This is a genomic window from Allokutzneria multivorans (assembly GCF_039537405.1).
Lineage (GTDB): Bacteria > Actinomycetota > Actinomycetes > Mycobacteriales > Pseudonocardiaceae > Allokutzneria > Allokutzneria multivorans.
Genome location: NZ_BAABAL010000027.1, coordinates 113,532 through 163,333, shown reverse-complemented (window position 1 = coordinate 163,333; position 49,802 = coordinate 113,532). Strand labels below are relative to the sequence as shown.

Annotated in this window: 54 protein-coding genes and 1 riboswitch (1 of these 55 only partly in view); of the genes, 22 read left to right on the top strand and 32 right to left on the bottom strand. The window is 70.0% G+C overall.

Annotated elements, in window-relative coordinates; all coding sequences use genetic code 11:
• Nucleotides 1–51: 51 nt before the first annotated feature.
• The gene (locus ABD798_RS36435; RefSeq protein WP_344885998.1) at nucleotides 52–582 is read right to left on the bottom strand and encodes a DUF1707 SHOCT-like domain-containing protein; all 531 of its coding nucleotides are present in this window, start codon (nucleotides 580–582) and stop codon (nucleotides 52–54) included.
• 194 nt (nucleotides 583–776) lie between these two features.
• On the opposite strand from ABD798_RS36435, the gene ABD798_RS36430 reads away from it, so the two are divergent.
• Genes ABD798_RS36430 through ABD798_RS36420 form a run of 3 tightly spaced genes read left to right on the top strand, consistent with a single transcriptional unit; the run spans nucleotide 777 to nucleotide 3,264 of the window.
• Nucleotides 777–2,072, top strand: coding sequence for a cytochrome P450 (locus ABD798_RS36430; RefSeq protein ID WP_344885996.1), 1,296 nt, complete (start codon nucleotides 777–779; stop codon nucleotides 2,070–2,072).
• A gap of 55 nt (nucleotides 2,073–2,127) precedes the next feature.
• Nucleotides 2,128–2,655 carry a helix-turn-helix domain-containing protein gene (locus ABD798_RS36425; protein WP_344885993.1) on the top strand — a complete coding sequence of 176 codons (528 nt, stop codon included), beginning with the start codon at nucleotides 2,128–2,130 and terminating at the stop codon, nucleotides 2,653–2,655.
• Between the two features lie 30 nt (nucleotides 2,656–2,685).
• The gene (locus tag ABD798_RS36420; protein WP_344885990.1) at nucleotides 2,686–3,264 is read left to right on the top strand and encodes a PIN domain-containing protein; all 579 of its coding nucleotides are present in this window, start codon (nucleotides 2,686–2,688) and stop codon (nucleotides 3,262–3,264) included.
• Nucleotides 3,265–3,322: 58 nt separating this feature from the next.
• Here the strand turns inward: ABD798_RS36420 and ABD798_RS36415 are convergent, their stop codons facing one another.
• On the bottom strand, nucleotides 3,323–4,801 hold the full coding sequence (locus ABD798_RS36415; protein ID WP_344885987.1) for a peptide MFS transporter: 1,479 nt from the start codon (nucleotides 4,799–4,801) through the stop codon (nucleotides 3,323–3,325).
• A 243-nt stretch (nucleotides 4,802–5,044) separates the two neighbouring features.
• Between ABD798_RS36415 and ABD798_RS36410 the strand changes: the two genes are divergently transcribed.
• The 3 genes from ABD798_RS36410 to ABD798_RS36400 all read left to right on the top strand — a co-directional run bounded on the left by ABD798_RS36410 (nucleotide 5,045) and on the right by ABD798_RS36400 (nucleotide 8,691).
• The gene (locus tag ABD798_RS36410) at nucleotides 5,045–6,088 is read left to right on the top strand and encodes a LacI family DNA-binding transcriptional regulator (protein WP_344885984.1); all 1,044 of its coding nucleotides are present in this window, start codon (nucleotides 5,045–5,047) and stop codon (nucleotides 6,086–6,088) included.
• Nucleotides 6,089–6,295: 207 nt separating this feature from the next.
• A complete protein-coding gene (locus tag ABD798_RS36405) occupies nucleotides 6,296–7,654 on the top strand; it encodes a hemolysin family protein (protein ID WP_344885981.1) in 1,359 nt (452 codons plus the stop codon).
• Nucleotides 7,651–8,691 (top strand): hemolysin family protein, encoded by a 1,041-nt coding sequence (locus ABD798_RS36400; RefSeq protein WP_344885978.1) that lies wholly within the window; start codon nucleotides 7,651–7,653, stop codon nucleotides 8,689–8,691. The genes ABD798_RS36405 and ABD798_RS36400 overlap by 4 nt, the downstream gene beginning before the upstream one ends.
• A gap of 360 nt (nucleotides 8,692–9,051) precedes the next feature.
• On the opposite strand, the gene ABD798_RS36395 is transcribed toward ABD798_RS36400, so the two are convergent.
• Together ABD798_RS36395 and ABD798_RS36390 are read right to left on the bottom strand one after the other, a co-directional pair.
• Nucleotides 9,052–9,333, bottom strand: a complete 282-nt coding sequence (locus ABD798_RS36395; protein WP_344885975.1) for an HC3 family zinc finger protein — start codon at nucleotides 9,331–9,333, stop codon at nucleotides 9,052–9,054.
• Nucleotides 9,334–9,340: 7 nt separating this feature from the next.
• Nucleotides 9,341–10,891, bottom strand: a complete 1,551-nt coding sequence (locus ABD798_RS36390; protein ID WP_344885972.1) for an amidase — start codon at nucleotides 10,889–10,891, stop codon at nucleotides 9,341–9,343.
• Between the two features lie 219 nt (nucleotides 10,892–11,110).
• On the opposite strand from ABD798_RS36390, the gene ABD798_RS36385 reads away from it, so the two are divergent.
• The 8 genes from ABD798_RS36385 to ABD798_RS36350 all read left to right on the top strand — a co-directional run bounded on the left by ABD798_RS36385 (nucleotide 11,111) and on the right by ABD798_RS36350 (nucleotide 18,690).
• The gene (locus tag ABD798_RS36385) at nucleotides 11,111–11,476 is read left to right on the top strand and encodes an ArsR/SmtB family transcription factor (RefSeq protein ID WP_344885969.1); all 366 of its coding nucleotides are present in this window, start codon (nucleotides 11,111–11,113) and stop codon (nucleotides 11,474–11,476) included.
• Between the two features lie 14 nt (nucleotides 11,477–11,490).
• Nucleotides 11,491–12,855, top strand: a complete 1,365-nt coding sequence (locus ABD798_RS36380; RefSeq protein ID WP_344885966.1) for a substrate-binding protein — start codon at nucleotides 11,491–11,493, stop codon at nucleotides 12,853–12,855.
• Between the two features lie 13 nt (nucleotides 12,856–12,868).
• Nucleotides 12,869–13,750 (top strand): 3-methyladenine DNA glycosylase, encoded by an 882-nt coding sequence (locus ABD798_RS36375; protein WP_344885963.1) that lies wholly within the window; start codon nucleotides 12,869–12,871, stop codon nucleotides 13,748–13,750.
• Nucleotides 13,751–13,900: 150 nt separating this feature from the next.
• Entirely contained in the window at nucleotides 13,901–15,691 is a 1,791-nt protein-coding gene (locus ABD798_RS36370) for a substrate-binding domain-containing protein (protein ID WP_344885960.1), read from the top strand.
• Complete coding sequence (locus tag ABD798_RS36365) at nucleotides 15,688–16,785, top strand: hypothetical protein (RefSeq protein ID WP_344885957.1); 1,098 nt, start codon at nucleotides 15,688–15,690, stop codon at nucleotides 16,783–16,785. The genes ABD798_RS36370 and ABD798_RS36365 overlap by 4 nt, the downstream gene beginning before the upstream one ends.
• 99 nt (nucleotides 16,786–16,884) lie before the next feature.
• The gene (locus ABD798_RS36360; RefSeq protein WP_344885954.1) at nucleotides 16,885–17,862 is read left to right on the top strand and encodes a hypothetical protein; all 978 of its coding nucleotides are present in this window, start codon (nucleotides 16,885–16,887) and stop codon (nucleotides 17,860–17,862) included.
• Nucleotides 17,863–17,925: 63 nt separating this feature from the next.
• On the top strand, nucleotides 17,926–18,327 hold the full coding sequence (locus tag ABD798_RS36355; RefSeq protein WP_344885951.1) for a DnaJ family domain-containing protein: 402 nt from the start codon (nucleotides 17,926–17,928) through the stop codon (nucleotides 18,325–18,327).
• 27 nt (nucleotides 18,328–18,354) lie between these two features.
• Nucleotides 18,355–18,690 carry a hypothetical protein gene (locus tag ABD798_RS36350; RefSeq protein ID WP_344885948.1) on the top strand — a complete coding sequence of 112 codons (336 nt, stop codon included), beginning with the start codon at nucleotides 18,355–18,357 and terminating at the stop codon, nucleotides 18,688–18,690.
• A 15-nt stretch (nucleotides 18,691–18,705) separates the two neighbouring features.
• On the opposite strand, the gene tuf is transcribed toward ABD798_RS36350, so the two are convergent.
• The 4 genes from tuf to ABD798_RS36330 form a co-directional block, all read right to left on the bottom strand.
• The gene (tuf, locus tag ABD798_RS36345; protein ID WP_344885945.1) at nucleotides 18,706–19,890 is read right to left on the bottom strand and encodes an elongation factor Tu; all 1,185 of its coding nucleotides are present in this window, start codon (nucleotides 19,888–19,890) and stop codon (nucleotides 18,706–18,708) included.
• Nucleotides 19,891–20,013: 123 nt separating this feature from the next.
• Nucleotides 20,014–20,145 carry a hypothetical protein gene (locus tag ABD798_RS36340; RefSeq protein ID WP_344885942.1) on the bottom strand — a complete coding sequence of 44 codons (132 nt, stop codon included), beginning with the start codon at nucleotides 20,143–20,145 and terminating at the stop codon, nucleotides 20,014–20,016.
• A gap of 20 nt (nucleotides 20,146–20,165) precedes the next feature.
• Complete coding sequence (locus tag ABD798_RS36335; protein ID WP_344885939.1) at nucleotides 20,166–20,549, bottom strand: effector-associated constant component EACC1; 384 nt, start codon at nucleotides 20,547–20,549, stop codon at nucleotides 20,166–20,168.
• Nucleotides 20,550–20,582: 33 nt separating this feature from the next.
• The gene (locus ABD798_RS36330; RefSeq protein WP_344885936.1) at nucleotides 20,583–20,987 is read right to left on the bottom strand and encodes an NUDIX hydrolase; all 405 of its coding nucleotides are present in this window, start codon (nucleotides 20,985–20,987) and stop codon (nucleotides 20,583–20,585) included.
• A 133-nt stretch (nucleotides 20,988–21,120) separates the two neighbouring features.
• Between ABD798_RS36330 and ABD798_RS36325 the strand changes: the two genes are divergently transcribed.
• Both ABD798_RS36325 and ABD798_RS36320 read left to right on the top strand, forming a co-directional pair.
• Nucleotides 21,121–21,951, top strand: coding sequence for a serine protease (locus ABD798_RS36325; RefSeq protein WP_344885933.1), 831 nt, complete (start codon nucleotides 21,121–21,123; stop codon nucleotides 21,949–21,951).
• A 63-nt stretch (nucleotides 21,952–22,014) separates the two neighbouring features.
• The gene (locus ABD798_RS36320; RefSeq protein WP_344885930.1) at nucleotides 22,015–22,746 is read left to right on the top strand and encodes a nucleotidyltransferase domain-containing protein; all 732 of its coding nucleotides are present in this window, start codon (nucleotides 22,015–22,017) and stop codon (nucleotides 22,744–22,746) included.
• Between the two features lie 355 nt (nucleotides 22,747–23,101).
• Here the strand turns inward: ABD798_RS36320 and ABD798_RS36315 are convergent, their stop codons facing one another.
• The 14 genes from ABD798_RS36315 to ABD798_RS36250 all read right to left on the bottom strand — a co-directional run bounded on the left by ABD798_RS36315 (nucleotide 23,102) and on the right by ABD798_RS36250 (nucleotide 35,942).
• On the bottom strand, nucleotides 23,102–24,307 hold the full coding sequence (locus tag ABD798_RS36315; protein ID WP_344885927.1) for an MFS transporter: 1,206 nt from the start codon (nucleotides 24,305–24,307) through the stop codon (nucleotides 23,102–23,104).
• 127 nt (nucleotides 24,308–24,434) lie between these two features.
• A complete protein-coding gene (gene gcvP, locus ABD798_RS36310; protein WP_344885924.1) occupies nucleotides 24,435–27,332 on the bottom strand; it encodes an aminomethyl-transferring glycine dehydrogenase in 2,898 nt (965 codons plus the stop codon).
• Nucleotides 27,333–27,516: 184 nt separating this feature from the next.
• A riboswitch (glycine riboswitch) is annotated at nucleotides 27,517–27,630 on the bottom strand.
• A 201-nt stretch (nucleotides 27,631–27,831) separates the two neighbouring features.
• Nucleotides 27,832–28,335, bottom strand: a complete 504-nt coding sequence (locus ABD798_RS36305; protein WP_425549331.1) for a MerR family transcriptional regulator — start codon at nucleotides 28,333–28,335, stop codon at nucleotides 27,832–27,834.
• Nucleotides 28,336–28,893: 558 nt separating this feature from the next.
• A complete protein-coding gene (locus ABD798_RS36300; RefSeq protein ID WP_030429529.1) occupies nucleotides 28,894–29,367 on the bottom strand; it encodes a bifunctional nuclease family protein in 474 nt (157 codons plus the stop codon).
• Nucleotides 29,368–29,483: 116 nt separating this feature from the next.
• Nucleotides 29,484–30,218 (bottom strand): transcriptional regulator FtsR, encoded by a 735-nt coding sequence (gene ftsR, locus ABD798_RS36295; protein WP_344885914.1) that lies wholly within the window; start codon nucleotides 30,216–30,218, stop codon nucleotides 29,484–29,486.
• The gene (gene garA / locus ABD798_RS36290; protein WP_344885911.1) at nucleotides 30,219–30,671 is read right to left on the bottom strand and encodes a glycogen accumulation regulator GarA; all 453 of its coding nucleotides are present in this window, start codon (nucleotides 30,669–30,671) and stop codon (nucleotides 30,219–30,221) included.
• A gap of 130 nt (nucleotides 30,672–30,801) precedes the next feature.
• Nucleotides 30,802–31,185, bottom strand: a complete 384-nt coding sequence (gcvH, locus tag ABD798_RS36285) for a glycine cleavage system protein GcvH (RefSeq protein ID WP_344885908.1) — start codon at nucleotides 31,183–31,185, stop codon at nucleotides 30,802–30,804.
• 60 nt (nucleotides 31,186–31,245) lie between these two features.
• Nucleotides 31,246–31,947: a DUF881 domain-containing protein gene (locus ABD798_RS36280; protein ID WP_344885905.1), complete on the bottom strand. Its 702-nt coding sequence runs from the start codon at nucleotides 31,945–31,947 to the stop codon at nucleotides 31,246–31,248.
• An 8-nt stretch (nucleotides 31,948–31,955) separates the two neighbouring features.
• Nucleotides 31,956–32,288 carry a small basic family protein gene (locus ABD798_RS36275; protein WP_086819118.1) on the bottom strand — a complete coding sequence of 111 codons (333 nt, stop codon included), beginning with the start codon at nucleotides 32,286–32,288 and terminating at the stop codon, nucleotides 31,956–31,958.
• 5 nt (nucleotides 32,289–32,293) lie between these two features.
• Nucleotides 32,294–33,154: a DUF881 domain-containing protein gene (locus ABD798_RS36270; protein WP_344885901.1), complete on the bottom strand. Its 861-nt coding sequence runs from the start codon at nucleotides 33,152–33,154 to the stop codon at nucleotides 32,294–32,296.
• Nucleotides 33,147–33,791, bottom strand: coding sequence for a cardiolipin synthase ClsA (gene clsA / locus ABD798_RS36265; protein ID WP_425549330.1), 645 nt, complete (start codon nucleotides 33,789–33,791; stop codon nucleotides 33,147–33,149). The genes ABD798_RS36270 and clsA overlap by 8 nt, the downstream gene beginning before the upstream one ends.
• Nucleotides 33,792–33,908: 117 nt before the next feature.
• Nucleotides 33,909–34,145, bottom strand: coding sequence for a hypothetical protein (locus ABD798_RS36260; RefSeq protein ID WP_344885899.1), 237 nt, complete (start codon nucleotides 34,143–34,145; stop codon nucleotides 33,909–33,911).
• 286 nt (nucleotides 34,146–34,431) lie between these two features.
• Nucleotides 34,432–35,106, bottom strand: coding sequence for a hypothetical protein (locus ABD798_RS36255; protein ID WP_344885895.1), 675 nt, complete (start codon nucleotides 35,104–35,106; stop codon nucleotides 34,432–34,434).
• A 122-nt stretch (nucleotides 35,107–35,228) separates the two neighbouring features.
• Nucleotides 35,229–35,942, bottom strand: a complete 714-nt coding sequence (locus ABD798_RS36250; RefSeq protein ID WP_344885892.1) for a DUF6319 family protein — start codon at nucleotides 35,940–35,942, stop codon at nucleotides 35,229–35,231.
• 124 nt (nucleotides 35,943–36,066) lie between these two features.
• On the opposite strand from ABD798_RS36250, the gene ABD798_RS36245 reads away from it, so the two are divergent.
• Nucleotides 36,067–36,417, top strand: coding sequence for a hypothetical protein (locus ABD798_RS36245; protein ID WP_344885889.1), 351 nt, complete (start codon nucleotides 36,067–36,069; stop codon nucleotides 36,415–36,417).
• Between the two features lie 12 nt (nucleotides 36,418–36,429).
• Entirely contained in the window at nucleotides 36,430–37,224 is a 795-nt protein-coding gene (gene erm, locus ABD798_RS36240) for a 23S ribosomal RNA methyltransferase Erm (RefSeq protein WP_344885887.1), read from the top strand.
• Between the two features lie 397 nt (nucleotides 37,225–37,621).
• Here erm and ABD798_RS36235 read toward each other — a convergent pair whose 3' ends face one another.
• The 4 genes from ABD798_RS36235 to ABD798_RS36220 form a co-directional block, all read right to left on the bottom strand.
• On the bottom strand, nucleotides 37,622–37,795 hold the full coding sequence (locus ABD798_RS36235; protein ID WP_344885884.1) for a hypothetical protein: 174 nt from the start codon (nucleotides 37,793–37,795) through the stop codon (nucleotides 37,622–37,624).
• A 200-nt stretch (nucleotides 37,796–37,995) separates the two neighbouring features.
• Nucleotides 37,996–38,214 carry a hypothetical protein gene (locus tag ABD798_RS36230; protein WP_344885881.1) on the bottom strand — a complete coding sequence of 73 codons (219 nt, stop codon included), beginning with the start codon at nucleotides 38,212–38,214 and terminating at the stop codon, nucleotides 37,996–37,998.
• 460 nt (nucleotides 38,215–38,674) lie between these two features.
• Entirely contained in the window at nucleotides 38,675–39,490 is an 816-nt protein-coding gene (locus ABD798_RS36225) for an rRNA adenine N-6-methyltransferase family protein (RefSeq protein ID WP_344885878.1), read from the bottom strand.
• A 52-nt stretch (nucleotides 39,491–39,542) separates the two neighbouring features.
• Nucleotides 39,543–40,346 (bottom strand): lysophospholipid acyltransferase family protein, encoded by an 804-nt coding sequence (locus ABD798_RS36220; RefSeq protein WP_344885875.1) that lies wholly within the window; start codon nucleotides 40,344–40,346, stop codon nucleotides 39,543–39,545.
• A 137-nt stretch (nucleotides 40,347–40,483) separates the two neighbouring features.
• Here ABD798_RS36220 and ABD798_RS36215 point away from each other — a divergent pair, with 137 nt between their 5' ends.
• Nucleotides 40,484–42,877: an HAD-IC family P-type ATPase gene (locus ABD798_RS36215; protein ID WP_344885872.1), complete on the top strand. Its 2,394-nt coding sequence runs from the start codon at nucleotides 40,484–40,486 to the stop codon at nucleotides 42,875–42,877.
• Nucleotides 42,878–43,125: 248 nt separating this feature from the next.
• The gene (locus tag ABD798_RS36210; protein WP_344885869.1) at nucleotides 43,126–43,950 is read left to right on the top strand and encodes a glutamate ABC transporter substrate-binding protein; all 825 of its coding nucleotides are present in this window, start codon (nucleotides 43,126–43,128) and stop codon (nucleotides 43,948–43,950) included.
• A gap of 125 nt (nucleotides 43,951–44,075) precedes the next feature.
• Here the strand turns inward: ABD798_RS36210 and ABD798_RS36205 are convergent, their stop codons facing one another.
• Genes ABD798_RS36205 through ABD798_RS36190 form a run of 4 tightly spaced genes read right to left on the bottom strand, consistent with a single transcriptional unit; the run spans nucleotide 44,076 to nucleotide 47,277 of the window.
• Entirely contained in the window at nucleotides 44,076–44,741 is a 666-nt protein-coding gene (locus ABD798_RS36205; RefSeq protein WP_344885867.1) for a metal-dependent transcriptional regulator, read from the bottom strand.
• 4 nt (nucleotides 44,742–44,745) lie between these two features.
• Nucleotides 44,746–45,609 carry a metal ABC transporter permease gene (locus tag ABD798_RS36200; protein WP_344885863.1) on the bottom strand — a complete coding sequence of 288 codons (864 nt, stop codon included), beginning with the start codon at nucleotides 45,607–45,609 and terminating at the stop codon, nucleotides 44,746–44,748.
• Nucleotides 45,610–45,643: 34 nt separating this feature from the next.
• Entirely contained in the window at nucleotides 45,644–46,375 is a 732-nt protein-coding gene (locus ABD798_RS36195) for a metal ABC transporter ATP-binding protein (protein ID WP_344885860.1), read from the bottom strand.
• Nucleotides 46,372–47,277, bottom strand: coding sequence for a metal ABC transporter substrate-binding protein (locus ABD798_RS36190; protein WP_344885857.1), 906 nt, complete (start codon nucleotides 47,275–47,277; stop codon nucleotides 46,372–46,374). The genes ABD798_RS36195 and ABD798_RS36190 overlap by 4 nt, the downstream gene beginning before the upstream one ends.
• A 202-nt stretch (nucleotides 47,278–47,479) precedes the next feature.
• Between ABD798_RS36190 and ABD798_RS36185 the strand changes: the two genes are divergently transcribed.
• Nucleotides 47,480–48,088 (top strand): VOC family protein, encoded by a 609-nt coding sequence (locus ABD798_RS36185; RefSeq protein ID WP_344885854.1) that lies wholly within the window; start codon nucleotides 47,480–47,482, stop codon nucleotides 48,086–48,088.
• Here the strand turns inward: ABD798_RS36185 and ABD798_RS36180 are convergent.
• Nucleotides 48,075–48,965 (bottom strand): NADP-dependent oxidoreductase, encoded by an 891-nt coding sequence (locus ABD798_RS36180; RefSeq protein ID WP_344885851.1) that lies wholly within the window; start codon nucleotides 48,963–48,965, stop codon nucleotides 48,075–48,077. The two genes, ABD798_RS36185 and ABD798_RS36180, sit on opposite strands and share 14 nt — an antisense overlap.
• A gap of 100 nt (nucleotides 48,966–49,065) precedes the next feature.
• On the opposite strand from ABD798_RS36180, the gene ABD798_RS36175 reads away from it, so the two are divergent.
• Entirely contained in the window at nucleotides 49,066–49,464 is a 399-nt protein-coding gene (locus tag ABD798_RS36175) for a winged helix-turn-helix transcriptional regulator (RefSeq protein ID WP_344886007.1), read from the top strand.
• 306 nt (nucleotides 49,465–49,770) lie between these two features.
• On the opposite strand, the gene ABD798_RS36170 is transcribed toward ABD798_RS36175, so the two are convergent.
• Nucleotides 49,771–49,802, bottom strand: the end of a protein-coding gene (locus tag ABD798_RS36170) for an HpcH/HpaI aldolase/citrate lyase family protein (RefSeq protein ID WP_344885848.1). It continues 775 nt past the right edge of the window; 32 of the gene's 807 nt are visible here — the last part of the coding sequence; its start codon lies beyond the right edge, outside the window — the gene reads right to left on this strand; it ends in the stop codon at nucleotides 49,771–49,773.

Here is a 49,802-nt window from a genome sequence, read left to right as displayed (position 1 = left end):
GGACACCCTTCGTCCGTCTCCGGCCACCACCCCGACTTACGCATTACTCGTCTAGGCCCGGCGGACGGTCAGCTTGCCGAAGACGTTGCGGCCGCTGAGGCGGATCACAGCGCCGGGGGTTCCGGCGGGCCGCCCGGGGATGCGCCGCTTGCCGAAGACCGCCCCGCCCTCGTCGAGCACCACGGCGTCCTCGGCCACCGTCAGCTCGATCTTGCCGAACAGCGAGGACAGCCTCAGCTCGACCTCTTCGCCGGTCGCGGCGGAGCGCAGGTCGAGCACGGCCGCGCCGAACACCGCGCGCACGTGCAGCGGGCTCATGCCCTCCGGCGCGCGCAGGACCTTGCTGAACACCGCGCTGAGCCGCTTCGGTGTGCGGTCGACGGGCGCGGGCAGGTGCAGGTCGGCCAGCAGCGGGCTCAGGTCGGCGGCGGTGCGCGCGCCGTAGACCAGCTCCAGCCGCTCCGCGTGCTCGGTCCAGGTCAGCCTGCCGTCGGCCACCGCCCGGTTGAGCACCACCGCGGCGTTCTCCCGGTCCGCGTCGGAGATCCGCCGTGCGAGCGCGGAGCTGTCGTCCGGAGTCATGGCCGCCCCCTTTCCTTGCCTTGTTAACCAAGATTCTTCAGTTCGGAAAAAAGTCGGTCAAGCTCGCGGGTGCCGCGCCTACCATCGAGTAACATGTGCCCGCGTCCCGCTCCGGGCCCGGCGGCAAGTCCCGCGCCGGCCGGGTCGGGACGATACTTCTTCGGGGACGCGGCCCGACCCGGGAGGGACTCGCCATGGGCATCAACGAGGATGTACGGCGGACGGTGTCTTTCTTGGTGGAGCGCGCGGCTCTGAGCATCTACTCGTCCCGGGGCGACCACGGCGCCAAGCTCCTGCGCCGGGGTTCGCACGGCCCCTACCCGCTGTACGAGCGCATCCGGCGCGACGGCGACCTCGTGCGCAGCAAGCTCCAGCTCTACATCACGCCCTCGCACCGCTGGGCGACCCAGATCCTGCGCGACCCGCGCTTCGGCGTCAGCCAGGTCTCCGCGAGCGACGGCATGCTGATCCCGCTGCCCCCGCGCCCACCGGAGCCCGTGCACCCCATCGAGGACTCGTTCCTCAGCATGGACCCGCCGGAGCACACGCGGCTGCGCAAGCTCGTCGCGCCGTGGTTCACCCCGCGCGCCGTGCGCGCCCGCCAGGAGCAGATCGAGCGCACCATCACCGGCTACCTCGACGAGCTGGCCACGCGCGAGCGCTTCGACCTGGTGCCCGAGTTCGCCGACCGCGTGCCGATCCAGGTGATCAGCGACATGCTCGGCGTGCCCGCCCCCGACCACGAGCGGTTCAGCGCGTGGGCGCGGCAGGTCGGCCCCGCGCTGGACGGCGTGCACTCGCTGACCGAACAGCGGCGGCTGGACGGCGTGATCGGCGAGCTGCACACCTTCTTCACCGACCTGATCGCCCACCGCAGGCGCTCCCCGGGCGATGATCTGCTGAGCCAGCTCGTGCACTCCGAGGTGGACGGTGCGCCCGTCGCCGACCGCGACCTGCTCGCCACCGCCGGGCTGCTGCTGCTCGCGGGCTTCGGCACCACGCTCAACCTCATCGGCAACGGCGCGCTCGCCCTGCTGGTCAACCGCGACGCGCGCGAACACCTGCTCGCGGACTTCGACCTCGCCGCCAACGTCGTCGAGGAGACGCTGCGGCACAGCCCTCCCGTGCACTTCACCGTGCGCGCCGCGCTGGAGCCCGTCGAGATCGCCGGAACCCAGCTCAAGCCGGGCGACCACGTCGCGGTCCTGCTCGCCGCCGCCAACCGCGACCCCAAGGTCTTCCGCAACCCCGACCGCTTCGACATCACCCGCCGCAACGCGCGGGAACACCTGGCCTTCGCGGGCGGCGTGCACTTCTGCGTCGGCGCGGGCCTGGCCAGGATGGAGGGCGAGATCGCGCTGCGCGAGCTGTTCCGCCGCTTCCCGCACCTGCGCCTGGACGGCCAGGTCAAGCGCAACCACGCGCGCCTGCTGCCCACCCTGGAAAGCGTCCCGGTCTCCCTGGTCCGCCGCAGAACCACAATCCACTAGCACTAGTCGAACGAAACGAAACCTGCTACGTTTTGTTCGAAAGCGGAGGTGTGCCATGGGCGAGAAGCTGCGGCAGGAGACCTATCTCCCAGAGCCGGACGAGGGCGATCAGGTAGCGAAGGTCTACGACTTCATGCAGGCCCACGAGGACGCGGGGCGTGGCCGCCCACACGTGCCCTGCTACCTCAGCGGAGGCGCTCCCGGCGACCGCGTCGAACTCCCGGTCGAGCTGTACCGCGTGCTGCGCCAAGTGGTCACCGCTCTCCAGGAAGGCCTGGCGGTCTCGGTGGCCCCGATCACCGCGACGCTGACGACGCAGCAGGCGGCCGAACTGCTCGGGGTCAGCAGGCCCACTGTGATCCGCCTGCTCGACGAGAAGCAGATCCCGTTCGAACGGGTGAACAGCCACAGAAAGATCCTCCTCCGCGATCTGCTCTCCTACCGTGAAGAGCGCCGCGCTCGTCAGTACGCCGCTCTCGAAGCAACAGCGGTCGAGGACGACGAGGACATCGACGTCGCACTGGCACGCTTGAAGAAGGCGCGCGACGAGGTCGCGAAGCGCCGGAACAGCGGCACGAGCTGACCATCGGACAACCCCGGAAGAGCCCACCACGTGTTCACCGCCCTGCTCGACACCTGCGTTCTCTGGCCCAGCCTGCAGCGCGACTTCCTGCTGTCCCTCGCCGTCGAGGGCATGTACAGACCGGTGTGGAGCACGGCGATCCTCGAAGAGCTGGAGTACGAGGAAGCGCGGAAGCTGATCGAGCGGGGCGAGGATCGCTGGCGAGCGGCGGAGCGCGCTTCCAGGCTCGTCACGGTCATGCGGCAGGCCTTCGACGACGCGGAGATCGACGGCTGGCAGGGGCTCGTGGGCACCTACGGCCTGCCGGATCGCAACGATGAACACGTGATCGCGGCCGCCGTCGTCGGCGGAGCGGGCGCGATCATCACCCACAACACCAAGGACTTCCCACCGCACCTGCTTCCGGATGGCATCGACGTCCTTGCCCCACAACGGTTCGCCGCTGACACCGTCGCACTGAATCCGGCGCAGGCCCTCACCGCCGTCATGGCCATCGCCTCGCGATCCGGTCGCTCGGGGAGCCCTCACGGCGTCCCCGAGATCCTCCACCGCCTCGAAACCGTGTACGAGATGACCGAGGCCACCGCACTGCTTCGCCCCCTGACCTGAACGAGAGCGGCCCGCCGTCCACAGTGGACAGCGGGCCGCTCCTCCGTCGGAACGAGCGCTACTCCGCGCCGCGCATCATGACGCGGATCTTCGGCGCGCTGACCCACAGCAGCACCGCGAGCACGACGGCCGCCCCGGCGAACATGCCGAAGTACAGCGCGTCCGGGATGTTGCCGTACAAGGGAACCAGCTGCGCCGCGATGCCCTGGCCCGCCGCGATCGACAGGAACCACAGCGCCATCATCTGCGAGACGAACGCCTTCGGCGCGGCCTTCGAGGTGACCGAGAGGCCGATCGGCGACAGCAGCAGCTCACCGATCGTCTGCACCGCGTAGACCGCGAGCAGCCACAGCGGGCTGACCAGTCCGCCCGCGCTGGTCGCGTCGGCGAGCACGATGACGCCGAAGGACGCGCCGATCAGCACCAGCGCGATGGCGAACTTGCGCGCGGTCGAAGGCTGGCGCTGGCCCATCTTCATCCACACCGCGGCGATCAGCGGCGCGAACAGCAGGATGAAGACGGGGTTGACCGACTGGAACCACGATGCCGGGAACTCCATGCCCAGCACGGTGTTCTGCACCTTGTCGCTGGCGTAGAGGTTGAGCACGTTCGCGGCCTGCTCGAAGATCAGGAAGAACATCACCGAGGCCAGGAACAGCGGGATGTAGCCCTTGACCCGGGAGCGCTCGTCGTCGTCGAGCAGCGGGCTGCGGAGCATCATCGCGAAGTAGCCAGCGGGCAGCAGGATCGACATCAGGCTGATGCCGTCGATGACCAGGGGCAGGTCCAGCCAGCCCATGGACAGCAGCACGACGATCACCAGCACGAACGCGGCCAGCCCGGCGCCGATGCGGCCGAGGACCTTGCCGCGCTCGTCGGCGGTCAGCGGGTTCACCGGAACGGCGGTGGCCGCGCCGAGGTTGCCCCTGCCGATGACGTACTGGATCAGGCCGAGCGCCATGCCGACGGCGGCCGCGCCGAAGCCGAGGTGGAAGTCGATCTGCTGCCCGAGCCAGCCGGAGATGGTGATCCCGGCGAAGCTGCCCAGGTTCACGCCCATGTAGAAGATCGTGAAACCGGCGTCCCTGCGCGCGTCGTGCTCGGGGTAGAGGCCGCCGACCAGGGTGGAGATGTTCGGCTTGAGCAGGCTCGTTCCGAGGATGACCAGCGCCAGGCCCGCGAAGATCGTGGTGCTGCCGCCGGGGATGGCCATGCAGATGTGGCCCGCCATGATCAGCGCGCCGCCGTAGAACACCGAGCGCTGGCCGCCGAGCAGCCGGTCGGCGATCCAGCCACCGGCCAGCGCCGACATGTAGATCGCCGCGCCGTAAGCGCTGACCAGCGAGGACGCCAGACCCTTCTCCATGCCCAGTCCGCCCTGGGCGACCGAGGCGGTCAGGAAGAAGATCAGCAGGACCCGCATCCCGTAGTAGGAGAAGCGCTCCCACATCTCGGTGAAGAACAGGGTGGCCAGCCCCCACGGGTGGCCGAAGAAGCCCCGCTGCTGTGCTGGCTTCGTGGATTCCGTGGCCGTCACGATCGACGTCCTCCCTCTGGCGTTGTCGCCCCGAGGGCACGCCAGCACCACGCCAACGGCCCCGGTGCCGTTGTCTGGACCATAGCGAGCACAGCCCCGTTTTCGTCGAGAGCCGGAAGTACTCAAATGTGTGTGACGTGAGACAAGTTCACACCTGAATTCCCCGATGACGCGCGGCGCCGAACGCTCCGCCTGTCCGGTGCGACCGATACGCTGCGCCGTTGACCGGTACGGAGGTGGCGGGTGGCGCATCATCAGGTGACGCTGGCCGAGGTGGCCAAGCACGCGAAGGTGTCCCTGGCGACGGCGTCCAGGGTGCTCAACGGCAGCACGCGCCAGGTCAGCGCGGAGCTGCGGGAGCGGGTGCTGGCCACGGCGCGCGAGCTGGGCTACCTGCCCAACGCCTCCGCGCAGGCGTTGGCGCGCAACACCAGTTCGCTGGTCGGTCTGGTCGTGCACGACATCGCCGACCCCTACTTCTCCTCCATCGCCGCCGGAGTGACCAGGGTCGCCGAGGAAGCCGGGCTGATCGTGGTGCTCGGCACCACCTCCCGCGAGCCGGAGCGCGAGCTGGCGCTGTTGTCCACGCTGCGCGCGCACCGCGCCCGAGCGGTGGTGCTGGTCGGCACCAGGACCACCGACGACTCCGCGACGCAGCGGCTCGCCGAGGAGATCAAGGCCTTCCAGGCCCAGGGCGGACGCGTGGCGTGCGTCTCCCAGGCGCACCTGCCCGCCGACACGGTGGTCCCCGCGAACGCGCTCGGCGCGCACGACCTGGCCACGAGCCTCGCCGCGCAGGGGCACCGCGAGTTCGCCGTCCTCGCCGGGCCGGAGAAGCTGCTCGCCGCGCGCGACCGGCTGGACGGCTTCCGCGCGGGACTCGCCGAACACGGCGTCGAGCTGGCCGCGCACAACGTCGTGCACGGGGCCTTCACCCGCGACGGCGGGCACGCGGCCATGCACGAGCTGCTGGAGCGCGGAACCGGCGCGAAGTGCGTGTTCGCGGTGAACGACGTGATGGCGGTCGGCGCGCTGGCCGCCGTGCGCGAGCGCGGACTGCGCTCCCCCGAGGACGTCGCGGTCGCGGGCTTCGACGACATCCCGACGCTGAGCGACCTCGTGCCGCCGCTCACCACGGTGCGGCTGCCGCTGGAGGAGATCGGCGAGCGGGCGGCCCGGCTGGCGCTGGAGGGCGATGCGCCCTCGGAGCCCCGCACCGTCGAGGTCGGCGCCGAGGTCGTGCTCCGGGACAGCACGGCCGTTCTCGGCCGCCCCGTTCTCAGCTGACCCGCGACAGCTCCCTGAAGAGCACTTACACTGGTCGGTAACCCGTTCAACCAAGGGAGTGACTACCTCCGTGCCCGATCCGCAGTCCCAGCGGATGCTCGAACAACCCAGCGGCTCCTCGGAACCGTGCGGCGAGCCCTGTAGTACTGAGCCGGGGGAAAGCCCCGGCTGCCATCTCTTCCCGGCCCCTCCCCTGCGGGGCAGCTCATGAGCGACGTGCTGTTCAGCCTGATCGGCCTCGCCGTCGTGGTCCTGCTCACCCTCGGCACCGCGGTCTTCGTCGCCGCCGAGTTCTCCCTCACCGCGCTGGAGCGCAGCCAGGTGGACAGCCACGTCCACCTCGTGAAGGACCGCAGGGCGCACACCGTGCAGAAGGCCCACCGCACGCTGTCCTTCCAGCTCTCCGGAGCGCAGCTGGGCATCACGATCACCACGCTGGTCACCGGCTACCTCGCCGAGCCCGCGCTCGCCTCGCTGATTACCCCCGGCCTCGTCGGGCTCGGCCTCAGCGAGTCCACGGCCGCGGGGATCTCGCTGGCGATCGCGCTGCTCGCGGCGACCTCGCTGTCGATGATCTTCGGCGAGCTGGTGCCGAAGAACCTGGCGATCGCCCGCCCGCTGGGCACCGCCCGGATGGTCGCGGGCCTGCAGGCCGGGTTCTCCTCGGCCTTCCGCTGGCTGATCACCTGGCTGAACGGCTCGGCGAACTGGATCGTCCGGCGCTTCGGCGTCGAGCCAGCCGAGGAGCTGCGTTCGGCCCGCTCCCCGCACGAGCTGGGCTCACTGGTCCGCTCCAGCGCGGCCGGCGGCACCATCGACCAGGGCACGGCGACCCTGCTGGACCGCTCGCTGCGCTTCGGCGAGCGCAATGCGGAGGAGCTGATGACCCCGCGCGTGCGGGTGGAGGCCCTGCGCGCCGACGCGACCGTGCTCGACCTGGTCGAGGTGGCGCTGCGGACGGGCTTCTCGCGCTTCCCCGTGCACACCGGCGACCTGGACGAGATCCAGGGCGTTGTGCACGTGAAGCAGGCGTTCGGTGTTCCCCGCGAGGAGCGCGCCACCACCAGGGTCGTCGCGCTGTGCCGCCCGGTGCCGACGGTGCCGGAGACGTTGGAGGGCGACGCGCTGCTGGACCGCCTGCGCGGCTCGGGCCTGCAGACCGCCGTCGTCGTCGACGAGTACGGCGGCACCGCGGGCCTGGTCACGCTGGAGGACCTGGTCGAAGAGATCGTCGGCGACGTCCGCGACGAGCACGACCGCAACGAGATCGCGCCGGTGCGCCCGCTCGGCAAGCTCAGCTGGGTGGTCTCCGGGCTGCTGCGGCTGGACGAGGTGAACGAGGCGACCGGCCTGCGCGTGCCCGACGACGAGTACTACGAGACGATCGCGGGCTTCGTGCTCTACCGGCTCGGCCGCATCCCCTCGGTCAACGACGAGGTGCGCTACGACGGCTGGCGGTTGACCGTGCTGCGGATGGACCGGCACCGCATCGCCGAGCTGCGCGTGTCGCGCGCTCAGGAGTCCACAGTGGACAGTGAGCGGCAGCAGCAGGAGGCGGCCCGATGAGCAACTCCCTCGCCGTTGTCATCTCGCTGTTGTTGTTGCTGGCCAACGCTTTCTTCGTGGCCGCGGAGTTCTCCCTGATCAGCGCGCGGCGCGACCGCCTGGAGGCGCTGGCCGAACAGGGCGTCGCGGGAGCGCGCACCGTGATCAAGGCGTCCGAGCAGGTCTCGCTGATGCTGGCGGGCGCGCAGCTGGGCATCACGATCTGCTCGCTGGTGCTCGGCAACCTCGGCAAGCCCGCCGTCGCCGACCAGCTGGAGTCGCTGCTCGGCCCGCTCGGCGTGCCGCAGGCCGTGCTCGACCCGCTCGCGTTCGTGCTGGCGATGGCGATCGTGGTGGTGCTGCACATCGTCCTGGGCGAGATGGTGCCGAAGAACATCGCGATCGCGGGGCCCGAGCGCTCGGCGATCCTGCTCGTCCCGCTGCACGTCGCCTTCGTCCGCCTGGTGAACCCGCTGATCCAGCTGTTCAACGTGGCGGCCAACGGAACGCTGCGGCTGATGAAGGTGGAGCCCAAGGACGAGCTGGACACCGCCTACACCTCCGACGAGCTGTCCGCGCTGATCGCGGAGTCCCGCAGGGAGGGCCTGCTCGACGCCTCCGAGCACCGCAGGCTGGCCAAGACGCTGTCCTCCACCGACCGCACCGTCGCCGACGTGCTGGTCCCCACGGACCGGCTGACCACGCTGCCGGAGAACCCGTCGGTGGGCGATGTGGAGCAGGCGGTGACGAGCACCGGGTACTCGCGCTTCCCCGTGCGCGCCTCGGACGGCTCGATGCGCGGCTACCTGCACGTGAAGGACGTGCTGGACCAGGCGGGCGCGACCCCGGAGACCCCGGTCCCCACCGGTCGCGTGCGCGGACTGCCCGCGATCCCGGCCGACGCGGGCCTCGACGAGGCCTTGGCGGCCCTGCGGCGCGCGCAGAGCCACCTGGCCACGGCCGTCTCCTCCACCGGCGAGGTGCTGGGCATCGTCGCGATGGAGGACCTCGTCGAGGAGTACGTCGGCACCGTCCGCGACGCCACCCACGTCGGCTAACCCCCGCTTACGCGCTGAATGACTCATTGAGGTACTTGAGCGTCCTCAATGAGTCATTCAGGGAGTTGGAGGCCCTGAACGACCCCTTCAGGTACCTGAGCGCACCAAACGACCCGTTCAGCTCCCTCAACGCACCAAACGGGTCGTTCGGGTACCTGAGCGCACCAAACGGGTCGTTGGGGTATTTCGGACGCGCCTCAATGACTCGTTCATGTCGTTCAAGGCGCTGAATGAGTCATTGAGGGAGTCGAGGTACCTCAATGAGTCATTCAGGGACTTGGCGACCACCGGAACCGACGTGGTGCGGACACAGAAAAACGCCCCACACCACGGCCTGGCGTCGGGGCGTTCTGGGCCGGGCTAGAGCAGGCGCGGGCGAGCGGTCTTGAGCTCGCCGTGCAGCGATTTCGCGGCCTGCCAGCACTTGTCGCAGGTGGGGAAGGCGATCCACTCCGACTCCGATGCCGCGCGGACGCGGACGGGCTGCGCGCACAGCGACTGGCCCTGCTCGCCGAGTTCGTAGTCCGCCTGCGAGCCGGGGACGGCGTGCCGCGCGCCGTTCTCGGGCTGCCAGAAGAAGATCTGCGGGTCCAGTCGACCCGGGTTCCTGGTGCCGCGACCGGTGTTCGGGGGCTTGGTCATCGTCGTCTCACGCTCTCGCCGTGCTCGAAATCCGGTGTGGCGCGGGGAAGCCCCCCATGGCCACCTCGTGCGCCCGCGCCACGCGCAGGCAGAGGTCGTCGCGTAATCGGGGGCCGACGATCATCATGCTGACCGGCAGTCCGTCGACCAGCCCGGCGGGCACGGCCGTCGCCGGGTGACCGCTGGCGTCGAGCGGGGCCACGTTGTTCACCATGCCGAGCGCGGCGCCCACGTACTCCGCGCGCGAGGAGTCCTTGCCGGGCAAGGGGTTCGCCACGTGCGGAACGGTCGGCAGCACCAGAACGTCCACTTCGGACAGTGCGGCGTCGTAGCCGGCGATCAGCTCCGGCACCAGGTTGCGCGCCATGGCGTAGTGCGCGCCGTGGTAGCGGCCGAGGGTGTAGGCGCCGTTGAGCACGACCAGCTTGACGGTCTCCGAGAAGGAGTCGGCGTGCTCGGCCCGCCCGGCACCGAAGTGCGCGACCAGCTCGGGGTCCATCGGGCCGGGCACCCCTCGGGCGAGGCCGTTGCCGTCGATCATCTGCCAGGCGATGCCGTCGGTGGCGATCACCTTCCAGACGTCGAAACCCGAGGTGTGCCAGGGAACGCTGATCTCACGAACGTCAGCTCCGACCCCGCCGAGCCGGTGGGCGGCGGCGCGCACGGCCTCGTCCACGCGCGGGTCGGACAGACCTGGCAGCCCGAACCCCTCGGTGAGCAGGCCGATCCGCAGCCCCGCGACGCCGGAGTCGAGGTCGGCGAGGTAGTCGACCGGCTCCGCGCCCGAGCCCTGCCTGGGGTCGAGGCCGTCCGGCCCGGCCAGCACGCCCAGCAGCGTCGCCACGTCGGTCACCGTCGCCGCCATGGGCCCCAGGTGGTCCAGCGTGTTCTCCATCGGGAACGCGCCGGTGCACGGGACGAGGCCGTGGGTGGGCTTGTGCCCGACGATCCCGCTGAACGCGGCGGGCACCCGCAGCGAACCGCCCTGGTCCCCGCCGAGCGCGAGGTCCGCCTCGCCGGTGGCGACCAGCACGGCGGGCCCCGAGGAGGAGCCGCCTGCGGAGCGCTCGGGGTCCCACGGGTTGCGCACGGGCCCGTCGGCGCCGGTGTGGCTGCCCGCCGAGTAACCGAGGTCCTCGCAGGCGCCCTTGCCGATGATCCGCACCCCCGCGTCAAGCACCCTGGTGATCACGGTCGCGTCGGCGCGCGGCACGAATCCCCGCAGTGCGCGGGAGCCGTTGCTCATCGGAACGCCGCCGACGGCGATGTTGTCCTTGACCACCAGGGTGCGCCCGGCGAGCGGGCCGTCCGAGTGCGTGCGCAGGTCGGTGCGCACGCACCAGGCGTTGAGCGGGTTCCCCTCCGGAGAGGGGGCGGTGTGCCCTCGTCGGAGCGGTTCGGGGGCCCGCTCCTCGTAGAGCCGCTCGACCTCCGCGTAGGAGGCGAGGGTTGGTGCCATCAGATCGCGGAAGGACGCGAGCGCGCTGTCGTCGAGTGACAGCCCGTAGCGCCGCGCGATCCGCATGAGTTCCGCTACGGACGGAGGGACTATGCCCATCGACGACGGTTCCCTTCTGCGCCAAGGTTCTCGTGACCGGTCCGTGCGGATTTCCCGACACCGAAAAGGGTATGGACGCCGCGAGGATCGTGTCAATGGATCTTGACCCGAGTTGGGGCCGCCACGCCTGGACTTCGACCGACCGAGGGACGGTTTGCCACGGTGGCAAACGCGGCGATACCCTGGTGATCTTCACTTTCGCGGGCGGCGGGCGGTTCGGTGGGCCAGATCTCGGGCAGTTCCTCCGGCGCGTTCGACGCGTTGGCGGACGACACCCGTCGCGCCGTTCTGAGCCTTCTCTCCGAGCACGGCGAGCTGACCGTCTCCGATCTCGCCTCCCGGTTCGACCACATCGGCCGCACGGCGGTCTCCATGCAGCTGAAGGTCCTGCGCGACGCGGGCATGGTGCAGGAGCGGCGGGCGGGCAAGTACCGCTACTACTCACTGCGGGTCGAACCGATGAACGAGGTGCTCAGCTTCCTGAGCTCGCTCTACGGCACCTCGCTCGACTCGCTTGCCGCAGTCGCAGAGCAGCGCTCCGCCGACGACAACGCCGAAGGGCCTCGGTGGGGAACCTCGTCCTGACTCAGCAGCGATACGTGCCCCTGCTCCCCCGGGACGTGTTCGCCCTGCTGGGCAGCGACGATTCGGCGGGCTGGCTCTTCGGGGCCGACTACGGCGCGATGTGCGTGGGTGGGCTCGTGCGCTTCGACCTCCCCGTGAACCCGGCTGATCCGTCGAGCGCCACCATCGAGGCCACGGGCCGCATAGCCCTGCTTGATCCGCCACGGCGCATCGTGATCGAACAGCAGACGCCGTGGCCGGGCACGGTGAGCTGCACGATGTTGCCCGCGAAGGACGGTTCCGGGACAACGGTGCGATTAGGTGTCGAAGTGCCGGGCGACGCGGTGACCTGGCTCCTCCGGCAGCGCGGCTACGACCCGATCGAAGAGCGCGTCGAGCCCGGCACTGTGCGAATCGGCGTGTTAGTCAGCAAGTCCGGCCCCGCGAGCATCTTCGGCGCCACTACGGAGCGGTTGGCCCTGATGGCGGCCGATGAGGTCAACGCAGACGGTCGAGCCCGCGTGCAGGTGGTTGTGCGCGACGACGCCAGCGTCCCTGAGGTCGGCGCGGAGCAGTTACGGCGACTGGTGAGCGTGGATGGCTGCCGAGTGGTGGTCACGAACTGCACCTCGGCGGTGTTCCCGGTGATCGCAAGGCTTGCGCGGCGGCTCGGAGTGCTGCTCGTGCACACGCCGATCAACGAAGGTGGCCGCTACTCCCCCAATGTCGTGCGACTCGGCGAACGTCCGTCGGCACAACTGAGTACAGCGCTCCCCGCACTGATGAAAAGCACCGGCACCAATGTCTTCCTCGCGGGCAACGACTACGTGTGGCCGCGCGTGATGAATGCGACGGCGCGCGGGCTCGTGGAGCGGTTCGGCGGCGCAGTGGCCGGTGAGTGCTACAGGCCGATGGGTACGCGCGACTTCTCCGATGTCATTGAGGACATCATCACCAGCCGCGCGGACGTGGTGGTGTCGACGTTCGTGGGCTCGGACTCGGCACTGTTCGAGCGACAGTCGCACTGTGCGGGGCTGCGCGACCGGTGTCGGACGTTGTCGATGGCCTACGACGAGTCCACGCGCGAGCTCACCGGCGGAGACGCATCGCGTGGCGTGTGGGCGACGTTCGGCTACTTCCAGGAAGTGGACTCCAAACGCAACAAGGACTTCCTGCGTCGCTACCGCGAGCGGTTCGGTGCCACGGCTGCTCCGTTGTCCAGCATCACGGAGTCGGTCTACTCGGCGATCCACATGCTCGCGGCCTCCGGTGCGCTGACAAAGGACTTCGCGGTGTCCGACCTGTCCTCCGCGTTGCGCGCGCGGTGGAACGCGAGCAAGAAGCGGTCCCTGTACCTGGCCGAGGCGGTCACCGGCGGATTCCGCATCGCGTCGCACTAATACGCTGTGCGGCATGACCGTGGTGTTGAGCGAAGCGGAGTGGCGTGCGCGCCGTGACGCGCATCTCGCGCGCGTCAGTCCGTGGACGCAGGGACACCGTGAGCGACGCATCAAGGGCCTCAAGCATCCCGTCTTGGACTTCCTCTTCACCTACTACTCGTTCCGCCCCTCGCGGCTGGAGCGGTGGCACCCGGGCCCCGATGTCGTCTTAGAGGGTGCAAACGAGTACCTGGAGTGGGCCGGCTACGCCGCTGCTGAGCACGGTGTCGCGCTCGACCTGTCGACGTTCACGGACGCCCGGCGCCGCACGGCGGAGTTCGTGCTCGCGCTGCTCACCGCCACCGCGTCGCGCCCACCGCGCTTAGGGTGCTTCGGCCTGCATGAGTGGGCGATGGTCTACCGCACGACTCCGGAGGAAGTTCGCCACACCGGGTGGTCGTTGCGCCTCGGGCACAACGGCACAGACAGTGTCGTCGAGGGCTCGCGGGTCGCGTGCAGTCACTTCGACGCCTTTAGGTTCTTCACCGAGCCCGCGCGGCCGCTCAATGCCATGCAGCCCACCCGTGAGTCACAGATCGCTTTAGAGCAGCCCGGCTGTCTCCACGCCAACATGGACTTATTTCGCTGGAGCTACAAATTGGCGCCGTTCACGCCGAGTGACTTGGTCACGGACTGCTTCGAGCTGGCCGTGGACGTCCGAGAACTCGACATGCGCGCGAGCCCCTACGACCTCGCCGAGCTGGGATACCCGCCGGTGCGGATCGAGACGCCGGAGGGGCGCGCGGAGTACGTGAAGGCCCAGGCCGACTTCGCCGAGCGCGCGGCGCCGTTGCGCCAGGCGCTGATCGAGCTGTGCCAGCGCCTCCTTCGTTACCCCGTTGGAGCCGTCCGGTAACACTATGTCCACCCTGCGTCACATTTCTTGACGAACTGCCTTCACCTGTTAGCGTGACTTGGACGACCGGGCTTCTCTGTCGGGGCGATGTAGCCCGGCGCCGACTACGTTGAGCATTCGCGAGCCAGGCGCTGGAAAGGGACGTCGCTGATGGGTCGACACCGCGCGGAACTGCTGAAAACCCGGCGCGGGGTGGCACTGTGGCCGATCGTGGCTGTCGCCGTCGTAGCCGTGCTGGGTCTGGGCTGGTTCACCTGGGACTACGTCAGCGGCATCGTCGACGAGCGGGCGGCCAGCAGCAGCGAGGGCTGCCCCGAGGGCGAGGCGACGCTGCGCGTGGCCGTGGCCCCCTCGATCGCCGAGCCGGTGCAGCAGGCCGCGACCGCGTGGGCCGCGCAGCGCCCGGTGATCCGCAACCACTGCGTGCTGGTCGAGGTCCAGGCGATGGACTCGGCCATGACGCTGCAGAACCTCAGCCAGGGCTGGGACCAGGCCAAGGTCGGTCCGCCGCCGTCGGCGTGGCTGCCGGAGTCCACGCTGTGGGTGAATCAGCTGAAGGCCGCGAACGCCGCGCTGCTGGGCTCCACGCCCACCTCCGTCGCCACCAGCCCCGTGCTGCTCGCCGTTCCCGAGCAGGCCGGTGCCGCGATGCTCTCCGGGAGCTCCTTCCGCTGGTCGGACCTGCCGGACCTGGCCGCCGCCGGCGACGGCTGGAGCCGCTTCCAGAAGCCGGAGTGGGGCGCGCTGACGCTGACCATCCCGGACCCCGCGCGCAATCCGGCGAGCGCGCTGGCGATCCAGTCCGCGCTGGCGGGCTCCAGCCCGAGGGGCAGGGGGCCGGTCACCACGGAGATGCTCTCCGACGACCGGATCAAGGACGTGATGAACCGGTTGGCGACGGCCAACATCGCCAAGCCCGCGTCGACCACGCTGGAAGCGTTGGTGGAGCTGGGCAAGGTGGAGGACCTGGCCAAGGCACCGTTCGAGGCGGTCCCCGTGGTCGAGGCCGATCTCTACCGCCGCAACGTGGGCAAGGACGGCGCCGCGAGCCCCGTGCGCGTGCTTTCCGGGGTGCAGGTGGGCGGGCCGACCCCGACCGCCGACTACCCGTTCGTCGCGCTCGCCGGTGAGCTGACCGACGACGTGCAGGTGCGGGCCGCGCAGCGGTTCAGCGACTTCTTGAAGGAGCCGGACCAGCAGCGTCTGCTCGCGCAGCAGTCGGGCGTGCGCGTCGGCTCCACTCAAGAGCGGCCGAACCCCGCGCCGGGCATCCGTTGGGCCGCTACGCCGGAAGCCTTGGAGCCTGCCGATGCGGACAGCACGCAGCAGATCTCCGCCGCGTGGGCCAGCTCGGGCGCGGGCGCGCAGGCGGTGACAGTGCTCGTGGACGTGTCCCGCTCGATGACGCAAGACGGCGGCGACGGACAGACACGGATGTCCTGGCTGAAGAAGGCGTTGCGCGGGCAGGTGGAGCGCTCAGTCGGCGGCCTGTTCGGCTTGTGGGAGTTCTCCCGCTCGCTCGACGGTACGAAGCCTTATAAGCAGCTCACGCCGACGAAACCGGTATCGCAGCAACGAACCGCTTTGGTAGACGCCATCAACGGCCTCAAGCCGACGAGCGCGACGCAGACCTACACCAGCGTGCTGGCCGTCTACCGCTCCGCGATGGAGAACTACGAGCAGGGCAGGACGAACCGGATCGTGGTCGTAACCGACGGCTCCAACGACGGCGGGATCAGCTTGCAGCAGCTGCAAACCGAGCTGGGCAAGCTGCGCAACGACGACAAGCCGCTGCCGATCAGCTTCATCGCGTTCGGTTCTGACGTGGACAGGGCGCCGCTGAACCAGATCGCGCGTGCGCACGGCGGCACTGTGTCGGTCGCGGCGAACGGCAGGGCACTGGACCCCGCGCTGAGCCAACTGCTGGCCGGGAACCGGTGACAGACGAGATTCTCCGTGCGGCGTCAGCCCTGCTGGACACGACGCTGGCCGAGCCCACCGATCTAGGCGGTTCACCGCGCTCCACGGTGCTCCGGTGCACGGCGGGCGACGGTGAGTCCGTGGTCGTCAAGGCGTACCGCGACGAGCCGGAAGCGTTGCGCTGCTTCACAGCCGAGGCCGCGGGTCTGGCGCTCGGTGCGGGTGCTGGCCCCAAGCTGCTCGCGGTCGACACCGATTTCCCGTTGCTGGTCATGGAAGACCTCGGCGCCGCACCGAGCCTCGCCGACGCACTGCTAGGCGATTCCGCTGACAAGGCACGGGAAGCGCTTCTCGCGTGGGCGCGCGCGTACGGGCGGCTCGCCGCCGAGTCCGTGGGCCGCGAGGAGGAGTTCGCCGCCCTGCGCTCCCGGTACGACCGCGGCGAACAACAGTGGGACATCGACCACTGGATTCACAAAGCGGTCGACGGGCTTCCCGCTGTGCTCGACTCGCTCGGTGTGGCCGCACCGGACGGCCTGATGGCGGAGATCTCGCCGGTTATTGAGCTGACGCGGTTCCCGGTCTACTCACCCGGCGACATCTGTCCGGACAACAACCTGCTCTTCCCGGACCGCGTGCGAATGCTGGACTTCGAGGGCGCCGAATACCACTCGGTGTTCGTGGACGCCGTCTACACGCGGATGCCGTTCTCCTCGTGCTGGTGCGTTTTTCGCCTCCCGCAAGGGATTCAGGCTTCCATCGAGGACACCTACCGGTCCGAGGTCGTGAAGGGCCACGCCGAACTGCTTGACGACGAGGTGTGGCGCGAGGGCATGCGGCTCGGAATGCTCGCGTGGACCGTGGACGCGACCACGGCGCTCACCCCGCGCGTGATCGAAGAGGACAGGCCGCTGCACCGAACACGGCGCCCGGTGCCGAGCCTGCGCCAGTTGTTGCGCTACCGCTGGGAAATCCTGCTCAGCGAGGTTTCGGGCGAAGTGCCTGAGCTGCCCGCTGTGGCGGAGACGATGCGTCGGCTTCTGGCCGCGACCGAGCGGTGGGACGTGCCCTCGATGCCGCTCTATCCGGCTTTCCTCAGTACGGACCTGGGGTAAACCCCACCCAAGCTCGATGGTTTTCACCAGCGCGCTCCCCGGGGGCGGCGACGCAGGATCGGGGAAGTCCCGATCCTGTCGAGCCCGTGGGAGACCCCGATGCGCGTCGTGGCGGCAGCGTTGCGCTGGCACCGACCCCTGATGATCATGGTTGTGGCGATGGCCGGGCTGACCGCGGTCGCGGCGATAGGCCTGCTCGTGGACGACCGGACGCTCACCGGCGCCCCGGTGTGGCTGAAGCCGTTGAAGTTCGGCATCTCGTCGGTGGTCTACGCGGGCACCCTGGCCTGGCTGCTGTCCTTGCAGCGACGCGGCAGGCGATGGGGGTGGTGGCTGGGCACGACCATCGCCGTGACGCTGAGCGTGGACGTCGCGATCGTGGCGTTCCAGGCGGCGCGCGCGAAACTGAGCCACTACAACCAGGAAGACGGCATCAACGAGGTGCTGCAACCGATCTTCGGGGGCAGCATCTACCTGATGCTCATCGCCGTCGTGGTGCTCTCCGTCCAGCTGTCGCTGCGCAACCACCTGGAGCGGCCGATGGCGATGGCGATCAGGGCCGGGCTCGTGGTCGCGCTGCTCGGCATGCTCTCCGGTTTCCTCATGATCTTCAACGCGCAGCCCGGTCAGGTCGCGGCCCTGCGCGCGGGGACCGGAACGGTCATCGGCGGGCACAGCGTGGGCGTTCCGGACGGTGGCCCGGGGCTGCCGCTGACCAACTGGAGCACCACCGGCGGCGACCTCCGCGTCGGCCACTTCGTCGGCCTGCACGCGTTACAACTGTTACCCCTGTTGGCTTTCAGCCTCGCCGCACTGTCCACAAAGGTCGCACTGCTGCGTGCGGAGCACGTTCGAACCCGCCTCGTGCTCATTGGATCGACGGCATACCTCGGGTTCTTCGCCCTCGTGGTGTGGCAGGCCTTGCGCGGACAGCCGCTGCTCGCACCCGATCTGCTCACGCTCGGCGCGGCCGGAGGACTGGTGCTCGCCACCGTCTTCGCGGTGTTCGCGGTTCTCGGCGCACAGCAACGCGCGCAGGAGCCCGTACGGGTCGTGGAGCCCGCGGCTCACGGCTGACTCCGTGCGCGTGCCGTTCCGTAGGATGGAGCCGGAGAACGGCACGGCTCGAAGGGGGACGTCATGACCAAGCGCAAGCCCACCGGGAGCACGTTCGAGTCCTGGATCGACCAGCAGGTGCGCGAGGCCGAGGAACGCGGCGAGATGTCCAACCTCCCCGGCCACGGCAAGCCGATCCCCCAGCGCCACGGCGGAACCATGGAATGGGTGGCCGAGAAGCTCCGCAAGGAGAACGTCGACACCTCCGCGTTGCTACCGCCGTCCCTCGCACTGGCCAAGGAGGTCGAGGACCTGCCCCACCGCCTCGCCAAGGAGCGCTCCGAGCACGCCGTGCGCGACATTCTGCTCGACCTCAACACCCGCATCCGCTCCGCCCAACTGGCACCCCAGATCGGCCCACCCATGCGCACCCGCCAGGTCGACGTCGAAGCCACCATCGCCACCTGGCGCGCCTCCACCGCCTGACCCCCTAGCACCAAGGGGTTCCCCACCGTGAGCGACCGCCACAACCGGGGTTCACCAATCTTCAAGTACGCCGAACCCCCGTTCCGGCAGTCGCTCACCGCGCAGTGGTTCGTCTGTCCCTCGGGCGTGCTGGGCACGTGCATCGCCTTCGCCACCATCACCACGGCCGCGCGCGGAGTGCCGAGAACGGTGATGCTCCTGGCCGTGGGCAGCGGAGCGGTGATCGTGGACGCGTTCATCGGGATCGGCGTCGGATGGCGTTGGCACCACGGCATCCTGAGCCTCAGCGTGATCGCTCTCCTGGTGGAGATGACGTGGTCCTGCGCCCACCGCCTGAAGGTGGGGCGCCCCCGAAGAAGGTGACGCCCCACCACAGGCTCAGGACAGGACTTCCAGCACGGTGCCCGCGCCGACGGTCCTGTTGCCCTCGCGGATCGCGAAGCCGAGCCCCTTGCTCATCGCGATCGGCTTGCCCAGCTCGACGGTGAACTCCACCGAGTCGCCGGGCAGCACGAACCGCCCCTCCTCCAGCTCCACCACGCCAACCACGTCACTGGTGCGGAAGTGGAACTGCGGCCGGTAGTGCGCGCCGAACGGGGTGCGCCTGCCGCCCTCCTCGGCGGAGAGCGAGTAGACGCTCGCCCGGAACCGCGTGTGCGGCCGCATGCTGCCGGGCAGGCACACGACCTGGCCCCGGCGGACGTCGTCGCGGCGAACCCCGCGCAGCAGCAGCGCCGCGTTGTCCCCGGCCTGGGCGTTCGGCAGCGACTTGCCGAACGTCTCGATACCGGTGCACACGCTGCTCACCGTGGGGCCGAGCCCGACCACCTCGACCGCGTCGCCGACGCCGATCACGCCCTGCTCCACCGCGCCGGTGACCACGGTCCCGCGCCCGGTGATGGTCAGGATGTTCTCGATCGGCATCAGGAACGGCCGGTCCAGGTGCCGCACGGGCTCCGGGACGTAGCGGTCGACGGCGTCGAGCAGCTCGACCACGCTCGGCGTCCACTCCGGGTCGCCCTCCAGCGCCCGCAGCGCGGAGAGCCGCACGACCGGGACCTCCTCGCCGGGGAAGCCGTAGGTGGTGAGCAGCTCGCGCAGCTCCAGCTCCACCAGGTCGAGCAGCTCCGGGTCCTCCACCGCGTCGGCCTTGTTCATCGCCACCACGACGTGCGAGACCCCGATCCGCCTGGCCAGCACCACGTGCTCCCTGGTCTGGGGCATGGTGCCGTCCTGCGCGGAGACCACCAGGATCGCCCCGTCCAGCTGGGCAGCGCCGGTGATCATGTTCTTCACGTAGTCGGCGTGGCCCGGCATGTCCACGTGGGCGTAGTGCCTGGTGGCGGTCTCGTACTCGACGTGCGCGATGTTGATGGTGATACCGCGCTCGATCTCCTCCGGCGCCTTGTCGATCTTGTCGAAGGCGATGTGGCGGGTGGTGCCGTCGCGCTCGGCGAGCACCTTGGTGATCGCGGCGGTCAGCGTGGTCTTGCCGTGGTCGACGTGCCCCATCGTGCCGATGTTGAGGTGGGGCTTGGACCGGACGTGCTCCTGCTTGCTCATGGTGTTCTTCCCTGGTCTGGCTCGTGGCATGAGATCAAGAACCTGGGCGCGCGCGTGCCCCGGCAACGGGGTTTCGCGGGGGCCGACACCCTCCTCCGTGGTCCTTGGAAGAAGGGAGGAGGGTCAGCTTCGGGCGCCTGCCAGCACCGAGGAGACGGCCGCCAGCGCGCCGAGCAGGTCTGCGCCTGCCAGCGTCGAGAGGACGGCCGTGGTGAACACGTCGACGATGGTGACAGCGGTGAGCGCCGCTGTCACGGGATTTTCGCGGACCGTCCTCAGTGGACGGCGGGAGCGAGCGCCCTGGCCAGGCGGGCGGACTCGGCGCGCACGCCGTCCTCGTCCAGGGAGCGGACGCGCTCGGCGGGCAGCTCGACGGTGGCGCCCTCGGCGGTGGCCAGCCGCAGATCCACGCCGGTCTCGCGGTGCCGCAGCCACGACAGCACGGCCGAGGCGAGCACGGCGCTCTCCCGCTCGGTGCCGGTCGCGACGACCAGCACGTCCACCACGCCCTCGGGCCCGCTGGCGCCGCAGGGCTGGTGGCCGAGGTGCAGCGGCCCGCGCAGCTCTCCTGTCTCCACCAGCCACCCCCGCAGCGAGCGGAGGCAGTCCGTGGTCCCGGTGCCCCGCACGGAGATCGTCACTGCCGGGTGATCATCCATCAGGGCAACGTAACACCGCGCGCAACACCCCCGTCAGGCCCGCGGCAGCGAAGCCCTGACGTGGTCGACCAGGTCCAGCTCGGCGGCCCTTCCAGGAGCCAGCCACGCGCAGCTGTCGTGCTCGTCGGGGTTGAGCACCACCTCGGAGGCGCCGTCGTCCTCGACCTCGAAGATCCGCGCGTGGATGCGCAGCGGGCGGCCGTCCACGTCCATCCACGAGTGCCTGCTGCGCTCGCCGACGATCTTCACGATCAGCCCGGTCTCCTCGGCGGCCTCGCGAACGGCGGCGTCCTCCTCGGGCTCGCCGGGCTCCACCGTGCCGCCGGGCAGCTCCCACCGGCCACCGAGGAAGCCCTTGGCGCGGCGGCGGATGAACAGCACCGCACCGTCCCGCTCGATCCAGCAGTACACGAGGTGCTTCTCCGCGAACTCCACCATCACGGCATCCTCGCAAACTTCCCTCAGCCGGGCGAAAGAAACACGCGATCGGGCAAGAGGGCTCTCGCACACCGCTCAACCTTGGTTAGGTCGGTCGGGAAGTCGCCCTGTCCCGCCAGGAAAGGAGCTTCCCGTGGTGCGCACCCTCCTGACCGCGGCTCTCGTGGTCGCCGCCCTGCTCAGCCCCGCCGCCGCGCACGCAGACGAACAGGCGCGCATCGTCGGCGGTTCCGAGGTGAAGGCCAACCGCTACCCGTGGACGGTGGCGCTCGTCGACGCGGGCAGGAGAACCCAGTTCTGCGGCGGTTCCCTGGTGAACAGCAAGTGGGTCGTCACGGCGGCGCACTGCACGCACGGGCGGCGGGCCGAGGGGGTCGTGATCGCGCTCGGCGCCACCGACTGGCGGCAACCGGTGCGCACGGCGGCGGTGCGGCGCCTGGTCGAGCACCCCGGCTACGTCGACCCCAAGGAGAACAAGGCCAGCAGGCTGCTCAACGACATCAGCATGGTCGAGCTGGCCGAGGAGATCCCGCTGACCGACCGCCGCATCCAGACGATCGCGCTGCCCAAGCCGGGAACGGGTTTCCTGTCCGCGGTCGCGGCGGGCTGGGGAATGACCACCTACCAAGGGAAAGCCTCGACCAAGCTGCTGGAAGTGCCGCTGCTGAACCAGGAGTTCCTGTGCACGCGGCTGTACCCCTTGCTGCGCTTGACCTTCGATTCCCGGGTGCAGACCTGCGCGGCGGCTCCCGGCAAGGACGTGTGCAAGGGCGACTCGGGCGGTCCGCTGATGGCCGCGTTCTCCGGCAGGATGTACCTGGTGGGCCTGGTCTCCTGGGGCGTGGTGTGCGGCGACCAGAGCAAACCCGCCGTCTACACCAAGGTTTCCGCCTTCACCGACTGGATCAGGGGTGTGGCCAGGACCGGGCGGTGGCAGCAGAACCCGGGCGTTCCCAACCCCTGATCCCGCTGAGGGCGGCCGAAATTCGGCTGCGTGCGACGGCGTGCCGCGCGTACAACTGGGGCCATGAAGCACAGCAGCCCCGCATTCGCCGCCATCGCCGAGCAAGGCACCATCCTGCTCAACCAGGTGGGCTCGGGCTTGCACGGCACCGCCATCGCCGGGACCGACGACCGGGACGAGATGGGCATCTGCGTCGAGCCGCCCGAGTACGTCATCGGGCTGCGCCGCTTCGAGCAGTACATCTTCCGCACGCAGCCGGAGGGCAGCCGGTCGGGGCCGGGCGATCTCGACCTCGTCGTCTACTCGCTGCGGAAGTGGCTTCGCCTTGCCCTGCAAGGCAATCCGACCGTGCTGCTGTCGTTGTTCGCACCCGAGGAGGAGATCGTGCGGATCACCGACCTCGGGCGGGAGCTGCGGGCCCGGCCGGAGCTGGTCGTCTCCCGCCAGGCCGGGCACAAGTTCCTCGGCTACCTGCGCTCGCAGCGCGGGAAGATGGTCAGCGGCGACCGCGCGGTCAAGCACGCCATGCACATGGTGCGCCTGGGACTCCAGGGCGTCGAGCTGCTGGAGACCGGCCGGATCACGCTGCCGGTTCCCGAGCCCTGGCGCACCTGGCTGGTGGACCTGCGCCTGGGCAGGCACGAGATCGCCGAGGCGGTGGAGGTCGCCGCCGGACTGGAGGACGAGCTGGATCGACTGGTCGCCGGCTCGCCCCTGCCCGAGCGGCCCGACACCGCGCTCGCCGACAAGTGGCTCATCGACGCCTACCAGCGAGCGTGGGCGGAGCTGTACTGAGCACGCGTCGGCCGTCGTTCCTCGGCGACGGCCGACGCGGTCCGGCTGGGCTCACCCGATCTCGTAGTTCCCCTTCACGGGGATGCCCGACCCCGGCCCCTCCACGTAGGACCGCACGGTGAGCGACACCGTCACGGTCGTCGTCCCGCTATTGGTCCAGATGACCCGCCGGTCAGGGGCACGGACGTGCTGGCAACGAAGGTGCTTCCCTTGTAGGCGGAGAAAACCGGCCGCTGCGGCACTCCGCTGGGACGGTGGATCGTGAGCTTCTTCCCAGCGCCCACCTTGACGCTGCCGCACGGACTGGTCCCTTTGCGCAACATGACCCGAATCTAGGCAAGAGATCCCGAGCCGGTCACCGCAAAGAATCTGATGACGGCACGGGCGTGGCTGGAGAACGCCGTGCCTTCACCAGGACGACGGCCAGCACCACGTACGGCACGGCGAACATCGCGAACACGGCCCCGTGCGACATCCCGGACGAAGCCGCCGCGTAGACGCCGTAGAGCAACACGGTCAGCACCCCCGTTCCCAGTCCCGCCACCGAGGTCACCGTGGCGCGAGCCGGACCGGCGATACTGTCCTGCAAGCGCGCTCCGAGCACGACGCTCGCCAGCTGGAAAGCACAGAAACCCGCTGCCAGCAAGAAGAATCCACTGAAGGAGCCCACGAGCGAACCGGTGCCGGACACGACCGCCCCCACCGCGAGCAACCCGGCGGTGCCCTTCGTGGTGAACCGTTCCCCCAGGGGCGCAAGGAGTCCGCCGCTGGTCACGCCGAGCCAGATGAGCATCATCACCCACGGAACCATCGTCGGGGCGACGCCCTTCTCCAGCGCCAGCAACGGAATGTACTCCTCCAGCGCGTCCCACACGCCCATCACGAAGGGCAGCACCAGCAGCGTCCACCGGACCACTGGATCGAGCCGCGCCTCGCGCAGCCCCGAACGCAGGGTGGTCAGGTACCCCTGCGAATCCGACTTCGAGCGAACCCGGTTCTCCGGGAACGACAACGCGATCGCCGCGGCCACCACGCAGGCCAGAACACTGGCGATACCAACGGTTCCATAGCCTCCGAGCGCCAGAACCGGCCCTGCGACGCCCATCGCGACCACGATCGCGACCTGGCTCGCCGCGCGCGCCCGGCCCATCACGCGCGCGTAGCGGTCGGCCTCGCCGACGCGGTCCAGCTCCTCGTACACCAGGGCTTCGAGCGAGCCGGAGGTCAGCGCGTTCTCGATCCCCCACAGCACGAAGCCGAGCAGGAACGCCCAGTACGACGGGAAAGCGACCCAGAGCGCGTACCCGGCTCCGGCGCACAGCGGGCCGATGGCGAGCAACCACCGGCGGGAGAAGGTGTCCGCCCACGCACCGGAGGGGACCTCCAGCACGATCGAGGCGACGCACCAGACGATGAACAGCGACGAGATCTCGGCGACCGAGAGCCCGGTGTCGACGAACAGCAGCGAGTACACCGGGTACAGCAGCACCAGGCTGCTCATGAACATGTACGCGTACAACACGCCGGCGAGCCTGCGGGCGCGTGAAGGGGGTGCGGTCATGGGGTCTTCCCGGGAGAAGGGACGCGGACGCTGGAGGACCGCGGTCCCGGGGGACCCCTAGTTCTGGATCAATGTCGCCAGCTCATGCCGGGCAGGGTAGCCCCTCCCGACATGAGCCAGCCAGGTATTACTCGCCGTAGGCGCTCAGCGGCGGGCAGGAGCAGACCAGGTTGCGGTCGCCCTTCGCGCCGTCGATGCGCCGGACCGGCGGCCAGATCTTCGGCGCGCCGGTGCCGACCGGGTAGACCGCCTCGGCCCGGGTGTAGGGGTGCGGCCACTCGCCGGTCAGGCACGCCGCGGTGTGCGGGGCGTTGCGCAGCGGGTTGTCCTCCACCGGCCACTCGCCGGAACCGACCTTGTCGATCTCCGCCTTGATGGAGATCATGGCGTCGCAGAAGCGGTCCAGCTCCGCCAGGTCCTCGCTCTCGGTGGGCTCGACCATGAGCGTGCCCGCGACGGGGAACGACATCGTGGGCGCGTGCATGCCGTAGTCGGCGAGGCGCTTGGCCACGTCGTCCACGGTCACGCCGGTGGCCTTGGTGATCGGCCGCAGGTCGAGGATGCACTCGTGGGCCACGAAACCGCCCTCGCCCGTGTAGAGCACGGGGAAGTGCTCGTCCAGCCGCCGCGCGACGTAGTTGGCCGCCGCGACCGCGGTCAGGGTCGCCCTGCGCAGGCCGTCGCCGCCCATCATCCGCACGTAGGCCCAGGAGATCGGCAGGATCGACGCGCTTCCCCACGGGGCCGCGGAGATCGGGCCGACACCGGTGGCCGGACCGGCGGTGGGCTGGAGCGGGTGGTTGGGCAGGAACGGCGCGAGGTGCTCGCGCACGCCGATCGGCCCGACGCCGGGGCCGCCACCGCCGTGGGGGATGCAGAAGGTCTTGTGCAGGTTCAGGTGCGAGACGTCGGAGCCGAACTTGCCCATGCGCGCCAAGCCGATCAGCGCGTTGAGGTTCGCGCCGTCCACGTACACCTGGCCGCCGGCGTCGTGCACCAGCGCGCACACCTCGCGCACGGTGTCCTCGTACACGCCGTGGGTGGACGGGTAGGTGATCATGATCGCGGACAGGTCGTCGCGGTGTTCGTCCACAGTGGACCGCAGGTGGTCCATGTCGATGTTGCCGTTGTCGTCGCAGCGGACCACGATCACCCGCATGCCCGCCATGACCGCGCTCGCGGCGTTGGTGCCGTGCGCGCTGGAGGGGATCAGGCAGATGTCGCGCGCGTCCTGGCCCTGACTGCGGTGGTAGGCGCGGATCGCCAGCAGACCGGCGAACTCGCCCTGACTGCCCGCGTTCGGCTGGAGGCTCACGGCGTCGTAGCCGGTGACCTCGGCCAGCCAGCCCTCGAGATCGCCGATCAGGCTGAGGTAGCCGTCGGCGTCGGAGACTGGCGCGAACGGGTGCACGTCGGCGAAGCCGGGCCAGGTGATCGGCTCCATCTCCGCGGTCGCGTTGAGCTTCATGGTGCAGGAGCCCAGCGGGATCATGCTGCGGTCCAGCGCGACGTCCTTGTCCGACAGCGCGCGCAGGTAGCGCAGCAGCGAGGTCTCCGACCGGTGCGTGTGGAACACCGGGTGGGTCATGTACTCCGAGGTCCGGCGCAGCTCGGCGGGAATGCCGTCGGCGGTGTCGGCGTCCAGGACGTCCACATCGGACACGACGACGCCGAAAGCCTTCCACACCAACGACAGGTGGTCGCGCGAGGTGGTCTCGTCGCAGGCGATGCCCACGTGGTCGGCGTCGACGAGGCGCAGGTTCACGCCCAGCTCGCGCGCGGTGGAGACGATCTCGGCGGCGCGGCCGGGAACGCTGGCCAGCACGGTGTCGAAGAACTCGCCGTGCACCACGTCGATGTTGTTCTCGCACAGACCGGCGGCGAGCACGGTCGCCATGCGGTGCGCGCGCGTCGCGATGGTCTTCAGCCCGTCCGGACCGTGGTAGACCGCGTACATCGAGGCGATCACCGCGAGCAGCACCTGCGCGGTGCAGATGTTGCTGGTGGCCTTCTCACGGCGGATGTGCTGCTCACGCGTCTGCAACGCGAGGCGGTAGGCGGGGTTGCCGTCCGCGTCCACGCTCACACCGACCAGACGACCGGGCAGCTGGCGCTCCAAGCCCTTGCGCACGGCCATGTAGCCCGCGTGCGGCCCGCCGAAGCCCATCGGAACGCCGAAGCGCTGCGAGGTGCCGACCACCACGTCCGCGCCCTGCTCCCCCGGCGCGCGCAGCAGCGTCAGCGCCAGCAGATCGGCCGAGACCGCGACGAGCGCGCCCTGTGCGTGCGCCTCCTCGATCACCGGGCCGAGGTCGCGGACAACGCCGGAGGCACCGGGGTAGGACAACAGCACGCCGAAGTAGTCACCGCCGAGGCCCAGCCCCTCGATGCCCTGCGACAGGTCGGCCACCACGACCTCGATGCCCAGCGGCTCGGCGCGGGTCTCGATCACCGCGAGCGACTGCGGCAGCGTGTCCGCGTCCACCACGAACTTCGCCGACTTGGAGCGGCCCGCCCGGCGAAGCAGCGTCATCGCCTCGGCCGCGGCCGTGCCCTCGTCCAGCATCGACGCGTTGGCCACGTCCATGCCGGTCAGGTCGGCGACCATGGTCTGGAAGTTCAGCAGCGCCTCCAGCCGCCCCTGCGAGATCTCCGGCTGGTACGGCGTGTACGCGGTGTACCAGGCCGGGCTCTCCAGCACGTTGCGGCGGATCACCGGCGGCGTGATGGTGCCGTGGTAGCCGAGGCCGATCATCTGCACGGCCAGCCGGTTGCGCCCGGCCAGCTCGCGCAGCTCGGCCAGCGCCTGGGCCTCGGTCGCCGGGGCGGGCAGGGCCAGCGCCAGGTCCTTCTCGTGGATGCTCGCGGGCACCGCGCGCTGGGCCAGCTCCTCCAGCGAGCCGACGCCCACCACGTCCAGCATCCTGGCCAGCTCGGCGGGCCGGGGACCGACGTGGCGGTCGGCGAAGGGGGTGCCGTGCTCCAGCGCGGCCAGCGGGATGCGGTCGGGGGTGGGCTGGGTCATGCTCTCGCCTCCGGCAAGGGTTCAGGGCGCGCGGCCGGGCTGCTGCCCGGTGTGGGGCCCTCCCCCTCTGTCCGTACCCGGTTCCCGGGTGCCTGAGAGCTTCGCCCGGGGCTCCAGGCTTGCACCGTCGGCGGGGCGCTGTGCCGGGACTGGGACTCCCGGGACGGCCCGCTTTCCAGAGGCGTCTGCCCACGCGGTCCTGGGTGCCTGAGAGGTTCCGGGGAGGAGTTGCTCCTTCGGCGCCGTTGCCCGCCCGGTGAAGCGCCCGGCCGGTCACGGTCTCTCCCGCGTGGGATCAGCGACTACGCGCGAATCCTACCTGGAGTTCCTGACCGCTCAGCCCCAACTGTGACGCGACACGAGCACTCCGACTTTCAAGACCCGCCCGAGCGAATGCCGCGTTCGGTCCGGTGAACGCCCTGAATGACTCATTCAGGGCGTTGAGCGTGCTGAATGAGTCATTGAGGGCGCTCAAGTACCTCAATGAGTCATTCAGCTGCTAACCGATGCGGCGGGCGCGGCGTTGGGAGAGCTCGTCGGGGGTCTCGGTGACCCACTCGCCGCCGTCGGCGCGCTCGGCGGGGAAGGCGTGGATGGTGCCGCTGATCTCGCGCATGGCGCCGCTGACCGCGATGCCGAACACGCCCTGGCCGCCTTGGAGCAGGTCGACGACCTCCTCCGGCGAAGTGCACTCGTAGACGGTGGTGCCGTCGCTGAACAACGTGATCCTGGCCAGGTCCTGCACGCCGCGGCTGCGCAGGTGCTCGACGGCCACCCTGATGTTCTGCAGCGAGACCCCGGTGTCCAGCAGTCGCTTGACCACCTTGAGCACCAGGATGTCCTTGAACGAGTACAGCCGTTGACTGCCGGAGCCGTGCGCGCTGCGGATCGTCGGGACCACGAGGTCCGTCCGTGCCCAGTAGTCCAGCTGGCGATAGGTGATCCCGGCGATCTGGCACGCGGCCGGACCCCGGTAGCCGACCATCTCGTCAGGCAGGGACATGTCAGGGAACAGCTCGCCCTGCTCGCCAGCGCTCAACCGGATTGGCGCCTGTTCGCCCACGCCTGCCTCCCCTCGGCCGGTCCGGGGACCGGCGCCGCCGACTGTGTGGACCGATCCACCTCGGTCCGCCGGCCGCGGCACCCTCCCGGCGGTGCACGCCGGAAGGACTCGCTCGGACTCGACGGTAGAACCGGCCATGCGGGCGGTCAACGCGACGCGCGGGCAACAGGAACCCTCAACTCAAGGTCGAGGGTTCTCCTCGCGAGGTCGGCTCCGAACACGGAGAGCGACGACAAGAACACGCCCAGCCTGGCACGTCCCCGCCCACCCCGCAGGGCAGAACGGCGTCACCAGGGCGCGCGAGCTTCACATGAAACATGCAGCGCGACTATTGCACGCGCGAGGGGGCCTTCAGGTCACCCGGTGTAGGCATCTCATCTTCACCCGCCGAGCACGAAGAAGCACCCACGACGCGCGGAACGGCCGCGCACAAGAAAACGCCCCGGATCTGCACGTTGCAGGCCCGAGGCGGTCAGGGACGAAAGTTCAGGGGCGGGGCTAGCTCTCCGGGGCGGCGAAGTCCTCCGGCGAGACGTTGTCGAGGAACTCGCGGAACTTCTCCACCTCGTCCTCCTGCTCGTCCGGGATGACCAGACCGGCCTCGGCGAGCACGGACTCCTCGGCGTGGATCGGCACCCCGATCCGCAGCGCCAGCGCCACCGAGTCGCTGGGCCGCGCGGAGACCCGCAGGTCGCCGTCGAAGACCAGCTCGGCGAAGAAGGTGCCCTCCTGCAGGTCGGTGATCCGCACCTGCTCCAGCTCCCGCCCGAGCGCCCCGATCACGTCCTTGAGCAGGTCGTGGGTCAGCGGCCGCGCTGGCCGCACCCCCTGCTGCTCCAAGGCGATCGCCGTGGCCTCGACCGAGCCGATCCAGATCGGCAGGTACCGATCCCCCTCGGTCTCGCGCAGCAACAGGATCGGCTGGTTGTGGGGCAGTTCGACCCGCACCCCGACGACGCGCATCTCGCTCATCGGATCTCGCCTCCTCCAGTGCTCTCCACGTGTGGGAAAACCTCGCCGTTACCGAGCATCTCGTACCACCAGCGCCGACGCTACCCGCGATCCGGCTGGCACGCCGCGCGCGTTTCTCAGCCCTTGGCCACGCCGCGCAGACCGACCTTGACGAGCATGGCGTGCAACGACACCGACAACGCCGCGAGCCGGTCCAGTATTTCCTCCGCGCGCTCACGAGCACGCGGATCTCGTTGCAGCAGAACGGGAGCGACGATCTGCTCCAGCAGCGCGACCTCGCGGTCGGCCGAGGAGCGGAAGGCCCGCAGGTGCCTGGGCTCGATGCCGAAACCCGTCAGTTCCTTGGCGGTGCGCGCGATCGGCACCGCGTCCTGCTCGTAGAACCCGGCGGCGCCGGGGCGGAGCAGGCCGTGCTGTTCGAGCTCGCCGAGCAGCCGCTCGTCGACCCCGGTGGCCTCCAGGAACTCCTCCCTGGTGAGCCTGGCGCGCCTGCTGATGTCCGGCAGCTCCGGACGGGAGGGCGCCGAGGGCACCACCGACAGCTGCGCCGCCGCCGGATCGGTGCCGTACCCGGTCATCCCCGCGTTCTCCGCCGCGTCCAGCTGCTCCTTGATCACCTTCAGCGGGAGGTAGTGATCCCGTTGCGCGGTGAGGACGAAGCGCAGCCGCTCCACGTCGGAGCGGGCGAACTGGCGGTAGCCGGAGGAGGTGCGCGCCGGCCGGACCAGCCCCTCCGACTCCAGGAAGCGGATCTTGGAGATCGTCACCTCCGGGAACTCGGACCGCAGCTGCGCGAGCACCGCTCCGATGCTCGAACCCCCGCTGTTGGCCCGTCCGGCCGCCGCCGTCATCTAGTTGTTCGGGCCCGTCAGGAACACGAGCCGGAACTTGCCGATCTGCACCTCGTCGCCGTTGGACAGGACCGCGGTGTCCACCGGGGCCCTGTTGACGTAGGTGCCGTTGAGGCTGCCGACGTCCACCACGACGAAGTCAGCGCCCTCGCGGCGGAACTCCGCGTGCCTGCGCGAGACCGTGACGTCGTCGAGGAAGATGTCGCTGTCGGGGTGCCGCCCGGCGCTGGTGGTGTCCCGGTCCAGCAGGAACCGGGAACCGGCGTTGGGACCGCGCTTGACCACCAGCAGCGCCGAACCGGCCGGGAGGGCGTCGACGCCCGAGACCGGCGGCGCGGGAGCGGGAGCTGCCTCGGCGCCCTCGACGTCGGCGAGGAAGTCGGCTCGGAAGATCGACGTCGATTCGGCCGCGCCTTCCGGCGGGACGCCGCCGGGCCCGTCGTTCTGGCTCACCTGAGCTCTCCTCGTCCTGGATGAATCCTGCGAAGTGTCGGTCAAACCTACCGTGCCGCCCGTGGCAGGCCCGGCCTGGCTCCTCCGCTTGCCGAACAGCCGTCGAAAGATCGATATCACGCTTCGCCGATCAGCCTTCGTTGATCTTCCCACGGTACCCGGCCGCGTCGAGCAGGCCGTCCACCGCGGCCGGGTCCTCCAGCCTGAGCTCCACCAGCCAGCCGTCGCCGAAGGCGTCGGTGTTGATGGTCTCCGGCGCGGTCACCACGGCCTCGTTCACCGCGACGACCTCGCCGGCCAGCGGGGCGTAGATGTCCGAGACGCTCTTGGTGGACTCGACCTCGCCGAGGACGTCCTCCGCGGCGACCTTCCTGCCGGTCTCGGGCAGCTGGACGAAGACCACGTCACCCAGCTGGTTCTGGGCGTAGTCGGTGATGCCGATCCGCACCGTGTCCTCACCCGTGCGGGCAACCCACTCGTGCTGCTCTGTGTACCTCAAGTCCTCGGGAACCACCGAGCGTTCTCCTCCCGTCCCGTACGCAAACCGGCTCAGTGCCAGTCGGCTCTCCTACTGTCAACCGGCCGGGCGAGCGTATTTGTGGCTCCGCTCGGGCCGCAAGGCGGTGATCTCCACACGTTCACTCTGGGCGAGGCGGGAGCCACCACCGGCCCGTTCCACGGAGTCCACGACGCCGCCGGGGATGTTCAGCGCTTGGGCAAGCGTAGGGGGGTCCCCCACGGCCACGATCACGTAGGGCGCCGACAGGTCCGTCCCGTCCAGCCGGAGGCGCCCCGCCGAGCCGGTGAAGGCGGAGTCGACGCCGGTCCGCACGCTCCCTACCTGCACCGCTTCGGCTCCGGCCGCCCGCAGCTCCTGCACGGCGTCCAGCAGCGTCTCCGGGCCGACCTTTCCGCGTGGGTCGGTGATGTCCACCCGCACGCCCGGCCCCGCCGCCGCGACGGTGCCCGCGAGCACGCCGAGCGCGGTGGCCCTGCGCCTGGCCTCCTCCAGCGCGGCGGTGGAGCCCTGACCGCTCTCCCGCAGCCTGCGCAGCGTGGCCTCGGAGTCGGCGATCTCCTTGTGCAGCGCGGCTTCCCGCTGGCGCAGCCCGTCGAGCAGCACCACCAGGTCCTGCGGCCGCTGGTCGGCGAGCGCGTCCCCGGCGCGGGTCCTGCGCACCTGGGTGACCAGCGCGAGGCCCAGCGCCAGGCACAGCAGCGCGATCAACGACCCCGACAGCAGCCGGTGCCCCTTCTCGTCCTTCGGCTCAGCCACCTTCCACCTCACGCCTTGAAGAGGTGCCTGCGGATGGCCGAGGCGTTGCCGAAGATGCGGATGCCGAAGACCACCACCACGGCCGTGGAGAGCTGCCCGCCGACGCCGAGCTCATCGCCCAGCAGCACGATCAGCGCCGCGATCAGCACGTTGGACACGAAGGACACCACGAAGACCTTGGCGTCGAAGATCCCGTCCAGCCGGGCGCGCAGCCCGCCGAGGACCGCGTCCAGCGCGGCGACGACGGCGATCGGCAGGTACGGCTGGACCCAGTCGGGCACGGTCGGGTCCAGCCACAGGCCGAGCACGACCCCGACGGCGAGGGCGATCACGCCGATCATCTCGACTACCTCCCTGTCGTGGTGGGTGGAGCGGTGGGTGGGGCGATGGGCGCTGCGGGCACGACCGCGAGCCGGGGCTCCTCGGCGGGTGCCGCGGCCAGCCGCAGCTCGCCGACCCGTTCGATGGTGAACGTGGTGCCGTAGAGCTGGGTGAACGTGGCGAAGCGCCCGTGCCCGTCGGTGCCGACGAAGCGGGTCTCCAGCTCCTCGGGGGAGCCGATCGCCTCCAGCACGTAGGGCTGGGTGACCGGCCGGTTGTCCACGAGCATCCCGCCCGCCTGGCGCACGGCGGTCCTGGGCTGCAACCGGTGCCCGCCGACCGCGACGGCCTCGGCCCCGCTCGCCCACAGCGAGTTGACCAGCACCTGGAGGTCGCGGTCGAGGATGTTCTCGCGCGAGCGGGTTCCGCGCCGCTCCGGCGGATCGCCCACGGTGACGCGCAGGCCGGGGCCGGTGACCGGGACCGCGGCGGTGGCGCGTTCGAGCCGGGCCAGCTCGTCGAGCACCGCGCGCCCCTGCCCGTCCCCGGTGAGCGCGGCGGTGCGCGCCTCGTCCAGCCGCTTGGCCAGCTCGGCGGCCCTGCGCGCGAGCGCCTCGGTGTCGGCGCGTTCCGCGCGCACGCCCGCGACGAGCCCGCGCTTGGTCTCCTCGGCGCCCGGTTGGCGCGCGGCGGCGTTCACCGCCGCGACGCCCATCAGCGAGCCGAGCAGCAGCGCGCCCACCGCGAACCACACCCGCTGGGCGAGCCACGGCACCGGCCGTCCGGCGCGCTCGCGGTGCGCGGCGGCGTACCCGGAGTCGAGGTGGTCGCCCAGCAGCTGGCGCAGCAGCGAGCTGCTCAGGTCGTAGCGCCGCCGCTCAGGCACCCGCGAGCGCCCCGCCGACCTTGCCCTTGCGGATCGCGGCGCCGAGCTGGACCAGGTAGAGCACGCCCGCCCACAGGTAGAGCAGCACGCCCCAGATGGTGAAGCCGTAGGCGATCGGCCGGACGAACTCGGCCACCGCCGACGTGCCGTCGGCGGCCAGCAGGAACGGGAAGGCGTAGAGCAGCACGAAGGTGGCGGCCTTGCCGGTGTAGTGCACCTCGAAGGTGCCGTAGCCGTAGCGGCGCAGCACCAGCAGGCTCAGTCCCAGCACCAGTTCGCGGCCGACCAGGGCCAGGATCACCCACCAGGGCAGGATGTCCCGGACGCCGAAGGCGATCAGCGTGGCCAGGATGTAGAGCCGGTCGGCGGCGGGGTCGAGCATGGCGCCAAGCTTGCTGCCCTGGTTGAGCCAGCGCGCGAGCTTGCCGTCCAGCCAGTCGGTGAAACCGCCGACGGCGAGCACGACGATCGCGAGCACGTCCTCCTCGGGGCCGAGCAACAGCCACAGGAAGAGGGGCACGCCCGCGAGGCGCAGCATGCTGAGGATGTTCGGGATCGTCCAGACGCGGTCGGACTGGGGCAGTTCCCCGCCTGACGAGCCGGACGACGGGGACGCCGTCACCGCTTCGCGTTCCACCTGGACTCCTCGACCGCACGCGCGGCGGAGCCGGGGAACGGGGAGGCGCGCCGCGTTTCGCCCGCACCCGCTTGCGGCGGCAAGCCTGCCACACGGCGGAGGACGGGGCGCGGGAGGCTACAGGCGGGTGCGGCTCCAGCCGCGGCGCTGCAGGTCCGCGTGGCTCATCAGGGTGGGGCGGCCGCGGTCGTCGACGCCGACCCAGCGGCTGCGGCCGTGGCCGCCTTCGAGGACGTAGGCGTGGCCGCCGCTCCAGACCACGCTGCAGGGCGCGGTGGGCAGGCTGGCCCCCTTGGTCGTCCTGCGTTCTGTGACCGGGTCCTCGGCGATCGCGGTCGCGGTGTGTGCGCTCATGGCGGCTTGGCTCCTTGGTCGAGCCCGGCGACGGGCTCCGTCATCACTCGTACTTGATTTCGGCCCGCACCCTCGGGGTGTTAGCCGTGACACATGAATTGTGGACCGTGCCGCCCGGGAAGACGGCGGTTTCCCGGGCGGCAGCGCCCACCGGGCGAACGGCGTCGCCCAGCAGCACCGGGGTGAGAGTCGCGACCGTCACACCCCACCCCGGCAGGGTGCCGTTCACCGATGATCAACGGCCGGACAACGGCGGCCGATGTTCGTCCCGGCCGATAACGCCTGGTCAGGGGGTCCAGGTGATCGGAGCCCTTCCGAGCTCCAAGCGGTAGAGCACGCTGCCGGGCTCGGCGCCCTCGGGCAGCAGGTGGATCTCGCAGGTCGTGTGCTCCTGCCCGGCCGCCCAGCCGCGCGGCGGACCGCCGTTCGGGCAGGAGTCGAGCTTCAGCCCGCCGATGGCGATCACCAGCAGCTTCCCGCCGGGCTTGTTCGCCTTGTCGGCGACGGCGAACCGGGACGGCGTGGGCATGCCGCTCTCCAGCGCGCCCTCCATCCGGTTCACCAGCTTGTAGGTGAGGTAGTGGGGGACCTTGCCCGAGGAGGTCTTCTCCTCGATCTTCAGACCGGCGGCGGCCAGCTCCTGGAAGCTGCCCTTCTCGACCTTCAGCGGGGTGACGCCCACGGTGTAGACCTTCGAGCCGAGCGAGTTCTCCACAACGGCTTCCTGGCCGTACTTCAGCGCGGTCCCCGCGGGGCTGAGCGGCGCGGTCGGCTTGCCGACCTGCTCCGGCGCCGCCGACGTGCTCGGCGGGGCCGGACGGCTGGAGGACGGCGGCGGCCCTGGCGCGGCGACCGCCTCGCCAGCCTGCGGGCTGGCGCAGGCGGAGGCCATCGTCAGCGCGACGGCGGTGACGGCGAGAACGCCTGCCGTGCCGCGTCGGCGACTGGGAGTCGTGACCACCGGTCCTCCTCGGTTGGAGACGGGAAGTGCCGGGAACGGCACTCACGGGATGAGACCCCCGATCGTGTTACCCCGTTCCCGGCACTCCTGTGACTCAGGTCACACTGTCGTGCGGGTGGTGCTCAGTTCTCCAGCTCCTGCAACGCCTCCTCGGCGGCGGCCAGCTCGGCGCGCAGCGCCTCGACCCTGGCGGCGTGCCGATCGCGCGCGGCGGAGAGCACGGACTCGATGGCCTCAGCGGCCTCCTCGTCCAGCGCCTTGGCGACCTGGCCGACGGCGGCGGGGGTGATCGGGGCGGGCTTGGACTTCTTCTTGCCGGAGACGACCTCGATGGTCCACTCGCCCTCGGCGGTGGCCGACAGCGTCACGGTCAGCTCGGCACCGGCGGCGGAGGGCTGCTTCTTCGCGGCGGGCTTGGCGGGCTTCGGCTTGGCGGGGGCCGGGGTCGGCTCGGCGGCGGCGGGGGTCTCCGTGCTCGCCGGGGCGAGCTCCTCCTGGTTCTGCGGGGTGGCGGGTGCCTGCTGCTCGGTGGGAGCGGTCACCGTGTTGTCCTCTCGGTCGTGCGCGGTCGGGCTGGGGGTCCTGCGGGGCGGCTTGACCATGCTCACCTCGGCCGGGTTGAAGGACAGCACGTCCATCGAGCCGGTCGGGCGGATCTGGATGAAGTCGCCCTCGTCCGGGTCCGTGAGGGCCATGATCTTGCCGGAACGCCCCTGCTCCACCCCCACCGCGGCGTCGGTGAACCAGACGACCGGCAGACGGCCCGAGTCGAGCTCGGCGCGAATGTGGGTGATGTCCTGCTCGGACAGACCCGACAGGGTGGAAGTTGGGGGCATCGCCTCTCCTTTGTTTCTCGCGCGGCTGCCGCGCGGGCCGCCGTGTGCGTGACGGCCAGGCGCAGAATGCCGTAAGGCACCGACAGTCTCCGCACCGAGGCGCGAGTCCGGGCATGATCTAGGCATGACCTTGCAGCACCTGTGGCTCGCCGACGTGGACGGCAACCTCATCCAGCCCTCGGCCATCACCCTGCTGACCCTGCGCTCCAAGTACGGCGAGCGCGCCCGCCAGGACACCCCGCAGGACGTCACACTGCACGCCGAGCTCGGCGTGACCGACGACGACGGGGACCCGCACACGCACGCGCTCACCCCGCCGCTGCCGTACCCGGGCGCGGCGGAGATGCGCAAGCAGCTCGTGCAGCTGCTCGCGAGGCACCACGGGACCGAGACCCCGGTGATCGTGCAGGTCTCCTTGCAGGACAACGTCATCCGCTGGACCGTGGACCGGCTCTCCGCGCCAGAACAGGCGTGAGAGGCTTTCCGGGTGTCGACGCGCCGCAGTGAACGGGACGAGAACCGCAGGGTCCACGGGCAGAACTTCCTCCGTGACCCGAAGTCGCTGCGGCGCATGGTCGAGGTGGCCCGCGTCGGCCGGGAGGACCTCGTCTTCGAGGTCGGCGCGGGCGAGGGCGTGCTGACCGAGGTGCTGGCCGAGCGGGCCCGCTACGTCGTCACCCACGAGGTGGACCCGCACCTCGCGCGGGCGCTGGAGCCGAAGCTGCGCCGCTGGGACAACGTCGAGCTCGACTTCGGCGACTTCCTGCGCGTGCTCCCCGCGGCAGAGCCGTTCAAGGTGGTCGCCAACATCCCGTACGCGATCACCTCCGCGATCGTGGACTGGTGCCTCGACGCGCGGTACCTGACCTCGGCGACGCTGATGACGCAGCTGGAGTACGCGCGCAAGCGCAGCGGCTGGTACGGCAGGTGGAGCCAGCGGACCGTGGAGACGTGGCCGCTGTTCTCGTGGGAGCTGTGCGGCAAGATCCCGCGCGAGCACTTCCGGCCCGTCCCCAAGGTCGACTCCGGCGTCCTGCACATCACGCGCAGGGAGAAATCGCTGCTGCACCCCAAGGAACTGCGCGACTACGAGAAGCTCGTCGCGCTCGGCTTCACCGGCATCGGCGGCAGCCTGCGCGCGTCGCTGTCCAAGATGTACACGTCGAAGCGGGTCTCGAAGGCCTTCGACGACGTGGGCCTTCGCCAGGACACCGTCGTCGCGTTCGCCCACCCTGACGTGTGGATCGACCTCTACCGCGCGCTCAACCCCAGCCACCGCTAGAGCGCGGGTTGGGGTGTCTTCAAGACCCCCGAACCCCCGTTTCGATCATCGTTGACCGCACCCGACCCGGCACTGTCGCGGGTCCGCTGTCCGGAGGTGGCCCCAGTTGATCATCGGGCGTCGCGGGCGGGGTCGACGGGTCATGTCGACGCGGTCCTGATCGATGAGCTGCTCGGCGGCCTGGTACTCCGGGTTGTGCAGCCTTCCGGAGAAGACCGCCCAGTCCTCATGGTCTTGCCCAACGCGTGATCAGAGCGCCATGGCCGAATGCTCGCGCATCACCGGGTTTCGCTCCAGCACTTCCACTCGCACGAGTCCGCTTTGCGGGCCTGGCAACAGGATTGCTCAGCAGCCGCGAATGGCTCGTTTGACGCGTTGAGCGCACTGAACGGGTCGTTCAGTGCATGCGCACCTTGATCTGGAGGACGGTGAGCCGGTGAACATCGTGCCGAATCGTGCACGTGGCAACGAATCCGCTGCCACGGACTTCATGCTCGCGGTAGCGCCCGTCCGTGAGGTTGTGCTGGGCGTTCGCGTACCGCTCGATCTTCGCCTCGATCTCTTCCCTCATCGAGGAAGGGACGGCGACGAGCGCGCGCTGTGACTGAGGCGAGTACGCGACGAGATAGCTACTCACGGAATCGCCGAGTCTGGCGAGCGAGGTGGGACGGGAGGTTCGTCATGGCGCATGGCCGAATGCTGGCGCACTCCACCGCAGAAGTTCCAGCGGATCCACTCGCACGATACCGCTTTGCGTGCCTGGCAACAGGATCAGGCCAGGTCGTCGTCGACCCAGATGACCTCGTGGCCATCGATGAACATGCGCGTGAACTGGAAAGCGACGTCGTGAAGGCAGCGCACGAAGCTCGCCCGTGCTGAGACGACGTGGGGCAGGTATTCCGGTCGGGCGGTGTCGATGGAGTACTTGAACAACACGGACAGCTGGTGCGGCAACAGTTCGCGGACTCGGTGGATGTTCTTGGCGCACAACGGTCCTGGCGGGGCGAACGGGAGGTCGGGTAGTCGTCGGCGTCGTCGCTCAGCTTGAGCGCGGCGGGGACAGGCAGCGGTGGTTTGTCCAAGAACACCAACGGCACGCGGCGAATGCTGACCCAGCCACCGCCAGGCGATCCAGCACATCCACCCGGACGAGAGCGCTTTGCGGACCCCGCAACAGGATCGCTCAGCGATCGCGAACGGCTCTTTTGACGCGTTGAACGCACTGAACGGGTCGTTCAGTGCTTTCGAGGGGCTCCTGCTGGCGCGCGCATGACGACGAGAGCCACCGAGGATCGGTGGAGCCGGATGCGAACGCCTCGTTTGGTGCGGTGTACTCCCTGAAAGGGTCATTCAGGGAGTACAGGTACACCAATGAGTCATTCAGGGCCTCCCCGGAGCGGGTGGGGCGTGCTTCGCGGGGCCGCTGTGGGTACGGAACGGAAAAGCGGGGTCAGGGCTTGTCGAGGGTCTTGGGGATGGCGGGCCAGCTGATGGTCTTGTCCTGGCCGAGTTCCTTGGCGATCTGGCTCCACTGCTGGATGGTGACCACTTCGGCGGGGGCTCCGCCGGGGACGCCGACCTCGTTCATCATGCGCTTGGCGCGGTTGCCGGGAACGGAGTTGGCGAGCACGGTGCGCGCGCCGCGCTCGGGTGCGCCGTAGGCGGCGTGCAGCAGGGTCCACAGGACGCGGTCGGTCTGCCGGTTGAAGCCGTCGCGGCGGCGGATCGACACGTGGGCGGCGTCGCCGCGCAGGTTGGGCTGGAAGTTCGTGGCGGCGAGGCGGCTGCGCACGCGGATGTCGAAGCGCGAGGACCACCACGCGACCTCGAGCGCGGTGGGGTGGGCCGCGACGAGCTTCTTGGCGACGCCGAACTCCAGCGCGAGGTCGGCTCCGGCGAACGGGCTGCTCGGCGGGTTGAGCAGGCGGCGGAGCACGTCGTTGGCGGTGAGCTTGGGCAGGCTGGAGACCACCCAGAACTTCCTGCGCGGCAACGGGATCGAGCGCGGGTCGCCGTCGACGACGCGGACCTTGTCGGAGTCGGCGAACTTCTTGGTGAGCCGCTCGGCGAAGCCGGGGTCGCGCTCGACGGCAAGCACCCTGGCGCCGGTCTCGGCGAGCGGGGTGGTGATCGAGCCGACGGCGGCGCCGAAGTCGATCACGAGGTGGTCAGGGCCGACCCCGGAGGCGGCGACGAGCTCGGCACCGACCTGCTTCGAGCGGAGGAAGTGGAGGCCGGATGCGGTGGAACGGGGCCCACGGGACAAGCGGCACCACCATCGAACGAAGGGATATGAGCAGCGGTGATGGTACCCGTACTCAGGCGGGCACCTTGGACACGGCCTCCTCGGCGGCCAGCGACAGGGCGCGGCGGTCGGCGAGCTCGCCGGGAACGGCGGGCATCAGGCGCAGGTGCACGACAAGACCGCGCGCGCCGAGGGTGCGGCGCATCGCCGTGCCCATGCTCTCGTCACCGAGGAAAGAAGCCGCGGAGGTGGGCCTGCCGTCGCTGAGCCGGTAGTCCAGCAACACGGGGCGGACCGGGACCCCGGCGTCGACGGCGGCCTGGAAGAGCGCGGGGCGGAAGCGGCCCTTGGCGGGCTCGCAGTAGGTCGTCCCCTGGGGGAAGGCGGCGACGGTGGTGCCCTCGCGCAGCGCGGCGGTGACCTGGCCGACCACGGTGGGCAGCTGGGAGAGCCGGGGCCGGTCGATGAAGATCGTGCCCGCTCCCCTCGCCAGACCGCCGATGATCGGGATCTCGCCGATGCCGGTCTTGGAGACCACGCGCATCGGGACGGCGGCCATCAGCACCACCGGGTCCAGCCAGGACACGTGGTTGGCCACCAGGAGGGCGGTACCGGCCCCTTCGGAAGAATCGTGCACCTCGACGCGCATGCCGAGCGCGCGCAGCAGCATGCGGCACCACGACGACATCAGGCGGCGCCCGCGCTCCGCGCTGACCAGCCGCTGGACCGACAGCACGGGGATCGCGCCGAGCAGCACCAGCAGCCCCATCAGCACGCGCCACACCCGGGTCGTCGGCCACACCTGCGGCGCGGCTCCCGGTGCGTCGATGCAGTCCTGGCCGCAGTGCGATACGGGCATCCAGCCGGAGCTCGTCATGGTGGCGGTCCCCCAGTTGCTTCTGTTGCGGTCTTCCGGGGGCGGAATGGTAGGGGGCTCGGGCTGAGAGCGTTCAGGCAGGTGACCCCACGTGCGTGGTGGCACCGCTCTCAGCCGCGCGGCCGTACGATCGCGACGTGTCGACAACGGGAACTCCGGTCACCACCGACGAGGTCGATCCACTGCGCGGGCTCACCGACGAGCAGGTGCGCAGGCGGGTCGCGGCGGGCCAGACCAACGACGTGCCAGCTCGGGCAAGCCGCACGGTCGGCGAGATCGTCAGGGCGAACGTCTTCACCAGGATCAACGCGATCTTCGCGGTGCTCTTCGGGATCATCGTCGCGATCGGGCGGGTGGTCCCGGACGGGCTCTTCGGGCTGCTGATCATCGCCAACAGCGCGATCGGCATGATCCAGGAGCTGCGGGCGAAGAAGACGCTGGACCAGCTCGCCATCGTCGGCCAGGCCAAGCCGGTGGTGCGCCGCGACGGCGCCTCCGTCGAGGTCGCGCCGCACGAGGTGGTGCTCGACGACGTGATCGAGCTCGGCCCCGGCGACAAGATCGTCGTGGACGGCGTCGCGCTCGCGGTCGAGGGCATGGAGGTCGACGAGTCGCTGCTCACCGGGGAGTCGGACCCGGTGGTGAAGCAGCCGGGCGACCAGGTGCTCTCGGGCAGCTTCGTCTGCGCGGGCACGGGCTCCTACCGGGCCACGAAGGTCGGGCGCGAGGCGTACGCGGCGAAGCTGGCCGAGGAGGCCAGCAAGTTCACCCTGGTGTCCTCCGAGCTGCGCTCCGGCATCGACAAGATCCTGCGGTTCATCACCTTCCTGCTGATCCCCGCGGGCGCGCTGAGCATCTACAACCAGCTGTTCAACAACTCGCAGGCGCTCCCGGACGCGCTCAGCGGCATGGTCGCCGCGCTGGTGCCGATGGTGCCGGAGGGCCTGATCCTGTTGACCAGCATGGCTTTCGCGGTCGGGGTGATCCGGCTCGGCAAGCGCCAGTGCCTGGTGCAGGAGCTGCCCGCGATCGAGGGCCTCGCGCGCGTGGACACGGTGTGCGCGGACAAGACGGGCACGCTGACCGAGAACGGGATGCGGCTGTCCGAGGTGCGGGTGCTCGACCAGCAAATGCGCGTGCACGACGCGCTGGCCGCGCTCGCCGTCGCCGACCCGCGCCCGAACGCGAGCCTGGAAGCGATCGCCGAGGCGCACCCGGACGCGCCTGGCTGGCAGCTGACGGCGGCGGCCCCGTTCTCCTCTGCGCGCAAGTGGAGCGGGGCGAGCTTCGCCGACGAGGGCGACTGGGTGCTGGGCGCTCCGGACGTGCTGCTCACCGAGGGCGACGAGGTGCGCGCGGAGGCCGAGCGCACGGGTGCCCAGGGACTGCGCGTGCTGTTGCTGGGCCGCAGCTCGCTCGCGGTGGACGACGCGCAGGCGCCCGGTGTGGTGCGCCCGGTGGCGCTGATCGTGCTGGAGCAGCGGATCAGGCCGGACGCCAAGGACACGCTGGACTTCTTCGCGGAGCAGAACGTCTCCGTCAAGGTCATCTCCGGCGACAACGCGCTGTCGGTCGGCGCGGTGGCGGGCTCGCTCGGCCTGCCCGGCGCCGAGCGGCCGGTGGACGCGCGGACCTTGCCGGACAAGCAGAACCAGCTGGCCGACACGGTGGAGGGCTCGGCGGTCTTCGGCCGGGTCACGCCGGGCCAGAAGCGCGCGATGGTCGGGGCGTTGCAGTCCAAGGGGCACACGGTCGCGATGACCGGCGACGGCGTGAACGACGTGCTGGCGCTCAAGGACGCCGACATCGGGGTCGCCATGGGCGCGGGCAGCCCGGCCACCCGCGCGGTCGCGCAGATCGTGCTGCTGGACAACAAGTTCGCCACGCTGCCGCACGTGGTGGCCGAGGGCCGCAGGGTGATCGGCAACATCGAGCGGGTCTCGAACCTGTTCCTCACCAAGACCGTGTACTCGGTGCTGCTGGCGTTCATGGTCGGCATCGCGCAGCTGCCGTACCCGTTCCTGCCGAGGCACGTGACGATCCTGGGCTGGTTCACCATCGGCCTTCCCGCGTTCTTCCTGGCGCTCGCGCCGAACTACGAGCGGGCGCGCAGCGGCTTCGTCTCGCGGGTGATGCGGATGGCCATCCCGGCCGGTGCTGTGATCTCGGTCGCGGCATTTGTGACCTATCTCAACGCGCACGGAACTCCGGGCGTGACGGTGGTCCAGGCGAGCACCGGAACGTTCATCGCGTTGGGCGGGATCGCGCTCTGGGTGCTGGTGATCGTGGCCCGGCCCTACGTCTGGTGGAAGGTCGCGCTGCTGGCCGCGATGGTCGCCATGTATCTGGGTCTGCTGCTGATCCCGGTCAGCCAGACGTTCTTCCAGCTCGACCCGTCCAACCCCGCGGTGGTCACTCCCGCGCTGGTCAGCGTGGCGATCGGGGTGGTGCTGATCGAGGCGTTCTGGTGGATCGACGGCCGGATCCGCGGCGAGCGGCGGCAGCTGTTCGGGGCGCAGAAGCTGGACTGAGAACACGAATGCGAACGGCGGGCCGGATTCCTCCGGCCCGCCGTTCTTTTTGCACCGGGTAGCGCGAAGATCGGTAAAGAACACACATTTCTTTCCCACCCGAAATTCACGATCCTGTTTCGTTCGGGCGACGGCTCATGATCATCACTTGACCGCTCGACTGACGCGGAATAGTTTCGGATAACGACATGGTCCTCGTTTTCCGCGTGCGCGGAGCGGGGGCAGGCGTTTTCGTCAAGGAGCGCGGTGTGAGATTCCGGTTCGGTGCTGTCCTGCTCGCGATCGCCCTGCTCGGCACGGGCTGCGCGGCGAAGGGGGACGGCAACTCGGTGGCCGCGCGGGCCGCCGCCACGGACAAGCTCACCATCGGCGTCGGCTTCGACCAGCCGGGGCTCGGGCGCAAGATCACCGACACCTGGTTCGAGGGCTTCGACGTCGACGTGGCCACCTACGTTGCGGGCGAGCTGGGCGTGGCCGCCGAGAACATCGTGTGGAAGGAGGCCAAGGCCCCCGACCGCGAGGCGATGATCCAGGACGGCCGGGTGGACCTGGTGGTGGCCACCTACTCGATCACCGAGGCGCGCAAGCAGCGCGTGGGCTTCGCCGGGCCGTACTTCCTCGCCGGGCAGGGGCTGCTGGTCAGCCAGGGCACCACGAACATCACCGGACCGGAGTCGCTGGACGGCAAGAAGCTGTGCTCGGTCAAGAACTCCACCTCCGCGCAGAAGGTGAAGGAGCGCTACGCCAAGGGCGCGCAGCTGGTCGAGTACTTCCGCTACAGCGAGTGCGTGAACGCGCTGCTGGTGCGCAACGTGGACGCGGTCACCACCGACGACGTGATCCTCGCGGGCTTCGCCACCCAGCACCCGGAGCTGCTGAAGCTGGTGGGCAAGCCCTTCAGCGAGGAGCGCTACGGCGTCGGACTGCGCCGCGAGGACGCCGACGGCAAGGCCAAGGTCAACGCCGCGATCGAGAAGATGATCTCCAGCGGTGCGTGGCGCAGGTCCATCGAGAAGCACATCGGCCCGTCGGGCTACCCCGTTCCGGCCCCGCCTGCGATCACGGAGCGCTGAACGCACCCGGACTCGCGAGTGCTTGCGTACCCAATGTGGCATTTGTTTCGCCAGACGTAACCACTGCCACATTGGGTTCATCAGTCGGCGCTGAAGGGGTTGAGCGGAGAAGGGCGGGGGTTTGGCTAGGAGACGCGGATCAGCAGCACGGCGGTGACCTCGGTGCCGAGGGAGTGCGTGCGCTCGCCGACCCGGACGACCAGCGGGCCGCCGAAGGGCTGGCGCTCCAGCACCTCGATCCGCGCGCCCAGGGTGATCCCGTTGCGCGCCAGGTAGCGCAGGATCTCCGGGTTGGTGTCCCAGACGCGCGCGACCTCGCCGCTGGCCCCGGGTTCGAGCTCGCGCAGCAGCTGGGTCTGCGGCTGCTCCACCGAGCCGTCGGCGGCCGGGATCGGGTCGCCGTGCGGGTCCTGGGTGGGGTGGCCGAGCTTGGCGGAGATCCGCTCGACGAGCGCGTCGGAGACCGCGTGCTCCAGGACGTCGGCCTCCACGTGCACCTCGTCCCAGGTGTAGCCCAGCTCCTCCACCAGGTACAGCTCGATCAGCCGGTGCCTGCGCAGCACGTCGCACGCGGCGCGCCTGCCGGGCTCGGTCAGCTCGACGCCGTGGTAGGGCACGTGGGTGACCAGGCCGAGGTCGGCGAGCTTGGCGACCATGCCGGAGACCGACGAGGGGCTGACCTTGAGCCGTTTGGCGAGGGTGGCGTTGCTGACCTCTACCCCGCGCTCGACGAGCCCGTAGATCGCGCGCAGGTAGTCCTCGATCGAAGACGAGGGCCGCTTGGTCGCCATGCCCCTACTTTACGGAGGTCGCCGCGCGGCGCTTTCTCCAGTTCGCCAGCACTCCCCTGCGCGGCGCGAACAGGTAGACCACCGAGAACACGACGGCCTGGCAGAGCACGATCGTGCCGCCGGTGGAGCTGTCGGCGTGGAAGCTCAGGTAGGTGCCCAGCACGCAGCTGCTCACCGAGACAGCCACCGCGATCGCGATCATGCGCTCGAAGCGGTCGGTCAGCAGGTAGGCGGTGACGCCCGGTGTGATCAGCATGGCGGAGACCAGGATGATGCCCACCGCCTGCAACGCCACCACGACCGTCAGCGCGAGCAGCATCAGCAGCAGTGCGCCGAGTCGCTTGGGGCGCAGGCCGATCGCGTGCGCGTGCACCGGGTCGAAGGCGTAGAGCGTGAGGTCGCGGCGCTTGTAGAAAACCACTGCCAGAGTCAGCGCGCCGATGCCGAGCACCTGCGCGATGTCGCTGTCGGAGACGCCGAGGACGTTGCCGAACAGGATGTGGTTGAGGTCGATCTGGCTCGGCGTCTTGGACACCAGCACGAGCCCGAGCGCGAACAGGCCGGTGAAAACCACTCCGATCGCCGCATCGCCCTTGATCCGCGTGGTGTCCCTGACCACGCCGATCAGCGTCACCGCGATACCGCCGAACACGAACGCGCCCACCGCGAAGGGCAGCCCGAAGATGTAGGAGAGCACCACACCGGGCAGCACCGCGTGCGCGATGGCATCGCCCAGCAGCGACCAGCCGATGAGCGTCACCCAGCACGAGAGCACCGCGCACACCAGCCCGGCGACCGCGCTGACGAGCAGGGCTCTGCGCATGAAGTCGAACTGCAACGGCTCGGTGAGCCAGTCGACGACTGTCATAATGGCGCCTCCGCTGAGAAGATCACGTCGGCGCTCACGACGTGACCACTCCGTCCAAGCCGAACGCCCTGCCCAGGTGCTCCGGGGAGAGCGCGGTGTCGATGTCTCCGTGCAGGATCACTTTGCGCCGCAACAGAATCGCCTCGTCGCACAGCGCGGGCACGGCCGCGAGGTCGTGGGTGGAGACGATGATCGTGCGGCCCTCGTCGCGCAGGGAGCGCAGCAGCTCGACGATCGTGGCCTCGGATCGCTTGTCCACTCCGGCAAAGGGCTCGTCGAGGAACAGCAGGCGCGCGTCCTGAGCGATTCCCCTTGCCACGAAAGCACGTTTGCGTTGCCCACCGGAGAGCTCACCGATCTGGTTGCCCGCCAGATCGCTCAGCCCGACCCGCTCGAGCGCCGCGTCCACGGCGGCTCGATCGGCCGCTTTGAGCCGCCTGGCACCGCCGAGCGCACCGTAGCGACCCATCGCGACGACGTCCACGACGCGGACCGGGAACGCCCAGTCCACGGCCTCGGACTGCGGCACGTAGGCGATCAGTCCCTCGCGGCGCGCCGCGGCGGGGTCCTTGTCGTGCAAGGTGATCGTGCCGCGATCGGGCTTGACCAGGCCGATCAGCGACTTGAACAGGGTCGACTTCCCGGAGCCGTTCATGCCCAGCAGGCCGCAGATGCGCCCGCGCTGCACGGTGATGTCGACATCATCGAGGGCGAGCACGTCGCCGTAGTGGACGGTGACGCCGCGCGCGGTGACAGCGGTGCTCATCTGCGCCCTCCTGTAAGCCCGGAGACGACGGTCTCGGCGTCGTAGCGCAGCAGGCGGAGGTAGGTCGGCACGGGCCCGCCCTCCTCGGAGAGCGAGTCCACGTAGAGCGTGCCGCCCATCCTCGCGCCGGTCTCGCGCGCAACCTGTTGCTGCGCCTTGTCATTGACCGTGGACTCGCAGAAGACGGCGGGAACGGCGTTCTGCCGGACGAAGGTCACCGTCGCCGCGATCTGTTGCGGCGTGCCCTCTTCGTCGCTGTTCACCGGCCACAGGTAGGCCTCGCGCAGACCGGCGTCGCGGGCGAGGTAGGAGAAGGCGCCTTCGCAGGTGACGAGCGCGCGCTGGTTGACTGGGAGCTTGCCCAGCTCGGAGCGCAGGAACGTGTCGATCTCCGTCAGCTGTGCCTCGTAGCGCTCCGCGTTGGCCTTGAACACCGGCGCGTTGGGCGGGTCCAGTTCGGAGAGCGCGGTGACGATGTTGCGCACGTAGATCCGCGCGTTGGCCGGGGACATCCACGCGTGCGGGTTGGCCTTGCCCTCGTACTGGCCGCTGCGGATCGGGATCGGCTCGACCCCGGCGCTGAGCGTGGCGCGCTTGGCCTTCCCGTCGCGCACGAAGCGGTCGAACCACCGCTCCAGACCGAGTCCGTTCTCCAGAACCAGGTCCACGCGCGAGCCCTTCTTGAGGTCGCTCGGCGTCGGCTCGTACTCGTGGATCTCCGCACCCGGCTTGGTGATCGACTCCACGTCGACGGTGTTCCCGGCGACCGCCCTCGTCATGTCCGCCAGCACCGTGAAGGTCGTCAGAACGCGTTTGCGCTCCCCACCACCACGGGAATCCGAGCAGCCCGCGACCAGCAGCACGGCGGCCAACACCCCCGCGACACCCTTTCGGCGAGCCATGACTCGAAGTTTCGGCATGCCGAAAACACTATCGGAGGACGCGTCCGGCCACGAGGAGGTCCGCATCACGATTCGAGCCCGCCCCCTGCGGCGTCCATTGTGGATTCTTCGGGTTTTCGCCGATTTTTCCGCCGAACCCTGGGCAGCGCGGTGGGCCTGCCGATACGGTCGGCGCTTCCCCGAGCAGCCTCGGAGCGGCCACATGCTGGACCACCTGGTCTACGCGGTACCCGATCTCGACGACGGTGTCGCCGAACTGACGCGACTGACCGGCCTGCGCGCGACACCCGGCGGACGGCACCGGGGGCTGGGCACGCACAACGCCCTGATCTCCCTGGACAACCGCGCGTTCCTGGAGATCATCGCGCCGGATCCCGGCCAGCCCGCCCCGCGCGGCCCCCGGCTCTTCGGCGTCGACGGGATCGAGCAGCCGAGGCTGGTGGGCTGGGTTTTCCGGACCACCGACCTGCCCGGGATGATCACACGCACGCGCGGCGTCGGGCTGGAGCCGGGTGACGCCGTGGAGATGGGTCGCGAGCGCCCGGACGGGACGAAGTTGTCCTGGCGGCTGACCAACTCCGGCTCCGACGAGCTGAACCCGGCCTTCATCGACTGGGGCACCACCGTGCACCCGAGCGCGAGCCTGCCGAGCGGGCTGCGGCTGCTGTCCCTCACGGTCCGGCACCCGCAGCCCGTTCGTTTCGGCGCGGCACTGCGCTCGCTCGGCATCGCCTACACCGTGGAGCAGGGCCGCAAACCCCAGCTCATCGCGCAGTTCGACGGGCCGGGCGGAGGGCTCATCCTCGACTGACCCGCAACACCAGCTTGCCGCGCAGGCCACCTGCGGCGGCCCTGGCGTGCGCTTCGGCCGCGTCGGCGAGCGGGATCACGTCCGCGATCCGCGTGGTCAACCCCGCGGTGACCAGCTCGCGCAGCTTCGCCGCGTCCGGCACCACGTTGACGCGTTCCACGCGGATCCCGCGCTCCGGCTCCGGCAGGCCCGGCGGGATGACCGCGACGAAGGTGCCGCCGTCACGGACCGCGCCGATCAGCGACGGCCCAGCGGTCCCCGCGTCGAACACCGCGTCCACCCGCTGGCCGCCCAGGTCGTCGCGGCCGATCACCTCCTTCGCGCCGAGGCTCGCCACGTGGCTCTCGTCCCCCGCCGAGGCCACCGCGACGACGTGCGCCCCGGCCCGCGCGGCGAGCTGCACCGCGTAGCCGCCGACCGCCCCGCTCGCCCCGGTCACCAGCAGGCTCTGTCCACTGTGGACGTTCAGCAGGCCGAGGGCCTGGCTCGCGGTGAGCGCGTTGAGCGGGATCGTGGCCGCCTCGTCCAGGGAGATGCCGTCCGGCAGCGGCGCCAGCCACCCCGGCTCGACGCTGACGACCTCGGCGTAGGTGCCCGCGTGATCGGCGGAGGCGATCCACGGCACCATGCCCGCGACGCGCTGGCCCGCGCGGAAGCCCTCCGCGTCCTCGATCACGGTGCCCGCCAGGTCCCACCCCAGGACGATCGGCTTCGGGTAGTCCCCCATGAACCCGGCGCGGACCGCCTGGTCCACCGGGTTGATCGTGCTGGCGGCCACTCGCACGCGCACCCGCCCCGGGGCCGCCGCGGGCTCCGGGCGCTCGGCCAGTCGCAGCACTTCAGGACCGCCGTACTCGGACATTTCGATGACTCGCAAGGTGTTCCTCCTTCGTGTGGGAACAGCCTGCGGCGGGTGGGTGTTGCGCGGAAGGAGGCACCTTGAAGTGCCTTGGGGAGGAGCGAGTGACGTGACGACGATGACCGCGCAGCAGCGCCGCGAGGTGGACAAGGCCGACCACGAGCTGTTCCTCGCGGACTGTCCAACGCACCACGTGCTGTCGATGATCGGCGACAAGTGGACGGCCCTGGTGGTCAGCCAGCTCGCGTCGGGTCCGCGCAGGCACAGCGAACTCCGGTCCGCTCTGCCCAGCGCCAGCCAGAAGATGCTCACGCACACACTGCGCTCCGCCGAGCAGGACGGCCTGCTCACGCGCACCGTCACCGCCAGCGTGCCCGCGCGCGTCGACTACGAGCTGACCCCGCTCGGCGTGTCACTGCTCCCCGTGCTCGCCACCATCAAGGCTTGGGCCGAGAACCACATCGCCGACGTGCTCACCTCGCGCGCCACCCACTCCGCCCTGGCCCGAACTCCCTGAATGACTCCTTCGGGGAGTTGAGGTACCTGAATGAGTCATTCGGGACGCTCAAGTACCTCAATGAGTCATTCAGCGCTTAAGCCGCAGTGCCCCCGCCCACGCGAACGCCTCGTTTGGTGCGTTGAGCGCGCTGAACGGGTCGTTTGGTGCACTGGGAGCGCTGAACGGGTCGTTTGGTGCGCTCAAGTACCTGAAGGGGTCGTTCGGGGCTTGGAGGGGGTGGGGCGTGGAGGCGCGGGGGTGGGTGGGGGCGTAACCAATGCGGCATTGGTTACGTCTGGCGAAACAAATGTCACATTGGGTACGTCAGCGTGGGGGGTGGGTTTCGGCTTGGGAGA

What these genes read in the sequence shown, in the direction of transcription:
- ABD798_RS36435 (WP_344885998.1), bottom strand. Translation starts at nt 582, where the DNA reads ATGACTCCGGACGACAGCTCCGCGCTCGCACGGCGGATCTCCGACGCG.
- ABD798_RS36430 (WP_344885996.1), top strand. Translation starts at nt 777, where the DNA reads ATGGGCATCAACGAGGATGTACGGCGGACGGTGTCTTTCTTGGTGGAG.
- ABD798_RS36425 (WP_344885993.1), top strand. Translation starts at nt 2,128, where the DNA reads ATGGGCGAGAAGCTGCGGCAGGAGACCTATCTCCCAGAGCCGGACGAG.
- ABD798_RS36405 (WP_344885981.1), top strand. Translation starts at nt 6,296, where the DNA reads ATGAGCGACGTGCTGTTCAGCCTGATCGGCCTCGCCGTCGTGGTCCTG.
- ABD798_RS36400 (WP_344885978.1), top strand. Translation starts at nt 7,651, where the DNA reads ATGAGCAACTCCCTCGCCGTTGTCATCTCGCTGTTGTTGTTGCTGGCC.
- ABD798_RS36395 (WP_344885975.1), bottom strand. Translation starts at nt 9,333, where the DNA reads ATGACCAAGCCCCCGAACACCGGTCGCGGCACCAGGAACCCGGGTCGA.
- ABD798_RS36390 (WP_344885972.1), bottom strand. Translation starts at nt 10,891, where the DNA reads ATGGGCATAGTCCCTCCGTCCGTAGCGGAACTCATGCGGATCGCGCGG.
- ABD798_RS36375 (WP_344885963.1), top strand. Translation starts at nt 12,869, where the DNA reads ATGACCGTGGTGTTGAGCGAAGCGGAGTGGCGTGCGCGCCGTGACGCG.
- ABD798_RS36370 (WP_344885960.1), top strand. Translation starts at nt 13,901, where the DNA reads ATGGGTCGACACCGCGCGGAACTGCTGAAAACCCGGCGCGGGGTGGCA.
- ABD798_RS36360 (WP_344885954.1), top strand. Translation starts at nt 16,885, where the DNA reads ATGCGCGTCGTGGCGGCAGCGTTGCGCTGGCACCGACCCCTGATGATC.
- ABD798_RS36355 (WP_344885951.1), top strand. Translation starts at nt 17,926, where the DNA reads ATGACCAAGCGCAAGCCCACCGGGAGCACGTTCGAGTCCTGGATCGAC.
- tuf (WP_344885945.1), bottom strand. Translation starts at nt 19,890, where the DNA reads ATGAGCAAGCAGGAGCACGTCCGGTCCAAGCCCCACCTCAACATCGGC.
- ABD798_RS36335 (WP_344885939.1), bottom strand. Translation starts at nt 20,549, where the DNA reads ATGGATGATCACCCGGCAGTGACGATCTCCGTGCGGGGCACCGGGACC.
- ABD798_RS36330 (WP_344885936.1), bottom strand. Translation starts at nt 20,987, where the DNA reads ATGGTGGAGTTCGCGGAGAAGCACCTCGTGTACTGCTGGATCGAGCGG.
- ABD798_RS36320 (WP_344885930.1), top strand. Translation starts at nt 22,015, where the DNA reads ATGAAGCACAGCAGCCCCGCATTCGCCGCCATCGCCGAGCAAGGCACC.
- ABD798_RS36315 (WP_344885927.1), bottom strand. Translation starts at nt 24,307, where the DNA reads ATGACCGCACCCCCTTCACGCGCCCGCAGGCTCGCCGGCGTGTTGTAC.
- gcvP (WP_344885924.1), bottom strand. Translation starts at nt 27,332, where the DNA reads ATGACCCAGCCCACCCCCGACCGCATCCCGCTGGCCGCGCTGGAGCAC.
- ABD798_RS36305 (WP_425549331.1), bottom strand. Translation starts at nt 28,335, where the DNA reads ATGTCCCTGCCTGACGAGATGGTCGGCTACCGGGGTCCGGCCGCGTGC.
- ABD798_RS36300 (WP_030429529.1), bottom strand. Translation starts at nt 29,367, where the DNA reads ATGAGCGAGATGCGCGTCGTCGGGGTGCGGGTCGAACTGCCCCACAAC.
- ftsR (WP_344885914.1), bottom strand. Translation starts at nt 30,218, where the DNA reads ATGACGGCGGCGGCCGGACGGGCCAACAGCGGGGGTTCGAGCATCGGA.
- ABD798_RS36275 (WP_086819118.1), bottom strand. Translation starts at nt 32,288, where the DNA reads ATGATCGGCGTGATCGCCCTCGCCGTCGGGGTCGTGCTCGGCCTGTGG.
- ABD798_RS36260 (WP_344885899.1), bottom strand. Translation starts at nt 34,145, where the DNA reads ATGAGCGCACACACCGCGACCGCGATCGCCGAGGACCCGGTCACAGAA.
- ABD798_RS36250 (WP_344885892.1), bottom strand. Translation starts at nt 35,942, where the DNA reads ATGCCCCCAACTTCCACCCTGTCGGGTCTGTCCGAGCAGGACATCACC.
- ABD798_RS36245 (WP_344885889.1), top strand. Translation starts at nt 36,067, where the DNA reads ATGACCTTGCAGCACCTGTGGCTCGCCGACGTGGACGGCAACCTCATC.
- ABD798_RS36235 (WP_344885884.1), bottom strand. Translation starts at nt 37,795, where the DNA reads ATGAGGGAAGAGATCGAGGCGAAGATCGAGCGGTACGCGAACGCCCAG.
- ABD798_RS36220 (WP_344885875.1), bottom strand. Translation starts at nt 40,346, where the DNA reads ATGACGAGCTCCGGCTGGATGCCCGTATCGCACTGCGGCCAGGACTGC.
- ABD798_RS36205 (WP_344885867.1), bottom strand. Translation starts at nt 44,741, where the DNA reads ATGGCGACCAAGCGGCCCTCGTCTTCGATCGAGGACTACCTGCGCGCG.
- ABD798_RS36200 (WP_344885863.1), bottom strand. Translation starts at nt 45,609, where the DNA reads ATGACAGTCGTCGACTGGCTCACCGAGCCGTTGCAGTTCGACTTCATG.
- ABD798_RS36195 (WP_344885860.1), bottom strand. Translation starts at nt 46,375, where the DNA reads ATGAGCACCGCTGTCACCGCGCGCGGCGTCACCGTCCACTACGGCGAC.
- ABD798_RS36190 (WP_344885857.1), bottom strand. Translation starts at nt 47,277, where the DNA reads ATGGCTCGCCGAAAGGGTGTCGCGGGGGTGTTGGCCGCCGTGCTGCTG.
- ABD798_RS36185 (WP_344885854.1), top strand. Translation starts at nt 47,480, where the DNA reads ATGCTGGACCACCTGGTCTACGCGGTACCCGATCTCGACGACGGTGTC.
- ABD798_RS36175 (WP_344886007.1), top strand. Translation starts at nt 49,066, where the DNA reads ATGACCGCGCAGCAGCGCCGCGAGGTGGACAAGGCCGACCACGAGCTG.